At 63.0% G+C, this 54,490-nt stretch carries 53 protein-coding genes, 2 pseudogenes and 1 riboswitch; of the genes and pseudogenes, 26 read left to right on the plus strand and 29 right to left on the minus strand.

Features of this window, described 5'->3' with window-relative positions; all coding sequences use genetic code 11:
* Nucleotides 1–82 precede the first annotated feature (82 nt).
* From NKJ06_RS14605 to rpmB, 3 genes are all read right to left on the minus strand, one after another.
* A complete protein-coding gene (locus NKJ06_RS14605) occupies nt 83–760 on the minus strand; it encodes a spermidine synthase (RefSeq protein ID WP_352634017.1) in 678 nt (225 codons plus the stop codon).
* Nucleotides 761–819: 59 nt separating this feature from the next.
* Nucleotides 820–1,500 carry a queuosine precursor transporter gene (locus NKJ06_RS14610; protein WP_352634015.1) on the minus strand — a complete coding sequence of 227 codons (681 nt, stop codon included), beginning with the start codon at nt 1,498–1,500 and terminating at the stop codon, nt 820–822.
* Nucleotides 1,501–1,660: 160 nt separating this feature from the next.
* Nucleotides 1,661–1,957: a 50S ribosomal protein L28 gene (gene rpmB, locus NKJ06_RS14615; RefSeq protein ID WP_023757258.1), complete on the minus strand. Its 297-nt coding sequence runs from the start codon at nt 1,955–1,957 to the stop codon at nt 1,661–1,663.
* A 257-nt stretch (nt 1,958–2,214) separates the two neighbouring features.
* Between rpmB and NKJ06_RS14620 the strand changes: the two genes are divergently transcribed.
* Genes NKJ06_RS14620 through NKJ06_RS14630 form a run of 3 tightly spaced genes read left to right on the plus strand, consistent with a single transcriptional unit; the run spans nt 2,215 to nt 4,601 of the window.
* Nucleotides 2,215–3,003, plus strand: coding sequence for a DUF3108 domain-containing protein (locus NKJ06_RS14620; protein ID WP_352634013.1), 789 nt, complete (start codon nt 2,215–2,217; stop codon nt 3,001–3,003).
* 33 nt (nt 3,004–3,036) lie between these two features.
* Nucleotides 3,037–3,930, plus strand: a complete 894-nt coding sequence (gene yddG, locus NKJ06_RS14625; protein ID WP_352634012.1) for an aromatic amino acid exporter YddG — start codon at nt 3,037–3,039, stop codon at nt 3,928–3,930.
* Nucleotides 3,927–4,601 (plus strand): lysoplasmalogenase family protein, encoded by a 675-nt coding sequence (locus NKJ06_RS14630; RefSeq protein WP_352634010.1) that lies wholly within the window; start codon nt 3,927–3,929, stop codon nt 4,599–4,601. Before yddG ends, NKJ06_RS14630 begins: the two co-directional genes overlap by 4 nt.
* Here the strand turns inward: NKJ06_RS14630 and NKJ06_RS14635 are convergent.
* Both NKJ06_RS14635 and gloB read right to left on the minus strand, forming a co-directional pair.
* Complete coding sequence (locus NKJ06_RS14635; RefSeq protein WP_352634009.1) at nt 4,598–5,026, minus strand: cupin domain-containing protein; 429 nt, start codon at nt 5,024–5,026, stop codon at nt 4,598–4,600. The genes NKJ06_RS14630 and NKJ06_RS14635 overlap by 4 nt on opposite strands.
* A gap of 12 nt (nt 5,027–5,038) precedes the next feature.
* Nucleotides 5,039–5,806 carry a hydroxyacylglutathione hydrolase gene (gene gloB, locus NKJ06_RS14640; protein ID WP_352634007.1) on the minus strand — a complete coding sequence of 256 codons (768 nt, stop codon included), beginning with the start codon at nt 5,804–5,806 and terminating at the stop codon, nt 5,039–5,041.
* Nucleotides 5,807–5,983: 177 nt separating this feature from the next.
* On the opposite strand from gloB, the gene NKJ06_RS14645 reads away from it, so the two are divergent.
* From NKJ06_RS14645 to NKJ06_RS14655, 3 genes are all read left to right on the plus strand, one after another.
* Nucleotides 5,984–6,772: a class I SAM-dependent methyltransferase gene (locus NKJ06_RS14645; protein WP_352634005.1), complete on the plus strand. Its 789-nt coding sequence runs from the start codon at nt 5,984–5,986 to the stop codon at nt 6,770–6,772.
* 139 nt (nt 6,773–6,911) lie between these two features.
* A complete protein-coding gene (locus NKJ06_RS14650; protein WP_352634003.1) occupies nt 6,912–8,738 on the plus strand; it encodes an ABC transporter ATP-binding protein/permease in 1,827 nt (608 codons plus the stop codon).
* An 85-nt stretch (nt 8,739–8,823) separates the two neighbouring features.
* On the plus strand, nt 8,824–9,627 hold the full coding sequence (locus NKJ06_RS14655; protein ID WP_352634001.1) for a DUF1194 domain-containing protein: 804 nt from the start codon (nt 8,824–8,826) through the stop codon (nt 9,625–9,627).
* Nucleotides 9,628–9,694: 67 nt separating this feature from the next.
* Here NKJ06_RS14655 and NKJ06_RS14660 read toward each other — a convergent pair whose 3' ends face one another.
* A complete protein-coding gene (locus tag NKJ06_RS14660; RefSeq protein ID WP_352633999.1) occupies nt 9,695–10,630 on the minus strand; it encodes a glycosyltransferase family 2 protein in 936 nt (311 codons plus the stop codon).
* A gap of 370 nt (nt 10,631–11,000) precedes the next feature.
* On the opposite strand from NKJ06_RS14660, the gene NKJ06_RS14665 reads away from it, so the two are divergent.
* Nucleotides 11,001–11,321, plus strand: coding sequence for a DUF1330 domain-containing protein (locus NKJ06_RS14665; protein ID WP_352633997.1), 321 nt, complete (start codon nt 11,001–11,003; stop codon nt 11,319–11,321).
* 57 nt (nt 11,322–11,378) lie between these two features.
* Here the strand turns inward: NKJ06_RS14665 and NKJ06_RS14670 are convergent, their stop codons facing one another.
* From NKJ06_RS14670 to metX, 4 genes are all read right to left on the minus strand, one after another.
* A complete protein-coding gene (locus NKJ06_RS14670; protein WP_352633995.1) occupies nt 11,379–12,371 on the minus strand; it encodes a glycosyltransferase in 993 nt (330 codons plus the stop codon).
* Between the two features lie 117 nt (nt 12,372–12,488).
* Nucleotides 12,489–13,289: a Stf0 family sulfotransferase gene (locus NKJ06_RS14675; protein ID WP_352634023.1), complete on the minus strand. Its 801-nt coding sequence runs from the start codon at nt 13,287–13,289 to the stop codon at nt 12,489–12,491.
* 11 nt (nt 13,290–13,300) lie between these two features.
* Nucleotides 13,301–13,915, minus strand: a complete 615-nt coding sequence (metW, locus tag NKJ06_RS14680) for a methionine biosynthesis protein MetW (protein ID WP_023757246.1) — start codon at nt 13,913–13,915, stop codon at nt 13,301–13,303.
* Nucleotides 13,916–13,973: 58 nt separating this feature from the next.
* Nucleotides 13,974–15,143, minus strand: coding sequence for a homoserine O-acetyltransferase MetX (gene metX / locus NKJ06_RS14685; protein WP_352633992.1), 1,170 nt, complete (start codon nt 15,141–15,143; stop codon nt 13,974–13,976).
* Nucleotides 15,144–15,255: 112 nt separating this feature from the next.
* Nucleotides 15,256–15,333, minus strand: a riboswitch (SAM riboswitch).
* 137 nt (nt 15,334–15,470) lie between these two features.
* On the opposite strand from metX, the gene hisC reads away from it, so the two are divergent.
* Together hisC and NKJ06_RS14695 are read left to right on the plus strand one after the other, a co-directional pair.
* A complete protein-coding gene (gene hisC, locus NKJ06_RS14690) occupies nt 15,471–16,580 on the plus strand; it encodes a histidinol-phosphate transaminase (RefSeq protein WP_352633990.1) in 1,110 nt (369 codons plus the stop codon).
* A 6-nt stretch (nt 16,581–16,586) separates the two neighbouring features.
* On the plus strand, nt 16,587–17,522 hold the full coding sequence (locus NKJ06_RS14695; protein WP_352633988.1) for a prephenate/arogenate dehydrogenase family protein: 936 nt from the start codon (nt 16,587–16,589) through the stop codon (nt 17,520–17,522).
* On the opposite strand, the gene NKJ06_RS14700 is transcribed toward NKJ06_RS14695, so the two are convergent.
* Together NKJ06_RS14700 and NKJ06_RS14705 are read right to left on the minus strand one after the other, a co-directional pair.
* Nucleotides 17,519–18,457 (minus strand): sugar kinase, encoded by a 939-nt coding sequence (locus tag NKJ06_RS14700; RefSeq protein ID WP_352633986.1) that lies wholly within the window; start codon nt 18,455–18,457, stop codon nt 17,519–17,521. The genes NKJ06_RS14695 and NKJ06_RS14700 overlap by 4 nt on opposite strands.
* A 10-nt stretch (nt 18,458–18,467) precedes the next feature.
* Complete coding sequence (locus NKJ06_RS14705; protein WP_352633984.1) at nt 18,468–19,466, minus strand: DUF2125 domain-containing protein; 999 nt, start codon at nt 19,464–19,466, stop codon at nt 18,468–18,470.
* A gap of 150 nt (nt 19,467–19,616) precedes the next feature.
* Between NKJ06_RS14705 and NKJ06_RS14710 the strand changes: the two genes are divergently transcribed.
* The 3 genes from NKJ06_RS14710 (at nt 19,617) to NKJ06_RS14720 (ending at nt 21,925) form a co-directional block, all read left to right on the plus strand.
* Nucleotides 19,617–20,138, plus strand: coding sequence for a gamma-glutamylcyclotransferase (locus NKJ06_RS14710; protein WP_352633982.1), 522 nt, complete (start codon nt 19,617–19,619; stop codon nt 20,136–20,138).
* 120 nt (nt 20,139–20,258) lie between these two features.
* Nucleotides 20,259–21,206: an aldo/keto reductase gene (locus tag NKJ06_RS14715; protein ID WP_352633980.1), complete on the plus strand. Its 948-nt coding sequence runs from the start codon at nt 20,259–20,261 to the stop codon at nt 21,204–21,206.
* Nucleotides 21,207–21,298: 92 nt separating this feature from the next.
* Nucleotides 21,299–21,925, plus strand: a complete 627-nt coding sequence (locus tag NKJ06_RS14720) for a LysE family translocator (protein ID WP_352633978.1) — start codon at nt 21,299–21,301, stop codon at nt 21,923–21,925.
* Between the two features lie 21 nt (nt 21,926–21,946).
* On the opposite strand, the gene NKJ06_RS14725 is transcribed toward NKJ06_RS14720, so the two are convergent.
* Entirely contained in the window at nt 21,947–22,735 is a 789-nt protein-coding gene (locus tag NKJ06_RS14725) for a lysophospholipid acyltransferase family protein (protein ID WP_352633976.1), read from the minus strand.
* 120 nt (nt 22,736–22,855) lie between these two features.
* A complete protein-coding gene (locus NKJ06_RS14730) occupies nt 22,856–23,758 on the minus strand; it encodes a LysR family transcriptional regulator (protein ID WP_352633974.1) in 903 nt (300 codons plus the stop codon).
* 170 nt (nt 23,759–23,928) lie between these two features.
* On the opposite strand from NKJ06_RS14730, the pseudogene NKJ06_RS14735 reads away from it, so the two are divergent.
* Nucleotides 23,929–24,261: pseudogene (locus NKJ06_RS14735) on the plus strand (pyridoxamine 5'-phosphate oxidase family protein); the annotation flags it as partial.
* Nucleotides 24,262–24,265: 4 nt separating this feature from the next.
* Here the strand turns inward: NKJ06_RS14735 and NKJ06_RS14740 are convergent.
* The 3 genes from NKJ06_RS14740 to ftsE form a co-directional block, all read right to left on the minus strand.
* Complete coding sequence (locus tag NKJ06_RS14740) at nt 24,266–24,991, minus strand: YdcF family protein (protein ID WP_352633972.1); 726 nt, start codon at nt 24,989–24,991, stop codon at nt 24,266–24,268.
* A gap of 86 nt (nt 24,992–25,077) precedes the next feature.
* Nucleotides 25,078–26,073: a cell division protein FtsX gene (locus NKJ06_RS14745; protein WP_352633970.1), complete on the minus strand. Its 996-nt coding sequence runs from the start codon at nt 26,071–26,073 to the stop codon at nt 25,078–25,080.
* On the minus strand, nt 26,066–26,725 hold the full coding sequence (gene ftsE / locus NKJ06_RS14750; protein WP_010911739.1) for a cell division ATP-binding protein FtsE: 660 nt from the start codon (nt 26,723–26,725) through the stop codon (nt 26,066–26,068). Before ftsE ends, NKJ06_RS14745 begins: the two co-directional genes overlap by 8 nt.
* A 192-nt stretch (nt 26,726–26,917) precedes the next feature.
* On the opposite strand from ftsE, the pseudogene NKJ06_RS14755 reads away from it, so the two are divergent.
* The 3 genes and pseudogenes from NKJ06_RS14755 (at nt 26,918) to NKJ06_RS14765 (ending at nt 28,570) form a co-directional block, all read left to right on the plus strand.
* Nucleotides 26,918–27,561 (plus strand): annotated as a pseudogene (locus tag NKJ06_RS14755) (hypothetical protein).
* Nucleotides 27,562–27,581: 20 nt separating this feature from the next.
* Nucleotides 27,582–28,124, plus strand: a complete 543-nt coding sequence (hpt, locus tag NKJ06_RS14760) for a hypoxanthine phosphoribosyltransferase (protein ID WP_352633965.1) — start codon at nt 27,582–27,584, stop codon at nt 28,122–28,124.
* A 74-nt stretch (nt 28,125–28,198) separates the two neighbouring features.
* Nucleotides 28,199–28,570, plus strand: a complete 372-nt coding sequence (locus NKJ06_RS14765; protein ID WP_352633963.1) for a response regulator — start codon at nt 28,199–28,201, stop codon at nt 28,568–28,570.
* Here the strand turns inward: NKJ06_RS14765 and NKJ06_RS14770 are convergent, their stop codons facing one another.
* A complete protein-coding gene (locus NKJ06_RS14770) occupies nt 28,571–29,518 on the minus strand; it encodes a DMT family transporter (RefSeq protein WP_352634021.1) in 948 nt (315 codons plus the stop codon).
* Between the two features lie 210 nt (nt 29,519–29,728).
* On the opposite strand from NKJ06_RS14770, the gene NKJ06_RS14775 reads away from it, so the two are divergent.
* Nucleotides 29,729–30,622 (plus strand): LysR family transcriptional regulator, encoded by an 894-nt coding sequence (locus NKJ06_RS14775; protein WP_502905617.1) that lies wholly within the window; start codon nt 29,729–29,731, stop codon nt 30,620–30,622.
* On the opposite strand, the gene NKJ06_RS14780 is transcribed toward NKJ06_RS14775, so the two are convergent.
* From NKJ06_RS14780 to NKJ06_RS14790, 3 genes are all read right to left on the minus strand, one after another.
* Nucleotides 30,601–30,972 (minus strand): glyoxalase superfamily protein, encoded by a 372-nt coding sequence (locus NKJ06_RS14780; protein WP_352633959.1) that lies wholly within the window; start codon nt 30,970–30,972, stop codon nt 30,601–30,603. The two genes, NKJ06_RS14775 and NKJ06_RS14780, sit on opposite strands and share 22 nt — an antisense overlap.
* A gap of 109 nt (nt 30,973–31,081) precedes the next feature.
* Complete coding sequence (locus NKJ06_RS14785) at nt 31,082–33,676, minus strand: TIGR02302 family protein (RefSeq protein ID WP_352810029.1); 2,595 nt, start codon at nt 33,674–33,676, stop codon at nt 31,082–31,084.
* Nucleotides 33,677–33,903: 227 nt separating this feature from the next.
* Complete coding sequence (locus NKJ06_RS14790) at nt 33,904–34,845, minus strand: threonine/serine dehydratase (RefSeq protein ID WP_352633955.1); 942 nt, start codon at nt 34,843–34,845, stop codon at nt 33,904–33,906.
* A 50-nt stretch (nt 34,846–34,895) separates the two neighbouring features.
* On the opposite strand from NKJ06_RS14790, the gene NKJ06_RS14795 reads away from it, so the two are divergent.
* Nucleotides 34,896–35,198, plus strand: coding sequence for an ArsR/SmtB family transcription factor (locus NKJ06_RS14795; protein ID WP_352633953.1), 303 nt, complete (start codon nt 34,896–34,898; stop codon nt 35,196–35,198).
* A gap of 32 nt (nt 35,199–35,230) precedes the next feature.
* Here NKJ06_RS14795 and lysA read toward each other — a convergent pair whose 3' ends face one another.
* From lysA to argH, 3 genes are all read right to left on the minus strand, one after another.
* A complete protein-coding gene (gene lysA / locus NKJ06_RS14800) occupies nt 35,231–36,499 on the minus strand; it encodes a diaminopimelate decarboxylase (protein WP_352633951.1) in 1,269 nt (422 codons plus the stop codon).
* A 69-nt stretch (nt 36,500–36,568) separates the two neighbouring features.
* Nucleotides 36,569–36,775, minus strand: coding sequence for a hypothetical protein (locus NKJ06_RS14805; protein WP_352633949.1), 207 nt, complete (start codon nt 36,773–36,775; stop codon nt 36,569–36,571).
* A gap of 118 nt (nt 36,776–36,893) precedes the next feature.
* Nucleotides 36,894–38,294: an argininosuccinate lyase gene (argH, locus tag NKJ06_RS14810; protein WP_352633947.1), complete on the minus strand. Its 1,401-nt coding sequence runs from the start codon at nt 38,292–38,294 to the stop codon at nt 36,894–36,896.
* Between the two features lie 35 nt (nt 38,295–38,329).
* On the opposite strand from argH, the gene tlpA reads away from it, so the two are divergent.
* Nucleotides 38,330–39,019 carry a thiol:disulfide interchange protein TlpA gene (gene tlpA, locus NKJ06_RS14815; RefSeq protein WP_352633945.1) on the plus strand — a complete coding sequence of 230 codons (690 nt, stop codon included), beginning with the start codon at nt 38,330–38,332 and terminating at the stop codon, nt 39,017–39,019.
* Here tlpA and NKJ06_RS14820 read toward each other — a convergent pair.
* Nucleotides 39,016–41,451, minus strand: coding sequence for an EAL domain-containing protein (locus NKJ06_RS14820; protein WP_352810032.1), 2,436 nt, complete (start codon nt 41,449–41,451; stop codon nt 39,016–39,018). The two genes, tlpA and NKJ06_RS14820, sit on opposite strands and share 4 nt — an antisense overlap.
* A 363-nt stretch (nt 41,452–41,814) precedes the next feature.
* On the opposite strand from NKJ06_RS14820, the gene ugpB reads away from it, so the two are divergent.
* The 4 genes from ugpB to NKJ06_RS14840 all read left to right on the plus strand — a co-directional run bounded on the left by ugpB (nt 41,815) and on the right by NKJ06_RS14840 (nt 46,134).
* On the plus strand, nt 41,815–43,125 hold the full coding sequence (ugpB, locus tag NKJ06_RS14825) for a sn-glycerol-3-phosphate ABC transporter substrate-binding protein UgpB (protein ID WP_352633941.1): 1,311 nt from the start codon (nt 41,815–41,817) through the stop codon (nt 43,123–43,125).
* Nucleotides 43,126–43,281: 156 nt separating this feature from the next.
* On the plus strand, nt 43,282–44,202 hold the full coding sequence (gene ugpA, locus NKJ06_RS14830) for a sn-glycerol-3-phosphate ABC transporter permease UgpA (protein WP_352633939.1): 921 nt from the start codon (nt 43,282–43,284) through the stop codon (nt 44,200–44,202).
* An 8-nt stretch (nt 44,203–44,210) separates the two neighbouring features.
* A complete protein-coding gene (gene ugpE / locus NKJ06_RS14835) occupies nt 44,211–45,059 on the plus strand; it encodes a sn-glycerol-3-phosphate ABC transporter permease UgpE (RefSeq protein WP_352633938.1) in 849 nt (282 codons plus the stop codon).
* A gap of 7 nt (nt 45,060–45,066) precedes the next feature.
* Nucleotides 45,067–46,134: a sn-glycerol-3-phosphate import ATP-binding protein UgpC gene (locus tag NKJ06_RS14840; RefSeq protein WP_352633936.1), complete on the plus strand. Its 1,068-nt coding sequence runs from the start codon at nt 45,067–45,069 to the stop codon at nt 46,132–46,134.
* A gap of 35 nt (nt 46,135–46,169) precedes the next feature.
* Here NKJ06_RS14840 and NKJ06_RS14845 read toward each other — a convergent pair whose 3' ends face one another.
* The 3 genes from NKJ06_RS14845 to NKJ06_RS14855 form a co-directional block, all read right to left on the minus strand.
* Nucleotides 46,170–47,252 carry an ABC transporter ATP-binding protein gene (locus NKJ06_RS14845; protein WP_352810035.1) on the minus strand — a complete coding sequence of 361 codons (1,083 nt, stop codon included), beginning with the start codon at nt 47,250–47,252 and terminating at the stop codon, nt 46,170–46,172.
* Complete coding sequence (locus tag NKJ06_RS14850; RefSeq protein ID WP_352634019.1) at nt 47,249–48,829, minus strand: ABC transporter permease; 1,581 nt, start codon at nt 48,827–48,829, stop codon at nt 47,249–47,251. Before NKJ06_RS14850 ends, NKJ06_RS14845 begins: the two co-directional genes overlap by 4 nt.
* Nucleotides 48,830–49,003: 174 nt before the next feature.
* Complete coding sequence (locus NKJ06_RS14855) at nt 49,004–50,011, minus strand: iron ABC transporter substrate-binding protein (RefSeq protein WP_352633932.1); 1,008 nt, start codon at nt 50,009–50,011, stop codon at nt 49,004–49,006.
* 206 nt (nt 50,012–50,217) lie between these two features.
* Here NKJ06_RS14855 and NKJ06_RS14860 point away from each other — a divergent pair, with 206 nt between their 5' ends.
* The 3 genes from NKJ06_RS14860 to NKJ06_RS14870 all read left to right on the plus strand — a co-directional run bounded on the left by NKJ06_RS14860 (nt 50,218) and on the right by NKJ06_RS14870 (nt 53,552).
* Nucleotides 50,218–50,769 (plus strand): sigma-70 family RNA polymerase sigma factor, encoded by a 552-nt coding sequence (locus NKJ06_RS14860; protein WP_352633930.1) that lies wholly within the window; start codon nt 50,218–50,220, stop codon nt 50,767–50,769.
* 1 nt (nt 50,770) lies between these two features.
* Entirely contained in the window at nt 50,771–51,409 is a 639-nt protein-coding gene (locus NKJ06_RS14865) for an NrsF family protein (protein ID WP_352633928.1), read from the plus strand.
* Nucleotides 51,410–51,620: 211 nt separating this feature from the next.
* Nucleotides 51,621–53,552, plus strand: coding sequence for a PAS domain S-box protein (locus NKJ06_RS14870; protein ID WP_352633926.1), 1,932 nt, complete (start codon nt 51,621–51,623; stop codon nt 53,550–53,552).
* Nucleotides 53,553–53,593: 41 nt separating this feature from the next.
* On the opposite strand, the gene NKJ06_RS14875 is transcribed toward NKJ06_RS14870, so the two are convergent.
* Nucleotides 53,594–54,472 carry a 3-hydroxybutyryl-CoA dehydrogenase gene (locus NKJ06_RS14875; protein WP_352633924.1) on the minus strand — a complete coding sequence of 293 codons (879 nt, stop codon included), beginning with the start codon at nt 54,470–54,472 and terminating at the stop codon, nt 53,594–53,596.
* Nucleotides 54,473–54,490 lie beyond the last annotated feature (18 nt).

Here is a 54,490-nt window from a genome sequence, read left to right on the forward strand (position 1 = left end):
GTGGGGGGGGGGCGGCGCAGCCCCGCCGCCCCACCCGCGCCCTCCCCCCCCGCCCCCCCCCCTCGGGCGGGGGGGCGACTGTTCACCGTGAGCCGTTGGTCGCTACCCAGATGACATGGCGCGCGCCTCGCTTGCCGTTGGCACGTATATTGACCTCCTCGACCGCGAAGCCGGCTTGCTTCAGCCGCCGCGTGAAGCCGCTGTCGGGGCCTTGCGACCACACCGTCAGCACGCCGCCCGGCTTGAGGGCGCTGCGCGCGGCACTGAGGCCCTGCAGGCTGTAAAGCGCATCGTTGGATTTGTGGACGATGCCTTCCGGGCCGTTGTCGACATCCAGGAGGATGGCGTCCCAGGCTGCGGGCTCAGACCGTATCAGCTGCCCGACATCCGTCTCCCGGATGCTGACGCGCGGATCGTCGAGACAGCCGCCAAAGATCTCCGCCATCGGGCCGTGTGCCCAGGCGACGACCGCCGGCACCAACTCCGCGACGACGATGCTGGCATCATTGCCGAGTTCAGCGAGTGCGGCGCGCAGCGTAAAGCCCATGCCGAGCCCGCCGATCAGGATCCTTGGCCGCCGATGGCCGGCGACGCGCGCGCAGGACAGCTTTGCCAGTGCTTGCTCGGAGCCGCTGAGGCGGCTGTTCATCAGCTCGTTGCTGCCGAGCATGATCGAGAATTCTGACCCGCGCCGCTTGAGGCGAAGCTCTTGTGCGCCGTCGGGTGTCCTAGCAGAGTCTAGCTGGACCCACGGGATCATGATCTTTGTCCGACCATGATCTTTTCCGAAAACCGGGTCCCACTTTTCGGGATCATGGTTTAAGCCGCGACTGCCGGTTGACTCCAGCGGGTGGCGAGCAGCCGGTAGGGGATGAGCGCGACGACGGCGATGATCAGCTTCACCGAGAGATCGCCAAGCGCCCAGGAAATCCAGCGCATGCCATCGACATGGAAGACGCCCATCAAAGGTGCGGTTTCAAGCGCAAAGCTGTCGTTCGGACCGGCGAAGGCAAACGCGGCCGAGAACGCGACAGTGAAGAATACGGCGGTATCGAACACCGATCCGACCAGCGTGCCGACGATCGGCGCCCGCCACCAGCTCTGCTGGCGCAGCCGGTTGAAGACGGTCACATCGAGCAATTGCGCGCTGAGGAACGCCGCGCCGGACGCCGCCGCGATCCGCACCAGCCGGCCGGCGGCGGTCTCGAATTCGATCAGGCCATGGCGGAACAGGAAGGGCGGGACAAGGATCGAGCAGATCACCGCCGTCATGAAGCCGACAAAGACGATCCTGCGCGCCACGGTGGGCCCGTAGCGGCGGTTGGCGAGATCCGTGACCAGGAAGGAGAAGGGATAGGTGAAGGCGCCCCAGGTCAAAAGGTCGGCCAGCGACAGGCCGCTGATCTGGCCCTGCATCGGGAATTGCACGAGAATGTTCGACGCCACGACGACAAGCGCCATGGCGGCCACGAATGGCAGGTATCGCGAGAAGGAAGGCATTTTTTTATCCTGGGTAATGGAACCAGCGGAGCATCATGTCCATCCGGGCGATGCTCGCTTCGTATTTGAACATCGGATTGCCGAAACCTTGCGGGTTCGATCCGATGCTTAAGGCCAACAAGAGGTGGCCAGGGCGGTCGTCCCCCGCCTTAAAACGATGTCAGGCGGCGACCTGCTCGGCGATCTTCTTGGCGATCTGCTTCTTCAACAGACGGGCGCGCTGCGACAATTCCTTGACGTCGGCCTTGGCCAGGAAGGCGTCGAGACCGCCGCGATGTTCGACCGAACGCAGCGCGTTGGCCGAAATGCGCAGGCGCACATTCTGGTTCAGTGCTTCCGAAATCAGCGTCACGTTGACGAGATTCGGCAGAAAGCGACGCTTGGTCTTGTTGTTGGCGTGGCTCACATTGTTGCCGGACATGACTGCCTTGGCAGTGAGTTCGCAGGTGCGGGACATTGTTCTAACCTTCAGTTCTCGGGGTCTGCCAAACCTTTGTGCCCACGCCGGGTGGCGCGCGGTTCTGGTCAGGCGGCCTTATGGAAAAAGTTGGCGTTCCATAGTTGCATTTCGCCGGGGCGTCAAGCTCCGGCTTCCCCACGGACGCGCCCGGCATTTCATATTAAGGCCGGAATTCATCCTATAAGCGGTCTGATAGGGACATGCCAGACCGGAGTTGCCCGCCTCCGGCCGAAAATCAAGGACCCGATCCCGCCATGTTTCGTTCGTCTCATGCCCTTGCTGCCTTGCTTGCCATTGCCTTGCCGTCCGCCGCTTCTGCTGCCTCGCCACAGTCGTTCAAGGGTGAGTACACGGTGTCGTTCCTTGGCCTTTCGATAGCGAAATCAACGTTTTCCAGCCGCTATGAGAACGGCGCCTACGCGATCGATGGCAGCGTCAGCGCGGCAGGGCTGGCCAAATTGTTCGACGACACGCGTGGCACGATCTCGTCCAAAGGCACGATTGCGGGCAAGAAGATGGTGCCGCAGGCGTTCCGTGCCGACTACACCTCCGGCAAGAAGGCATCGGTGGTCGATATCCGCTTTGCCAATGGCGCGGTCACCTCGACTCAGGTCACCCCGGCGCCAGGCAAGCGCGACCCCAAGAGCTGGGTGCCGATCAGTGCCGGCGATCTGGCGTCGGTGCTCGATCCGATGGCCGCCACCGTCATCCATGCCGACAGTCTCGATCAGGTCTGCGGCCGCACGGTGAAGTTCTATGATGGCGAGATGCGCGCCGATCTCACACTGACCTACGCTTCGAAGGGCACGATCTCGGTGCCGGGCTACAAGGGCGACACCATTACCTGTCGAATGGGCTTCGAGCCGGTGGCGGGTTACCGCAAGGGCCGCAAGGCGCTCAATTATCTCAAGAACCGCAGCCGCATGATGGTGACGTTTGCACCGCTCGGCCAAACCGGCATATATGCGCCGATCCACGCCACGGTGGGCACGCAGATCGGCACCTTGACCATCAGCGCCGGGCGTTTCGAAGCGGTACAATAGGCCAGGCGCCATACGCGCGCCACTGGAGACGGAATGGGGCGCGCAACACTGATCGGCTTTTCGGCGGTCGCCATGTGGGCGCTGCTGGCGCTACTCACCGATGCGTCCGGCCAAGTGCCGCCGTTCCTTTTGTCGGCAATCACCTTCTCGATCGGCACCGGCGTCGGGCTCGTCGCGCGACTGTTCATGCCAGCACCCGACAAGGGCCAGAAAATCCCTCGCCAAGTCTGGCTGATCGGCATTGCCGGCCTGTTCGGCTACCACTTCTTCTACTTCACCGCGCTGCGCAATGCGCCGGCGGTGGAGGCGAGCCTGATCGCCTATCTGTGGCCTTTGTTGATCGTGCTTGGCTCGGCGCTGATGCCGGGCGAGCGCCTGGCCTGGAACCATGTCGTCGGCGCGCTGCTCGGCCTTGCAGGTACCGTGCTGATCGTCACCAAGGGTGGTGGGCTGGCCTTCGATGCCCGTTACACCTTCGGCTATGCCATGGCCGCCGTCTGCGCCGTGCTGTGGTCGTCCTATTCGCTGTTGTCGCGGCGCTTTCCGTCGGTGCCGACCAGCATCGTCACCTGGTTCTGCGCGGCGACCGCGGTGTTGTCGCTCGCCTGCCACTTGGCGCTGGAACAAACCGTGCTGCCTGACGGCGCCGGGCAGTGGCTGGCCGTGCTCGGCCTTGGCCTGATGCCGGTCGGGGCGGCCTTCTACGCCTGGGACGTCGGCGTCAAGCGCGGCAACATCCAGGTGCTGGGCGCCGCAAGCTACGCCGCACCGCTGTTGTCGACGCTTGTGCTGATCGCGGCCGGTGTCGCCGAGCCGTCGCTGCGCATCCTCGCTGCCTGTGTACTCATCACCGGCGGCGCGGCTCTGGCGGCAAAGTCACTGTTCCTGCGCAAGCCGGCAGCAGCCGAAAGCGGAGCCGGGGCATGACGATGCCGTTTGCCGGCGGCATCGACGCCAATGCCAATGCGACGCTGATCTTTTCGCTGGCGGCGGCGGTGATCTACGCGTTCACGCTTGGCATGCCGCCGACGCTCGCCCGTTCGGCGGCAAAGACGCTTGCCGTGGCGATGCTTGCCGTGTTGGCGGTGCTGCAAGGTGGTCCGCTGCTGCTGATCGCCGCGCTCGCGCTCAGCGCCGTTGGCAATGCCTTTCTATCGCGCGACGGTGAAAAGGCGTTTCTCGGCGGGCTCGCCAGTTTTCTCCTCGCGCACGTCGTCTATATCGTGCTGTTCCTGCGCACTGGCGGCGGCTTGGAATTGCTGGGCGCCGAATCATGGCGAGGGGCAATCGCGCTGGCCATGGCGGTGTTTGCGGTCGTAATGCTGGCGGCGCTCTGGCGCCGCGTCGGTCCCGGCCTGCGTGTCCCGATCGCCGTCTATGTCGCTGCGATCCTGGCGATGGGCGTTTCGGCGCTGACGACAAGCAGCGCCTGGATTATCGGCGGCGCCGTGCTGTTCATGGCATCGGACGGGTTGCTAGCCACGGAGAAATTCCTGGTGGCCGCCATTTCGCCGCACCGCGCCTGGATGCGCTTTGCCGTATGGGTGCTGTACTATGCCGCTCAACTCGCGATCACGCTCGGATTCTTGCTAAGTTAGGATTGTCCAGGCTGCCAGCCCGGCTCGGCCAGCTCAAAGGCGGCGAACTCAAAGCCCGGCGCGACGGTACAGCCGACCAGCGTCCATTCACCCAGGCTGCGCGCCGATTGCCACCAGCCTGCCGGGACGACGATCTGCGGCCGCTCACCGGCTGCGAGATCGATGCCGAGCACCTGCTCTATAACGGCGCTGCCTTCTTCCCACACCGAGAGCGCCAACGGGGCGCCGGCATGGAAATGCCAGACCTCGGCGGCGTCCTTGACCCGGTGCCAGGCCGAAACCTGATGCTGTTCCAGCAGGAAATAGATCGCGGTCGAATGGCCGCGCGCACCGCTGGCGTCATCGCGAAAGGTCTCCGCGTACCAGCCGCCTTCCGGATGCGGCTTCAGGCCGAGCGTCGCGATGATTTCGGCGGAGCTGGTCATGGCCCGAATGCTCTAGAAATTGTCCTTGCGCTTGCGGATTTCGGCAAAGACCTCGGCGTCCGAGGCTTTCTCCAGCCCAAGATGCTTGCGGATCGCCGGATCGTGCCAGCGCAGGAAGGGATTGGTCGACAGTTCCTCGCCGATCGTCGTCGGCAGCGTCGGCTTGCCGGCGGTACGCAGTGCCTCGATTTTGGCGGCGCGTTCCTTCAGCGCCGAATTGGTTGGATCGACGGTCAGCGCGAAACGGGCGTTGGAGAGCGTGTATTCGTGGCCGCAATAGACGACCGTTTCAGCCGGAAGCGCCGCCAGCTTCTTCAGCGAATCATACATCACCGGCGGCTTGCATTCGAACAGGCGCCCACACCCCAGCGCAAACAGCGTGTCGGCAGTGAACGCCACTTTCGATCCAGGAAAATAGTAGGAGACGTGGCCGGCTGTGTGGCCGGGCGTTGCGATCACCTCGATCTTTTCATCGCCAAGATGGAGAACCGAGCCGTCTTCGACGGTTTCGTCGATGCCAGGAATCTTGGCTTTTTCCGCTTCCGGGCCGACGATGCGCAGCTTGAAGCGCTGCTTCAGCGCCAGATTGGCCTCGACATGGTCGGCATGATGATGCGTGGTCAGGATCATCGTCGGCGTCCAGCCGGTGCGCTTGAGCGCGGCCAGGATCGGCGCTTCCTCGGGCGCGTCGATGATCGCGGTCTGGCCGCTTTTGGGGTCATGCGCCAGCACGCCAAAATTGTCGGTGCGGCACATGAACTGTTCGATTTCGACCGGCATCGCATCTCTCCATTATCGCCGCAGACATAGGGCGCTGGCGTTCGGATGTCATCCCGGATGTTGAGCAACATTCGGGATGTTGGACAACATCCCGGAATGTCGAATGTCATTCCCGGAATGTCGGGCTCGTCGAGGCCTTTTGTTGAAACCCGACGATATCACGGCTACATCCCTGCCATGCACTCCGACATCGTCGATCTTCGCTCCTTTTATTCGACAACGCTCGGCCGGTTCGCCGAGCATTCGATCACCATGGCGTTGTCGTCGATATGGGCAGCCGTGCCCAACGAGCGGCTGGTCGGCCTCGGCTACACCTTGCCTTGGCTGGAGCGCTTCGGCGCCGATGCCGAGCGGGTCTTCGCCTTCATGCCGGCAACGCAGGGCGCGGTGGTGTGGCCGGCGACGGGACCCACGGCGACGGCATTGGTCTTCGACGAGGAATTGCCGCTGGTCGATTCCTGCATCGACCGCATGCTGCTCGTCCATTCGCTCGAACATGTCGAGAACCCGCGTGAGACGCTGAACGAGATCTGGCGTGTGCTGTCGCCGGCAGGCCGAGTGGTCATCGTCGTGCCCAACCGGCGCGGCGTCTGGGCGCGCTTCGAGCACACGCCGTTCGGCAATGGCCGGCCTTTTTCGCGTGGACAGCTCACTGAATTGCTACGCGAGGCGAATTTCACGCCCGCGTCCTGGTCCGATGCGCTGTTCTTCCCGCCATCGCGGCGGCGCTTCATGATGCAGTTCCACAATGTGCTTGAACGCGCCGGCCGGCGGCTGTGGCCGATCTTTTCCGGGGTCATCGTCGTCGAGGCGCAGAAGCGGCTCTATCAAGGCGTGCCTGTCGCCCAGCGGGCCTCGCGCCGTGTCTTCGTGCCGGTGCTGTCGCCGCATGGCGCCACCCGGCTTGGCCGTCGCAATGAGGCCGGGGACATCAAGCCATCGGTTGCACGGGTGACGGCTTCGTGATCACGGCAAGAGTGCCCGGCGTCGTTTCCCCGCCTATCTGTCGCAAGTGGACTGACGGCCCATTTGGCAGCCCATTTGAACGACGGATACCTTCAAGTCTCTCCAACCGGTTTCAGCACTGAACGCAAGGACCTCGGCCATGGCTGATCAACCGGACTATGCCGCCACCGTTCAGCAGGTTGCCGTGGCGGTCGAAGCCAGCAGCCTGAGCGATCAGGTGGCGACGATCAGGCGAGCGCTGGCGGGATCGCCGGTTCGCAAGTGGTTGCTCTGGACATCGGTTGGCATCATGGCCGTGATCATCGCAACGTCGATCGGCCAGGTTTTGCTCAACCGCTGGAATCAGCCTTTCTACGATGCGCTCGCGCGCCGCGACATGGCGGCCTTCCTGCACCAGCTTCTCGTCTTTGCGGCAATAGCCGGTGGACTTCTGGTGCTCAACATCGGCCAGACCTGGCTCAACCAGATGATCAGGCTCAAGCTGCGCCAAGCGCTGACGCTGGACCTGATCGACCAGTGGATGAGGCCGGCGCGTGCCTTCCGGCTGGCCAATGCCGGCGCCATCGGCGTCAATCCCGACCAGCGCATGCAGCAGGATGCCGCGCATCTTTCCGACCTTTCGACGGATCTCGGCGTCGGCCTGCTGCAGTCATGCATCCTGCTCGTGTCCTTCGTCGGCGTGCTGTGGGAGCTGTCCTCGGGCTTCGTCTTCCACATCGGCGGAACCTCGCTGGCTATACCGGGCTACATGGTCTGGGCCGCCATCCTCTATGCCGGCACCGCCTCCTGGCTGAGCTGGCTGGTCGGACGCCCGCTCATCAGCCTCAACAGCGACCGCTACACGCGCGAAGCCGAGCTGCGCTCCTCGATGGTGCGGGTCAACGAGAATGTCGATGCCATTGCATTGTACCATGGCGAGCCCGACGCCAGGCGACGGCTCGAACTCGACCTCGGTACGGTGCTGGGCGCCATGCGGCGCATCTACAGCGCCCAGATCAACCTGGCCTGGGTGACCGACACCTATGGCTGGATCACCGTCGTGGCACCCATCCTGGTCGCCTCGCCGGTCTATTTCTCAGGCGATATCAGCTTTGGCGGCCTGATGATGGCTGTCGGCGCCTTCAACCAGGTCCATTCGTCGCTGCGCTGGTTCATCAACAACATCGGCAGCATCGCCGATTGGCGCGCAACGCTCATGCGCGTCGCCGACTTCCGCATCGCGCTTAATGAAACCGATGTGCTGCACGACACGGAAAAGCGCATCGCCTTCGACGAAAATCCCAATGGCAGCCTGACTTTCGAGAAGCTCGAAGTGGCTTCGCCGGAGGGCTGCACTAGGCTCGCCGACCAGCATGTCGAAATCCGCCCCGGCGAGCGCGTCATAATCACCGGCGACCGGGGTGCCGGCAAGACGCTGTTCTTCCGCGCCATTGCCGGCCTGTGGCCATGGGGAAGCGGACGGATCAGCCTGCCGGCGGGGGAACCCCCACTATTCGTGCCGCGCGTCCCTTATTTCCCGGTCGGTACGTTGCGCGAGGTGCTTGATCATTCTAATGGAGCTGCGCCGGCGAGCGATGCCGAGATTTCGGCGGTGCTCGCCGAGGTCGGTCTCGAGCGGCTGTCGTCGTCGCTCGACCGCGCCGGGCGCTGGGACCACGAGTTGGGCGATGACGAACAGCGCTCGCTGGCCTTCGCCAGGCTCGCCTTGCGGCAGCCTAAATGGGTGATCATCGATGAAGCGCTGGATGCGTTCGACGGCCCGTCGCTAAGACGCGTGCTGTCGATGCTCGAGAAGCGTTTGCCGGGGACCGCGATCCTCAACATCGGGCGCGGCCTGCACAACGATCACTTCTTTTCGCGCGCGTTGACGATCGTCAAGGATTCCGGTGCGCCGGCTCTGAAGCCCGCCCGCATCAGGGCCGGCGCGATCGAACCGCCGCCAGTCGCCGCTCGCCGCAAGGCATAGGCCGATGTCGGCTTACCGGTGCCAAGCTTTATTTTGCCGTGATCGCGAGTGAAGCTCCCGGGGAGAAACAACCCTGGCGACGGCCATGCTTGATGCTCTGCGCCTGCTTGTCTGTCTTGCCTGCGCCCAGGCCGCTCCCGCTGCCTCGCCGCCGGATGCGCTGGCCGTCGACGTCGAGCTTGTGCTGGCGGTCGACATCTCGCTGTCGATGGACGAGAAGGAGTTCGCCCTGCAGCGCGCCGGTTATGTCGAGGCGCTGCGGCATCCCGACTTCATCGAGGCTGTCCGCGCCGGCGCCAAGGGCCGCATCGCGCTCGCCTATTTCGAATGGGCCGGCACGGTGCGCGACGACGCAGTCATAGGCTGGCAGATCATCGACAGCGCCGAGAGCGCCAACAGCTTTGCCGACAAGGTTGCGGCCCGCCCGTTCCGCAGCTTCCGCGGCACGTCGATTTCCGGTGCGCTGGCCTTCGGCACCGAGCTTTTCGACCGCATTTCTTTCGAGGGCGAACGCAGCGTCATCGATATTTCCGGTGACGGTCCGAACAATATCGGGCCGCCTGTCACCGCGACGCGTGATGCGGCGACCGCAAAAGGCATCGTCGTCAATGGCCTGCCGATCCTGATCAGCCCATCGCCCACCTTCAATCATCTCGACCAGTATTATGCGCAGTGCGTGACCGGAGGGCCCGGTTCCTTCGTGCTTCCGATTTATGCGGCCGCCGAATTTTCGACGGCCATCCGGCGCAAGCTGATCCTCGAAGTAAGCGGCGTTCAGGACAAGGCGAGAATCATCACCGTCGACGCGGCGACGCCGATAGACTGTCTGCAAGGCGAGCGGGACAGGCGGTTCCTGTCCGATCCGTATTTTCCGGAACTCGACCGGTGAGCCGTGCCGGGACTTGTCGTGAACGTCGTTGTCCCAAAACCGCTGGACACGTTTGGGCGACATGCAACTAGGCCGGTCGGGCGCCAAACTTGTCGCGGAACTCATTGTAGAGATCGCGGCGCCAGCGCCGGCCGTGGACATAGCCGTGCATCAGCTCCGACAGCGAGTAGCCGAGCGCTTTCGACGAGCGGTTGGCCATGTAGCCCTCAAATGCTTGAGGTATCCGGCCTCTGAGGATATCGGCGATAATCTGCCGCGAAATCATGTAGGGCGGAATGTGCGGGTAGGCGTCGGCAATATGCGGATGTTTGCCCATCAGGTTCGCATAGGCTTCGACATAGCCGTTACGGCAGCCCGAAATCGAGTTTTCCGAATTGTATTTTGTCCAGTCGATGTCCTCGGATAAACGCGCGCCATGGCGGCGCGCTAGCCGCAGCAGCAATTCCCGGTCCTGCATCCGGGTGATGTCGCTGTCATAGCCGCCAATGCCCAGCAAGGCCTCGCGGCGGGCGGTTATCGCGGAGCCGGCGATGAAGATCGTTTGCGCTACCAGCGTCCGTTCCAGCATCGTCGGGCTCACGAATGCATCGCGGTTGACGCAATTGGTGGCGCGGTTGCCCTTCAGGGAGACAAAAGAGCTGATCAGCACCTGAAGTGTGGGATTGTCATCGAAGCAGGCCAGGGTCCGTTCAAGCCGGTGCGGCAGGTAGACGTCGTCCGAATCAAGGAACGTCACCACGGGCGCCCGCGCTCGCTCGATGCCGGCATTCCTGGCGGCGTTGGCGCCTCGCCATTTCGCGCCGACATAGATCAGCCGCGGATCTTGAATGCGGGCGAGCGCCGCCTCGGTTCCATCGGTCGAGCCATCGTCAACGACAATATGCTCAAGCCTTGGCATGCTCTGGGAAAGCACGCTTCCCACGGCGCGCAACACTGATTCGCGCCGGTCGTGGGTCGGCGTTATGACCGTGATGAGAGGTGTCGGTTCGATGATCCCGGCCATGTCGTGTCAGCTGTTTCCTGCGCAGGGTTGCGCGTCTATCCAGGACTTTTCGATTTTCAGAACGGTCGAATGGATCGGACTTTCCTTTTCGCTACACCTCATAGTCGATGTGACGTTACAAAAACCAGCTGCCCGTGTCACTCACCGTGCGGGTCCTTGGCCCGCGCGAGATAACGAATTCCCGTTGTTAGCGCTCCAATTGCAACAGCACTGCCGGACAGAGCATTTGCGAATCACCCCGGAAGCGACCCGCCGCGACCGATAGCATGTATTCCATTACCTCGGACGTAATCGCTTCGCGCTCAACGTTTGAGCAGATTGCTATTGCGAGGTCGGCTGGTCGGCTTCGCTACAAAGGGAATGCAAAATCATGACCGCCTATGCCGTTGCCCATATGCGCCAGGCCACGCTGGGCCCGCAGATCGTCGAATATCTGCACAAGATCGATGCCACGCTGGAGGTTTTCAGCGGCCGTTTTCTGATTCATGGCGGCGATGTGGAGGTGATCGAGAACGACTGGCCTGGTCATCTGATCATCATCGAATTTCCCGACAGGCAGCATGCGCGTAACTGGTATAGCTCGCCGGCCTACCAGGCGATACTGGCGCTGCGTACAGACAATTCGGAGTCCGACGCGGTGTTCGCCGATGGCGTCGAATACCCGCACAAGGCCACGGATGTTCTGAGTTGACTGGTGCCAGACCAATGCAACGTTGCGGGCGTGGCGCAAGGGATCGCGATAAATCGCCTAGCTGTGCCCGACATAGTCAGGCACGGTCTCGATTTCGTCGCGAACCATGCCGGTAGCGAAACTGAACTGGCCCCAAAACGCCAAGCCATAAAATGCCTGACCGACAATCAGGGAAAATGGAATTTGCCAAAGCGGCATCCCTGCTTCTCGGGCATGGCCAACGATACGTCGTGTTGTGCGCCACGACATGGTGAACCATCGGCTGAAAGACTTCGCCACCCGTTGCGTGCGGCTAGGCGCACTAAGCTCCACATATTTGCGGTCGGCATCGCGACCGGTTACCAGTGCACGCCAGTAAAAGAATTTCCAGCCACGTGGCGAGTAATGGTAAGCGCGTGCATTGACATTATAGATCTTGTGACCTTCAAGTTTTAGTTTGCGCATCAGCAATGTGCAGGAGACTTTGAACCCATTATGTTTTGGGAAAGGATTTTTCGTAATCCAGTCGCGCCGAAAAGCTATATTATTGGCGTTAATTGCCCTCTTTGAAGCAAATCTCCCGTCTCCATGTGCCATGGGAAAAAACCAAATCAAAGCAAATGTTCTAGAAAAGAAGTCATCATGCAAGAGGTAGGTGTATCCGTTCACGCAAACAATTTCAGATTGTGCGAACGGCTCAAGTAAAGTTGATAGCCATCCGGGTTCAGCTACGGTATCTGAATCGGATAAGACAATTACGTCCCCATCGGCTTTCAAGATTCCTTTATTCTTCAGGTCGTAATATCGCCCTCCTGGGCAAGCGGCAAAGATGACGTCGGCAACTCGTTCCAGTTGCGGTGCTTCCGCTGTGATGTCGCTACGAAGCGATTTTGCATCCGCCTCTGTTCCGCCGTGGGAGATGACAACCTTCGGTCTGGCCAAGCCGGCTGAGGAAACCGAAGTGATTTCACGCGCCAGCGCCTTCAGTCCAACGCCGACTTCGCCCCAATCTATGGATTTGGCGTTCTCCATTTCCAAGACGAGCGAGTATGTTGCGCGTTCCTCAGCCATCTCTGCACCGACCATTCATCAGCGTCTAGATGGCTATCGTCGCCGCAACCCAACGTAAAGACAACCCTATCGATCAAGCGGCAGTAGATTCGCAAAGCGCTCCTTGTCACTTTTCGATCAGATCGGACGCCGGCCCAGGTTTCTAAGAGTGCCGAAAGCGCGATGATTGCTGAGGTTGAATTTTGAGGGGTCCGAGTATTGCGACAAGAAGCGCTCCCTCCACTCCCTATTGACGTTGTCTCGTTGGATTTCGAGACCTGAACTTGGGGCTGGTGCAGATTCAGCAGATTCAAATGTGAGTTGCGCGCCTACCAGACTCGCGACTTTCTCAAGGCTGGCCTGTGGATTTGCCAAGAGTTCCTCGTATGTCAAGGACAGGAAAGACAATCCGTTTTTTGCAAGCCAGATGTCCCACGACAGATTCTCCAGCACGATTTTTTCAAGGGCCTCCGCTATCGATGCGCCGTCATAGCGTGGTGAGTTCTGAACAGCCTCAGTAGAGCGAAACCGACCGGTCTGACGAGCGCGTGACCAAGAGATTGCCTGACCAAGGAGATCGCGGCGAGTCAAGCGCACGTAGTGCAGCCCTGGAAGGCTGGCTGGGAGATCCACAGTCTTGGCCACCTGCAAAAACTGGCTTGCAAACAGTTTGGCAGCGTAAATTCCAGAGGGAGACCGCCCATCTTTCAATGCACGCAAAACCTGGGCACGGGGATCGCGAGGATAGTTCGGCATTGCGAGAACACGGCGGCCACCGAACCACTCGAGGGGGTTGCCAAGCTCGGCGGCTGCCATCAATCCAGCCAGATGATTGCTGCCGCTGCGCGGTGAGGTGCAGATGAGAATCCCGGCTTTCAACCCAGCCAGCATTTCCGGCGGGATTTCAACTGGCAGAGGGCGCCTACGAAAAAGATGCATGGCGATCAAGACTACCGCTTCAGCAAGAACACAGCCTGCTGGCCGAAGAAATTCCAGAACCACCACGGCATCGACAGGCCGATCTTCTGGCCATTGGCGTCGAGTGCGGTTGCTTTTTCCACGGTCGCGCCGAGTTCGTCGCACAGATTGACGAAGTCGCGGATGGTGCAGAAATGGATGTTGGGCGTGTCGTACCAGGAATAGGGCAGGTCCTTGGTCACCGGCATGCGGCCCTGGATGAACAGCGACAGGCGCACCCGCCAGTGGCCGAAATTGGGGAAGGACACGATCGCACGGTTGCCGATCCTGAGCAGTTCGTCGAGAACCAGCTTCGGGTTGCGGGTGGCCTGCAGGGTCTGCGACAGGACGACGAAGTCAAAGCCCTTGTCAGGATAGAATTCGAGGTCCTTGTCGGCATCGCCCTGGATGACCGAGAGACCGCGCGCCACGCATTCGTTGACACCACGTTGCGACAGTTCCAGGCCACGGCCGTCGACCTGCTTGGTGTCCTGCAGCAGTTCGAGCAGCGAGCCATCGCCCGAACCGACGTCGAGCACGCGCGACTGTGGCGGGATGAGGTTGGCGACGACCTCGAGGTCGACGCGCTGGTCGCGGTTGACACTCATGGCTTTGCCTCCTGCCTGGAGCATGATCCTGGACAGCCAAGTCTGCAACTTTTCGGGGTCATGCGTTGAGCCCTCTGGCCCGGGCCGCCGAGCCGATGAAGCCGTTGATGGCGGCAAACAGTTCCGGCTCGTCGAGCAGGAAGGCATCGTGACCGCGGTCGGTCTCGATCTCGACGAAGGACACCGATGCGCCGGCCGCGTTGAGCGCATGCACGATCGAGCGGCTCTCCTCGGTCGGAAACAGCCAATCCGACGTGAAGGACACCAGGCAGAAGCGGGTTTTGGTGCCGGCAAAAGCGTCGGCCAACCGGCCGCCATGGTCGGCGGCGAGATCGAAATAGTCCATCGACCGAGTCATGTAGAGATAGGAATTGGCGTCGAAGCGATCGACGAAGGTCATGCCCTGGTGGCGCAGATAGCTCTCGATCTGGAAGTCGGCGTCGAAGCCGAAGGTCAGCGCTTCGCGATCCTGCAGATTGCGGCCGAATTTCCGGTGCAGGGCAGCCTCGGACAGATAGGTGATGTGGGCGGCCATGCGCGCCACCGCCAAGCCCTTTTCCGGGCGTTTGCCGTGCTCGAAATATTTGCCGCCATGCCAGTCCGGATCGGCCATGACAGCTTGCCGGCCGACCTCGTGGAAGGCGATATTTTGCGAGGAATGCCGCGCGCCGGTGGCGATCGGCAGCGCCGAGAAGACGCGCTCCGGATAGCTCGACGCCCATTCCAGCACCTGCATGCCGCCCATCGAGCCGCCGAGCACGCAGAACAGTTTTTCGATGCCGAAATGGTCGATCAGCATCTGCTGCGCGCGCACCATGTCGCGGATGGTGATGATCGGCAGGTCGAGCCCATAGGGCTTGCCGGTGGCGGGATTGGTCGAGGCCGGGCCGGTGGACCCCAGGCAACCGCCGATGACATTGGAGCAGATGACGAAGAAGCGGCTAGTGTCGATGATCTTGCCGGGGCCGATCAACACCTCCCACCAGCCCGGCTTGCCGGTAACCGGATTGGTGCTGGCGACGTGCTGGTCGCCGGTCAGCGCGTGGCAGACGAGGATGGCATTGGAACGGGCGTCGTTCAGCGTGCCATAGGTCTGGTAGGCGATCTGGAACGGCGACAGCAGCGTGCCGGCGTCGAGCTTGAGCGGCTTGTCAGGTCCAAAACGCAAAACCGGGCTCGACGGTTGGTCGGCCTCGTTGTTGGTTTTGCGAGCACGCAGAGCGGCCATTGCATCCATCTCACACCTTGATCCCTGCACCGTGCTTTTCGAAAATCGATGCCGATGCGGTGTCCGGCCGGCGCGGGCAATAAAAAACCGGCATTGCAGTCGCAAAGCCGGTTACAGGATGCAAACGGCCCTTTAGCAAGTTGTTTAACGTGGCTGCAAGCCGACCGGCCAAATCACCACGGGAGTTAGTACCCCTTCTAGGGCTGCGGCAGGCCGGCGTCAACGGCCAGCCTTGGTCCGGGGGCTGTCACCTCTCGACATTGCGACCCACGGCTTGTATTTCCGCTGCGACTTCCCTGAGGAAGCGTTTTCGACGGATTTTGTGACATGAACCAGACACCGGACAAGGCACGTCCAACCCCGCGCGCGGGCATCATGGACATCGACGCCTATGTGCCGGGCAAGAGCACGGCGCCTGCCGGCGTTGCCAAGGTCTACAAGCTGTCATCGAACGAGAACCCGCTCGGTCCCTCGCCAAAGGCGATTGAAGCCGCGCGTGAGATTGCCGGCAAGCTCGATATCTATCCCGACGGGACCGCCAGGCGGCTGCGCGAAGCGATCGCCGAGGTGCATGGCCTCAACCCACAAAACATCATCTGCTCCAACGGTTCCGACGAGATCCTCGGCCTGCTGGCGCAGACTTATCTGGCGCCCGGCGACGAGGCTGTCATCACCGAACACGCCTTCATGGTCTACAAGATCTACATCCAGTCGGCGGGTGCCGTTCCGGTGACGATCAAGGAAACAGACGAGCGCGCCGACATCGACGCCATCCTGGCCGCCGTCACGCCGCGCACGAAAATCGTTTTCCTCGCCAATCCCAACAACCCGACCGGCACCTATGTGCCGTTCCAGGAAGTGCGCCGGCTGCATGCAGGTCTGCCCAGGCACGTGCTTCTGGTGCTCGACGCGGCCTATGCTGAATATGTCCGCCGCAACGACTATGAAGCCGGCATCGAACTGGTCGGCAGCGCCGAGAACGTGGTGATGACCCGCACCTTCTCCAAGATCGGCCTTGGCGGTGCGCGGATCGGCTGGATGTACGCGCCGATGCACATCGTCGACGCGATCAACCGCGTGCGTGGCCCCTTCAACGTCAATGCAACGGCGATCGAGGCCGGCATTGCGGCGATCCGCGACCGCGCCCATGTCGAGCGCAGCGTCGCGCACAACGAGACCTGGCTGACCTGGCTGAGCGAGGAGTTCACAAAGCTTGGGCTGCGGGTGACACCGAGCGTCGGCAATTTCATCCTCATTCATTTTCCTGACGATCAGAAACATTCTGCGGCAGCGGCGGACGACTATCTTACGGCGCGCGGCTTTATATTGCGGCGCGTTTCCGGCTACGGCTTTCCCAACGCGCTGCGCATGACCGTCGGCACCGAAGAGGCCAATCGCGGCGTTGTCGCCGCTCTCACGACATTCCTGAAAAGCTAGAACACCATGACATCACCGATGTTTGAAAAGATCGCGCTGGTCGGCATCGGCCTGATCGGCTCGTCGCTGGCCCGGGTCATCCGCCGCGAGGACCTCGCCCGCCATGTCGCCATCTCGACCCGCAGTGCCGCGACATTGGCGCGGGCGGAAGAACTTGGACTCGGCGATAGCTACACCACCGATGCGAAAGAGGCGGTCCGCGATGCCGATCTGATCATCGTCTCGGTGCCGGTCGGCTCATCCGGCGCGGTGGCCGAGGAAATCGCACCGGCGCTGAAGCCGGGCGCGATCCTCACCGATGTCGGCTCGACCAAGGCATCGGTCATCGCACAGATGCAGCCTTTTGTGCCGGCCGGCGTTCATTTCATTCCCGGCCATCCGCTGGCCGGCACGGAAAAATCCGGCCCCGATGCCGGTTTCGCCGATCTGTTCGACAATCGCTGGTGCATCTTCACGCCGGTGCCCGATACCGACCCGGATGCGCTGGAGCGGCTGTCGGAATTCTGGCGGCGCTGCGGCGCCAACATCGACACGATGGACCCCCAGCATCACGACATGACGCTGGCCATTGTCTCGCATTTGCCGCACATCATTGCCTATAACATCGTCGGCACCGCCGATGACCTGCAGTCGGTGACCAAGTCCGAGGTGATCAAATATTCGGCTTCCGGCTTCCGCGACTTCACCCGCCTTGCCGCGTCCGACCCGACCATGTGGCGGGATGTGTGCCTGCACAACAAGGATGCCATCCTCGAAATGCTGGCGCGGTTCTCGGAAGATCTGGCGTCATTGCAACGCGCGATCCGCTGGGGTGACGGTGAAAAACTCTTCGATCTGTTCACCCGCACCCGTGCCGTGCGCCGTTCGATCATCGAGGCCGGCCAGGACATCGACGTGCCGGATTTTGGCCGCCAGGCGGTCGAGCACCCCGCAAAGAGCTAAACTGTTTCAGGCAGGCCAGGCCAGGTCGCGGCAACCATGGCCAGCGTCTCGGCCCTGTCCGGCGCGCCCAGCCTGCCGCCGAAGCGCAGGCATTTGAGCGCGGCGGCCGCACTGGCAAAGCGCAGCGCCTGCTCTACCGGCATGGCTTCGGCCAGCCCGACGGCGAAGGCGCCGTGAAAGACATCGCCGGCGGCGAGCGTATCGACCGCCTTGATCCTCGGCGCCGCGACGTGGCGCACACGGCCTGCGGAACGGTCGTGCCACCAACTCCCTGCCGCGCCGCCAGTCACCGCGACAAAGGCGTCGGTGCGGCTGGCGAGATCGGCGCAAGCCTTTTCCGGGTCTAGCGCCTGGCCGCAGACAATGCGCGCCGCCGGCTCCGAAGCGACGATATGCGTGGCGAGCGGCAACAGCTGTTCCAGGACCTCCAGCGGCGCGGTGTCGGCATCGAGGATCGCCGGCCGGCCGATGGCGCGCGCTGCGTTGAGGGCAAGTGCTGCCGCGCCCGGCCAGCGGACATCGACCAGTACGGCGTCGAATGCGGAGAGGTCGGCGACCGGCAGGGCTTCGGGGTCGGCCTGCGCAAGTCTGTCATAGAACGGCACGATGATGCGCTCGCCATGCGCGTCGACCAGGATCGAGGCCAGTGCCGAGCGGGCGCCTCTGACACGGCGCACAAGGGTGCAATCGACGCCTTCGGCCTCGATGCCAGCGATGAGCTGGTCGGCGACGGCATCGTCGCCCGCGCTCGCCCACAGCGACACCTCAGCGCCCAGGCGGTGCGCGGCGCAGGCAGCACTGGTGGCCATGCCCGAGGCGATCTGGACGCCGTCGGAGGCGATGAACTTGCCCTGATGCACGGGCAGTGTCTCGACACGCAGGATGGTGTCGAGCGTCAGCGCGCCGACGCTCAGAAGTTTTGCCGGTCTGTTCATATAGGGATGCTTAATCGAGCGGCTTGATCTTGCCCAGCGGGATGAAGCCGAGCGAGGCCTTGCCCTTGACCACCTTGAGCGGCATCGACGGTTCGTTGCCGAGCACCGCCAGGGCAGAAAAACCTTGCTCGATCTGGCTTTTCTGCTCGGGTATGGCGGTGCCGAGGATGGCAGCCACCGCCTTCGGATCCTTCAGCCTGATCATCAGATCGGCGTTGACCAGGCCCTCGGCATCGACCGACAGCGGTCCCGAAACGGTGATGCGCGCCGTGCCCGATGACAGGTCGAGGTTGCGGATTTCGATCGCCTGGCCGCGCAGGCTCTTCACTTGCGTGCCGATGAGCGCGACGCCGTTCTTCAGCGTGACGTCGCCGCTGGCGTCGAGCGCCGGCAGCACGCGCCCGCCGATCGCATCGGGATCGATCTCGAGATCGCCAAAACTGCCGACATAATCGATATCCCCACCGTTCGGCTGCAACTGACCGGCGGCCTTGCCGGCGCTGAACAATTGCACCGGATCGGCATCGTCGGCCGGATCGGTCTGGCCGGACAGACCCTCCGCCTCCAGAACAATCCGCTGCGGTAACGGCCACCACAATTTGACGTTGGCTTGCAGATTGTCCCAGTCGATCCAGAGCGGCACCATGTCCGGAATGGAGGTCCTGAGCGGGCCGCGCAGATTGGCAACCGGCGACAGAGGCTGGATGATCTGAGCAGCTGCGTTGAATCTGCCGACCGAAGCGGCGATGTTCCTGGCATCGTCCTCGTAAGCCAGGTTGTCGCAGGAGACGGTAAAGCTCAGGGGATAGCCGCTGACCTGGAGGTTGGCGCAGCCGGCCTCGACGCCAGTCTTGTTCAGCGTGGCAACCGCCTTGTCGGCCTCGCTCCTGACCCGGTCGGCCAGGTAGAACCAGCCGCCGCTGTAGATGGCAAACAGCACCACGACGAACGCGGCAAGCCAGAACAGGCGGCGACGGTAACTCGGCTGGCGTTCGTCACTTGACGTCATGCTTTGGCTCTCGTTAACGCATGGGTGTTGCGGACGGACAGTCGATTCCGCCAACAATAGGTAGACAGAGACGAATAGGTAGACGGGACAGGCGGAAAAAACACCGGTCCCGGTGCGGTGTTGGCATTTTTTGCAATCAGGCGCGGCGATATGGGCGATTTTTGGGTGTTTGGCTATGGGTCGCTGATCTGGCGGCCGGGTTTCGCGCATGTCGAGACGCAGCGCGCCCGCCTGCATGGGTACCGCAGGTCGCTCTGTGTGTATTCCTTTGTGCATCGCGGCACGCGGGAGCGGCCGGGGCTGGTGCTCGGCCTCGACCGCGGCGGCTCGTGCATCGGCCTGGCGTTCCGGGTTCCCGGCGACTTGCGCGACGAGGTCATCACCTATCTGCGCGAGCGCGAACTGGTCACCAACGTCTATCTCGAGCGCTTGCTCAAGATTCGCCTCGACGGGGGCCGGACGGTCGAGGCGGTTGCCTACATCGTCGACCGCCAGCACGAGCAATATGCCGGCGCGCTCGACGCGGCGGAGGCGGCGGCCGTGGTGCACGGCGCGGTCGGCCAGTCCGGCATCAACGAGGATTATGTGCTCAGCACGCTGGAGCATCTCGAGGCGCTGGGCATTCGTGACCATTGGCTGGAGGATGTCGCCAGGCGGGTCGCGCCTTTGTGAAGCTGGCTCTGCGGAAAAAGGCGGCCAGGCCTTTGACCTCGATCAGTCGAGACCTAGGTTAGGTTCCGAACCTCAGCCCGCGGGCGCCATTCGTCCGCCCAATCATCCCGGAGATCCGCCTTGCAGAAACGCCGTCTCGGTCGCACCGACCTTTCCATCGCGCCGCTGGTTCTGGGCGGCAATGTCTTCGGCTGGACCGCCGACGAGAAAACCTCGTTCGACCTGCTCGACCGCTTCGTCGGCGCCGGCCTCAACGCCGTCGATACGGCGGATGCCTATTCGCGCTGGGTGCCCGGCCACAAAGGCGGGGAGTCGGAAACCATCATCGGCAAGTGGATGAAGGACCGGGGCAATCGTGACAAGGTCATCGTGGTCACCAAGGTCGGTTCGGATATGGGGCAGGGCCATAAGGACCTGTCCGCCGCATACATCGAAAAGGCCGTCGACGCATCGCTGAAGCGCCTGCAGACCGACACCATCGACCTCTATCTGTCGCACTGGCCGGACCCGACGACGCCCTACGAGGAAACCCTTGGCGCCTACGAGAAGCTGCTCGCCAAGGGCAAGATCCGCTATGCCGGCTGCTCGAACCTCGACGCCGCCCAGTTGCGCGCCGCACTTGATGTGGCGAGCCTGCGCAGCCTGCCGCGCTACGAGGTGCTGCAGCCGGAATACAATCTTTACGATCGCTCGTCCTTTGACGGGCCGCTGCGTGATCTCTGCGTGGCCGAGGACATCGGCGTCATCACCTATTTTAGCCTGGCCAAGGGCTTTCTCAGCGGCAAATACCGCAGCGAGGCCGATCTTGGCCAAAGCCCGCGTGGCGGCGGGGTGAAGGACTATCTCAATGCGCGCGGCATGCGCATCCTTGCGGCACTGGACGGCGTTTCGGCCAGGCATTCAGCCAAGCAAGCGGAAGTCGCGCTTGCCTGGATTATCGCGCGGCCAGGCGTCACCGCGCCGATCGCCAGCGCCACCAAGCCCGAGCAGATGGACAGCCTGATCAAGGCGGCGTCGCTGAAACTGAGCGCCGACGACATGGCCGAACTCGACAGGGCGAGCGGCTGAAGCTTTCGGCGACCGCTCCTCGCACGAACGTCCAAGACGATCCTCTTGTCTTGCCATAGCCTCGTTCGCACAGGGCGAGACAGAGGGTGCATATGACTGAGCCGCTTCTTTCGCAGCCGGATCTGTGGCGTCAGTTGCCCGCGCTGGTGCTTGCCGCCACGGTCGTCATGGGCAGCCCAGGGCCGGCAACGATAAGCGTCACCGCCGTCGGGGCCGCCTTCGGCCTGCGCCACTCGCTGCGCTATGCAGGGGGGATCATCCTGGGCACGATCGCCGTGCTGCTGGTCGTGGCGACCGGGGTCATGGCGGTGCTCACGTCGATGCCGCGGCTCGCGCCGCTGCTGGCTGTCGCGTCCGCCGCCTACATCCTCTATCTCGCCTTCAAGATCGCCACGGCCCCGCCCTTGGCGGCACGCGTCGCCGAGGCTTCGCGTCCAACATGGCTGGCTGGGTTCCTTCTCGCGGTCGCCAATCCAAAGGCCTATGTGGCGATCGCCGCCGTGTTCGCAGGTGCTTCGTCGAAACAAGGCGTCGCTGAGCTCGGTCCATGGCTGAGGCTGACGGTTCTCGCCCTGATGATCGTCGCCATCCATGCCGTGTGGCTCGTCGCGGGAGCAGCGTTCGCGCGCTTCCTGCGCCAGCCGGCAACCTCGCGGATCGTCAATTTGGTCTTTGCCGTGACGCTGGTGTTGACCACAGCGCTGGCAGTGTTTGGTTGAAAACTGGCCGGGAGTTTTCGCTCAGGCTTTCGCGCCGAGTTCCTGCAACCGCTTCACCGCCGTCGGCGGCAAGGCCGGCGGATTGGGTTCGTGGGATGCCTCAATGAGAAGCTGATCGCAGGCGGTCTCCGTCTCGCCGATCAGGCGTGCCATGAATTCGTCCTTGCTCAAGCCGGGCGGGATCGGCGGCAGGAAGCGTGCCTTGATGGTGCCGGGGTAGCGCAGGAATTTCCGGCGCGGCCAATAAAGGCCGGCGACATGGGCAACCGGCACCACCGGAACACCAAGCTGCGCATAGATTTCGACGATGCCGTATTTGTAGGCCGGCTCGTCGCCCGGTGCCCGGCGCGTGCCCTCGGGATAGATGATCAGCTGGCGAGGGTTGCGCGCCATCTCCGCCTTGGTCGCGGCGACCACCGCCTTCAACGCCTTCGAGCGGCTGCCGCGATGAACCGGGATCATCCGCATCTTCATGATGTACCAGCCGAAGAACGGGATCCAGGTCAGCTCTCGTTTCAAGATATAGAGCGGGTCCTGGAGGAAGGGGAAGAAGGCGATCGCGTCCCAGAACGACTGGTGCTTGGGCGCCAGGATGAACGAGCCTGCTGGCAGGTTTTCCTGGCCAGTGATGTCGCTCTTCGTTCCAGCGATCTTGTCGAAGAGCCACATCGAGGTGCGCGACCAGAATTTCGGCACGAACCAGGCGCGGTGACGGGGCGACAGGAAATAATAGGGGGTCCAGAGGATCATCTGGACGATCAGGTTGACGTAGAAGACGAAATTGAACGTCAGCGATCTGGCATAGAGCATGGGGGAGGCCCGGTGAGGAGGTGAGCGTTGGTTACACCAAGCGCGGGGAAAAAGGAAATGGCCGCGGGGCGCCTTGACCGACGAAGAAAAACGGTCGCCGATTGGGCAGACCCGGTTCCGCTACTTCAGCCGCGCCAGCCGCTCTTTCAGGCGCGGGCCGGCAAAATCAAGGAAGGCACGCAGCTTCACCGGCAGCAGGCCATGGCCCGCATGCACCAGGCTTACCGGCCATGGATTTGGCTCGAACTCCTCCAGCAGGACGCGCAGCATGCCGGACCGCAGCGCGGCCTCGATCTGGTAGGAGAGCACTTTGGTGAGCCCGACGCCGGCAATCGCCGCATCGATGGCCGCTTCGGCGGTGTTGACCTGAAGCCGTGAATGGACCTGAACCGGGATTTCTGCCTTGCCCTTGATGAAGCTCCAGGTGGCGGCGGAAGCAAGTCCCTCGAAGGTGATGCAATCGTGTGTTTCCAGATCTTCAGGGGTGGTCGGCGTGCCGTGTTCAGCCAGATAGGCGGGGCTGGCGCAAACGACGCGGCGGATCGCGCCGACGCCCATGGCGACCAGGCTCGAATCGGGCAACTGGCCGATGCGGATGGCGAGGTCGAAATGGTCCTCGACCAGCTGGGTTATATGGTCGGCCAATGTCAGGCGGATGTCCACGTCGGGATAGGCGGCGAGAAAACCGGTGACGACCGGCAGCACGTGCAGGCGTCCGAAGACGACCGGCGCGGTGATGGCCAGTTCGCCGGTTGGAGCGCTGTACTCTCCGGCAGCCGTGCGTTCGGCCTCACCGATGTCGTCGAGGATGCGGCGGCAGGCGGCAAGATAGGCCTGGCCGGCATCGGTCGGCGTCAGCCTGCGCGTGGAGCGGTTCAAAAGGCGTGTGTTCAGATGGCGTTCCAGATCGGAGACCTTGCGGCTGATCGTCGCCAGCGGAATGCCGAAACGGCGGCTGGCCGCGGAAAGGCTGCCGGCCTCCACCGCAGCGACAAAGAGCGACATGGCTTCGAGACGATCCATAGCTTCTTCCGGAAAATGGAAGGACGAGTTGCAAATATGACATCTGCATTGGAAGGATGGAAGGCTTTATATTGGGTGGTGTCGGCCTGCCTGCAGCATGGCCTCGCAAAGGAGTTGCCATGTCCGAAGCCCGGCCGCCACTGCCGCCCTTCACCGCAGAGACATCAGCGCAGGGCAATCTGGCCGACAATCCGCAGGCCTTCCTGTTCTTGATCGACTATATGCACCGCCAGCGCATCAAGCTCTGGGGTACGGCGCGTGTTGTCGAGAACGATGCCGAACTGCTGGCGAAACTGATGCCGCAAGATTACAAGGCACGCCCCGAGCAGGTTATCCTGTTCACGGTCTCGGCCTGGGATGCCAATTGCCCGCAGCATATCCCGCAGCGTTTCGAGGCGGCCGACGTGGCGGCTGCACTCGGCGAGAGAGACAGCCGCATCGAGCGCCTCGAACAGGAGATCGCACGCCTCAAGGGGATGTCGGGCGCAGCCGGCGGGCAATAATGGTTCAGCCGCCGGCCGCGGTTTCGGCCAGCGCAATGCCGTTGGGCGTCGGCTTGACCGGCACGATGCCACGCGCCAGCGCCAGCAAATATTTGTTGTACTCGGTGAACAGCACGCGCAATGCCCGCGGCTTGGTCATCCAGCCGCCATTGTCGAGGTTGGAATTGACCACCGGATAGGGCTCAAGCTTGGCGCCATGCAGCAGCCGGCCCATTTCCAGCAGGCTGCGCGGCATATGATAATTGTTGGTGACGAGGATCACCGTGCCATAGGCATGGCTTTCCACCCATTTGGCGCTTTCCTCGGCATTGCCGATGGTGTCGAGCGCGGCTCGGTCGATGTCGACGCAGCAGGAGAACAGTCTGATGTCGCCACCGGTCGCCGCCTGCAACTGGCGACGGCTGGCGGAAGGGTGCACGCCGCTGATCAGAAGCCGCTCGCCCTTGCCGGACGCAAGCAGATCCATGGCCGCATCGAGGCGCGACTGGCCGCCGGTCAGCACGATGATCGCATCTGCCCTGGCCGGATTGGCGGGCGTCGTCAGATGGCTGACCTTGTTGGCGAACCAGCCGAAACCGCCGGCAAACAATGTTGCGAGGACAAGCACGGAAAGAGCGGATATACGCAACGCGGCCCTTAGACGGCTCAACGTGCTACGGTCACGCGAAAGGGCAACCACCACTGGTAACTGTCCAGCCGTACCGGTCGAATCCCGCGCGTCCATTGCCATATGGTTAACCCTGAAATGCGGCCTTGGGTAGGTAAAAGACGCACTTTGCGTTACGCGAATTCTCCATCCGTGATCACCCTGCCTTGTTAGCCTGCATCCGGTTGGCGAACATCGATGTCGCTGAGATAGGCGACGACGGTGACGTGGGACGTCGCAGCCGTGAGCCCGCCGATCACCAGCACCATCAAGACGACACCGAGATAGCCTGCCGAACCGATGGCGAAATTGCCGAACAGGGCGGTCGCCTGGTCGGCCTGCGGCGTCGCCATATTGCGCGACGACCACCAGGAAAAGACGATGAAGACGAGCACTGCCGCGGCGCCACCTGCCGCGGCTCCCTTCATGCCGGTGACCAGGAAATGCCGGCGGAACTCGCGTGCGATGAAGCGCGCCTCGGCGCCGACGAAATGCAGCACCTCGATGATGTGGCCGTTACCGGCCATGGCACCGCGTGTGGCGAACACCACGGTCAGCACGGTTGCCGACAGCATCAGCGCCAGCACGGCAATGCCGATGGTCACCGTGGTGCGGGCCATGGCCACCAGCCGGTCGACCCAGGTGCGGTGATCGTCGAGCGACGCGCTCGGCAGTTTCGGCGTGATCGCGGCGCGCATGGCGGCGAAATCGGGCGGGCTGTTCTCGTCGATGGTGACGATGATCAGGCGCGGCACCGGCAGCTCGTCGATGTTGAGGCCTGAACCCAGCCATGGCTCCAACAGCCTTGCGGTCGCCTCGCGATCGATGATCCTTGTCGCCTTGACGCCAGGGAATTCGCCGGCGATCTGCGATGCCTGGGCAAGGGCGGCCTCCATGTCGATGCCGTCGACGGGTTTGATCTGGATCGTCGCCTCGCGCGAAATCTGGTTCTCCCAGACGGAAGCCGTGTCGCGCACCAGCGTCACCGCACCGAAGGTCAGGCAGGACAGGAATGTCATGATGGCGATGACCAGCACCAGCGCCCGGCCGGCGATGTTCTGCGCCGGCACGATCGGCGCCATCCTGCGTTGGACGCGCGGTCTTGCTGTGGCCGCCTCGGCGTCCTGCTCGTGTGCTTCGAGATGTTCGGCGGACAGTTCAGTCATAGATGTCCAGCCTTCCGCCGGCCAGGATCATGCGGCGCGCGTCGACCTGTTCCATCAGGCCGAGATCGTGGGTGGCGATCACCACGGCGGTGCCGAGACGATTGAGCTCGATGAACAGCCGCAGCAGGCGTCGCGCCAGTGGCGGATCGACATTGCCGGTCGGCTCATCAGCCAGCAGGATTTCCGGCTGCTCGATCAGTGCTCGCGCGATCGCGGCGCGCTGTTTCTCACCGCCGGACAGAACCGGCGGCAGCACATGCATGCGCTCGCCCAGTCCAACCCACTTCAACAGCTCGGTGACATCGGTGCGGTAGCTTGCTTCCTCGCGCCCGCGCACGCGCAGCGGCAGCGCGACATTCTCGTAGGTGGTCATGTGGTCGAGCAGGCGAAAGTCCTGGAACACCACGCCGATGCGGCGCCGCAGATGCGGCAGCTCGGTGCGCGAGATGCGTGAGCGATCCTTGCCGAAGATGGTGATCAGCCCGCGCGTCGGCTTCAACGACATGAACAGCAGGCGCAGCAACGTCGTCTTGCCGGCGCCCGAAGGCCCGCTCAGGAACTGGAAGGAGCGCTCCGGGATGTGCAGGGAGATGTCGCGGAGGATCTCCGGACCCATGCCATAGCGGAGGCCGACATTTTCGAAGCGAATCAATTTCGACGACCTGAAATTCGGCACGGCGGCGAGCCAGCCTGTTCTTGGTAAAGACCATCGGCCGGCATGGTTAACCGGCGGTTAATTCCTGGGCTTTTTCGGCTCGTCACGAGGGCTCCGGTGGGGAAGCGTTAACCATTTGTGTTTACGCAAAAGAAACGAAAAGCGAACACGTGCTGCAATGCTGGGGCCATGATGGCTGACGATCGAACCGCGCGCCCGGTTTCCGGCGAAATCATGACCGATCCGGCGGCAATTGCCGCTGCGGACCGGTTCATGCGTGGTTCGGCTGCCGACATCGTCGATGCCGACTACGTGGTGATGCCGCGTCTTGTCCCTGACGTGGAAAGCGTTTCGCCGTTGCCGCGCGCGATCGTCATGCCGCCTATCGAAGGCATGGACATGCTGCGCAAGCCCGAGGCCCCCGCGGAGCGGCCAACGGCCTCGCGTGGCGGGCCGATCTTCTGGATCGCCGGCCTCGGCGCCGCATTGGCCGCCTTCTGGGTCTCCGGCGGTCATGCGCTGGTGCGCCAGGCGCCGTTCCTGTCCGGCGCGCCGGCGCCGGCGCTCCTATTTCGGGTGTCACGTCACGCGTCGACGCCTCTGGGCCGAACCCCGCGCTGTTCGTCGATGGCGAGGCCACCAATGACGGGGCAAAACCGGCGCAACTGCCGCCGCTCGAAATCCGGGTGACCGGCAATGACGGGCATACAACGCGCTATACGTTGGGGACATCCGGCCGTTCACTGGCGTCCGGCGAAAGATTCGGCTTTGCCAGCAGGCTCGACGTGCCTAAGAACGGCGTAAGAACCGTTTTGGTCACTTTCGCCCAATAGGCGATTACCGAGGAACACCAATGCCAATCGTACGCGGCAAGGACATCGAAGTCCTGTTTTCAGCATCGGCAATCGCCCGGCGCAACCTCGAACTCGCCAAGGAGATCGCCGCCCACGACTATCACGATCTGCTGGTGATCTCGGTGCTGAAGGGCTCGTTCATCTTCGCCGCTGACCTTATCCGCGCCATGCACGATGTCGGCCTGTCGCCGGAGGTCGAGTTCATCTTCATCTCCAGTTACGGCGCCGGCACCACCAGTGGCGAGGTGAGGGTGCTGCGCGACATCGACAATGAGGTCGCCGGCCGCGACGTGCTGTTGATCGACGATATTCTCGAATCGGGCAAGACGCTGAGCTTTACCCGCGATCTGATGCTGTCGCGGGGCGCCAAAAGCTGTTCCATCGCCGTGCTGCTCGACAAGCGCATGCGCCGCCAGACTGCGCTCAATGCCGACTATGTCGGCTTCGACTGCCCGGACTATTTCGTCGTCGGCTACGGCATGGATGTCGCGCACGCTTTTCGCGAGTTGCCGTTTGTCGGTGTCGTCAAGGGCGACGTCTAAGCGACTTCAAAAAGGCTCGTTGACCCTCCGCGCTTTCAGGAAAAGTCAACCTTTCGCGGCCAAATATGCCGGCCATGGCAAAGCTTTTGATCGTCGAGGACGATGAGTCCGTCCGCACCCTGGCCGCCCGCGCGCTTGAACGCGCCGGGCACACGATCGATATCGCGGCGGACGGCGCGCAAGGGCTTTCGCTGATCCAGGCCACGCGTGGCGGCTACGATCTCGTCGTATCCGACATCCGCATGCCGGAGATGGACGGCATCGAGATGGCCATCGCGGCGGCAGCGCTCTTCCCGTCGATGAAGATCGTGCTGATGACCGGCTATGCCGACCAGCGCGAGCGCGCCGAGGAGTTGAACGGCATCATCCTCGATGTCGTGCAGAAGCCCTTTACGCTGGCTGAAATCCGCTCGCGCGTCGAACGGGCGCTGATCTGCTTCGCCTGATCAGGCTGGATCGGTGGCAGCGAGCACGGGTGGAGCGCTCTTGCGCCGTTCGGTGTTGAGCGCCAGCAGGCCGGCACCGATGATCAAGGCAGCACCGATCACGGTCGTCGACCGCGGCACCTCGGCGAAGAACAGGAAACCCCACAGCGGCGACCACAGGATGCCGGTGTATTCGAAGGTGGCAACGCGATTGGCCGGCGCCAGCCTGTAGGCCTGCGATAACAGGATCATGCCGGCGGAGGCGACGAAACCGCAGGCCGCCATCTTGAGAAAATCGGGCAGCGTCGGCCACAGCCACGGCCGCACCAGGAATTCCAGGCTCGGGTGGGCGGCGTGGGTAATGCCGGCCAGGTGAAATGCGCCGGCAACCAAGGCCGCGCCGACCAGATAGGCGCCGTTCTGATAGAAGGCCATGACGGTGGACGATTCGGTGTCGCCGATCTTGCGGGCCATCAGCTGCGAAAAGCCATAGAGCGCCGCCGAGCCCAGCGACAACAGCGCCGCCCAGTCGAATAGCCCGGTGCCGGGACGCAACATCACGAGGACGCCGAACAGCCCGATCAGCACGGTCGCCAGCGTCCGCCAGGAGACGCGCTCGCCAAGATACGGCCCGGCCAGCGCCATGATGAACAGCGGTGCCATGAAGTAGAGCGCCACCGCATCGGCCAGCGGCAGAGCGGCGATCGCCAGATAGTACATCGTATAGGAGGTGAACTGGATGAAGGCGCGCACCGTCAGCATGCCGAATCGCTTCGACAGTATCGCCCGCAAGCCAACATCGGCATGGACCAGAAATATCAGGATCGGCAGAGCGACGATCGAGCGGATCGCCATCACCTCGGTCACGGGATAACCGCTCGACACCGCTTTGACGAGCGGATCCTGCAGCGAAAAGACCAGCACGCCGAGGCACAGGCTCAGGATGCCGCCCATCATCCGATTCTGCATCTGCATCCAAGCTCCTGCGCGTACGATCCGAAGCTGCCGCCTGCCGGGTAAAAAGAACCCGCCACCGTTTCGGGCAGCGGGCACGAGTGAGGACTCTTGATTGGTCCGCGGCCGATTTCGCAGCCGCATATCCAATGGGTGAGGCCACTATCATCCTGCATTTGACATGTTGCAAACGAATTGGAATGATACCAGCGATCAAATTTCCTTATGGCGGATTTCGTGCGGCCAACCCTCGACAGCGACCTCCTGCGCACCTTCGTGGCGATTGCCGAGACCGGCAATTTTACCAAAGCGGCCGAGCAGGCCGGCCGCACCCAGTCGGCGGTCTCGATGCAGATGAAGAAGCTCGAAGAGTTGATCGGCGACAGCCTGTTCGAACGCGGTTCGCGCGGCGTCGCGCTGACGCGACGCGGCGGTGAACTCATCGTCAATGCCCGCCGCATCGTTTCGCTGCTCGATGAGACGGCGGCGTCGATGGCGGCAGCGCCGCTAGGCGGACCGGTGCGCATCGGCATTCCCGAGGAGTATGGCCACGCCATCCTGTCGCGCGCGCTCGGCGCTTTTTCGAAGCGCCACACGCAGGTCGAGGTCACCGTGCGCTATGCGCATTCGGGGGCGCAAATAGCGGCGCTCGCTACAGGCGAACTCGATCTGTGCGTGGTGTTCGAATGGCAGGATCCTGCCGGCGGCGAGGTGCTGATGCATGACCCGACCGTGTGGGTGACATCGACCCTGCACCACATGCATGAGGAACAGCCGGTGCCGATCGCGCTCTACAACCGCGCCGGCTGGTGCAAGGATTTCGCCATCAAATCACTGGAGCAGCGCAATCTTGCCTATCGTGTCGCCTATACCAGCGACACCACTGGCGGCCTCAAGCTCGCCGTCACCTCCGGACTGGCGATCGCGCCGATTTCGCGCAGCAACATTCCGGACGGCTGTCGCGAACTGACGGCCGCGGACGGGTTCGGCGATATCGATTCCTCGAATGTGGTGATGCACCGCAACCCGAATGCCTCCGGCGAGGCGATCGATGGCATGCAGGAGGCAATCCGCGAAGCGTTCGTCAACAGGCTGAATCAGCCGGCGGCATCCTCGTAGAAATGCAGGCGGTTGCCGAATGGATCGGCGACCGATACCTCGCGGGTCTTCCACGGCGTCTCTTCCAGGCCCGGCCTGGCGAAGCGGTAGTTTTTGCCGATCAACTCGCGATGCAGCGCGGCGATGTCCTCGACCTTGATGCGCACGGCAATGCCGGGTGCACCGTCGCCGTGATGTTCGCTGAGATGCAGGACGCAGCCGTCGCGGCCGACCGCCATGTAAAGTGGTGCGTTGTCGTCGAAGCGATGTTCCCACTGCACTTCGAAGCCGAGGAAGTCGATGTAGAATTCACCCGCCTTGGCAATGTCGAAGATGCGCAGGATGGGGGTTACGGCGCCAAGTCTGGGCATGGGGGTGCAACCGTTGGAAGGGGGTTCGAGTGGGGTGGAGGCGCGGCAATCCCTTTGTTTTATCGCAATTCCGGACGGAAAACCGCTTCACACTTTTCCTGGAATTGCTCTATTTCAGCTCTAGCAGCCGTTCCAGGTAGCTGCGTTCGATGTCGGGGCTCAGCGCATTGCCGAGCCGCTTGCGGATCGCTTCCAGAATCTGGCGCGCTCGCTGTACGTCGATCTCGTCGGGCACTTTCACCGAATCGCCAAAGTCGGGACCCTGGCTGGCGCGCGGCCGGCCGAGCGGGTCACGATCGGCGTTCTGCTGGCGGCCGCCTTGCTCGCTGCCGCCCTGGTCGCCCTGCATGGCCTGCATCTGCTTCATCATGTCCTTGGCGCCCTTGCGCAGCGCTTCCAGCGCCCGGCCCTGATGGCCGACGGCCTCGTCGCCTTCGCCTTCGCCGAGCGCCTGTTCGGCATTGCCCATGGATTTGCCGGCCTCGCCAAATCCTTCATTGGGCTCCATGCCCATGCCTTCGAGCCCCTTCTTCAACTGCTCGAGGTCGCTTTTCAGCTGGCCCTGGCCCTGCTGCAGCTGCTTCAGCGCGTCGGCGAATTCCTGGGGTGTCATCGGCTTTTGCCGGGCGAGGGGATCGCGGTCCTCGCCGACGCCCGGCTTCTCCTCGTCCTGACCGCTGCCTTCGCCGAGCTGTTCGTCGCGGTTCTGTCCGCGCTGGCGTTCGCCGCGCTGCATCTGGTCCATGCGGAAGGTATCGTTCATCATCTCCTGCTGGCGGCGCAGGATATCGCCGAGCTTGTCCATCTGCTGGCGCATCTCGCTGTCCTGCTGGCCGCCTTGCTGCTGACGGCCGGCCTGCAGGTTGTTCATCATATCCTGCAGTTGCGACAGCAATTGCTGCGCCTTGTCGCGGTCGCCCGACTTCGCCAGGTTCTCGATCTGGTCCATCATGCGGTCGATGTCGCTCTGGCGCAGTTCCTGGCCATTCTGCTGCATCTGCGGGGCGTTGGGATTCTGCTTGGCGCGCTCCGCGAATTCCTGCAGGAATTGGTTCATCGCCTCGCGCAGTTCCTTCATCGCCTTTTCGATTTCAGCGTCGCTGGCGCCATTCTTGATGGCGTCCTGAAGTGCCTGCTGCGCCTGGCGCAGCCGCTTTTCCGCGGCCGAGAGATTGCCTTCCTCGATGCCGAGCGCGATCTCCCAGAGATAGGAGACCTCGTTGCGCAATTGATCGTCGCTGTCGGCCATCTTCAGCCGGCTGCGGGCGCTCATGATGGCGAGGTAGTGGGACATATTGTCGAACGTGTCTTCGGGACGCAGCGTGATGGCGTCCATCAGGTCGAGCACGCGGGGCTTGGCATTGGCGTCGAGCGCCAGCAGGCGGCGCTGCTCGATCACGGCCCGCGCCAGCGGATTGGCGAATGGCCGCTCCGGCATCAGCAGCGTCTTGGTTTCGCTCGATGCGGTGTGGCCGGCATCGTCGGTGGCGACCAGTGTCAGCTTGATGCTGTTGCCGGCCCAGACATGTTCAGTCAGGTCCTTAGAGGTCCTGGCGGCATTCTTGCCGCCGCGGCGCGGCAGCGACAGTGGCATTTCAGGCGGACCATAGAGCGGATGGGCATTCGGTGCCTGCGGATCGGCAAGTGTGAAAACCGCCTTGGCATTGGCGGCGCCATAGTCGTCGTCGATCTGGTAATTGAGTTCGAAGGCGCCGTTGGCGGCCCGCTTCGGCTCGCCGACGAAGCGGATCTGCGGCGGCTTGTCGGCTATGACCGCGAAGGCCCAGCGGCCGAGCTGATCCTCGCCCGATGTCAGCGTCAGCGTGCCGTCATTGGTCAGCTTGCCGGTGAACTGGCGCACTTTGGACGGCGTCGACGGGCTTGCCGCAGGCTTGGCCGTAGCGGCGGCCTGCGGCCCGGCCGGGTCGATGGCGCGGGAATTGCCATTCTTGTCGGCATAGTCGAGCGTTTCCTCGCCCGAGCCGCCGGTCACGCGCAACGACACATCGCTGCCTTCGGGAACGGTGAAGGTCGGCGTCGCCTGGTTGGCGTCGGCGGTCAGGAAGATCGGCGGCTTGCCGGTATACGCCGGTGGCGTCACCCAGGCGTCGATGCGCGGCGGCACGGCATCTTGCGCGCCATGGGCATTGAACCCGTCGCTGACCCTGCCGCCCGTCGGCCCGAAGGAGAAGGCGAAGGCGGTAACGAACAAAAGTGCCGCCACCGCGCGCAGCCCCCAGGGGTCGCGCTCCGGCACGCGCGTGCGCGGCAGGTCGGCACCAAGGCTGTCGAGCTTTCCGGCCATGCGCTTCTGGTGTTCGCGCCAGAGCGCTTGCGAGAAGCTGCTTTCCCTGCCGCTAGGCCGGTCGGTCTGCACCAGCACCGGGCTGTGCAGCAATTGATTGGCCGCCTCGATGCGGCGGTCGATTTCGGCGGCACCAGGGATGCGGAAGAAGCGCAGCGGATAGAGCGCGGCCAGCGCCGCGATGGCGAAGGCGGCGACAAGGCCGATGCGCGCCATATCCGGCAGCCGTGAGAAGATGCCGAGCCATGAAACGCTGAGGAACAGGCTGGCGACGATGACGAGCGGGAGCAGCAACGGCCAGCCACGCTCGACCATCATCGAGACCCGCGTCGCCAGCCGGCTCAAGGCTAGGCGCCCGGCCAGGCCGCGATCGCTGCTGAAGGTGGGTCGTTGCGTCATCGGCCCTTCCTAAAGCCTATTCCATCCCGAAAGAACCGGGACAGGGCTCTATCTTCTTGAGCATGATCAGTTTCCGAAAACCGGATTCCACTCTTCGGGATCATGCTGTGGTGCGGGCACGATAGCCCAAGCCTCACGACTCAAAGAATACCAGCAAACACGGCAAAGGCGAGGCAGTTTGGAAAAACGTGAAGGCCGCCGTTATAGTTCCATAGTCATGGTTGCGGTCAAAAGGTTGTGAGGTTGGCGTTCGCCCCGCAGACCAGCACAGCGACGCGTTCGCCCGGTGTCGGCGCATAGCGGCCGGACAGGATCGCGGCAAAGGCCGCGGCGCCACCCGGCTCGGAGATGATGCGGACCCGGTTCCACAGCGCCTTTTGCGCGGCGATGATGTCGTCGTCGCTGACCAGGATCGAGCGTTCGACAAAGGCCTCGGCGATCGGGAACATCATTTCGCCGACACGCTTTGGCGCCAGCGAATCGGCGGCGATGCCCTCGGCTGGTGCATCGACGGGGTGTCCGGCCTCGAAGGCGCGGTAAAGCGTTGGTGCCCCTTCCGGCTCGACGGCGATGATGCGGATGCGGCCGGCAAACCAGGCAGCGATGCCGCCGATCAGGCCGCCGCCGCCGACAGCGACCAGCAGCGTGTCGATCTCCGGCAGGTCGCGCTCGATTTCCAGCCCAAGCGTGCCCTGGCCGATCAGCGTCTCCTGCTGGTTGAAGGCATGGATCTGCAAGGCGCCGGTTTCCTCGGCGAACCGTTCGCTGGCGGCCAGCGCCTCGGCATAGCGGGCGCCGCCGACGATCAGCTCGGCGCCGTAGCTGCGGATTCGCTCCAGCTTGGCCACCGGGCTCACCTCCGGAACGAAGATGGTCGCCTTGTGGCCAAGCCGCATGGCGGCATAGGCGACGGCCGCACCATGGTTGCCGCCCGACGCGGCGACGACACCCGCCTTGGGGACCGGCCGTTCCAGGAGATTGGTGAAGGCGCCGCGTGCCTTGAACGAGCCGGAATGCTGCAGGCATTCGAGCTTCAGGTCGACCGTCAGCGGCGGCCGGTCGAAGTCAGCCATGTCGACGCGCAGCACCGGTGTGTGCCTGATATAGGGGCGGATGCGCGGTTCCATCGCGGCAATGCGCTCGCGTGTCACGGTATTGCCCTGCAACATGGTGATCTCCTCGGGATTGACAGTAATTAGTAACTTGGCAAAATGCCTAAATGCAAGAGGTTGATGTTTTCAAGGCGATTGCCAACGAACGCAGGCTGCAGATTCTCGACTGGCTGAAGGATCCGCGCGCGCATTTCCCGCCCCAGGCGGACGGCGATCTGGTCGAGGACGGCGTTTGCGCGCTGCTGATCGCCGAGAAGCTCGGCATCACACAAGCGACGTTGAGCGAGCATATGCGCGTGCTCACCCAGGCCGGCCTGTTGCGCGCCAGACGCATCAAGCAATGGACGTTCTACCGCCGTGACGAGAATGGGATCGCCGATGTCAGGGCGCTCATCCACAACCGGCTGTAGCACAACGGCCCGGCATCCGGGCCGAGCCGCTTCTATGCGAGCCAGTCGGGCACGGAATCCAGCCCGATCAGGTCGTCATAGGTCAGACGCGGCCGCACGACATGGAAACGGTCGCCGTCAACCAGCACCTCCGGCACCAGCAGGCGGGTATTGTAGGTGCCGGCTTGGACCGCGCCGTAGGCGCCGGCGGTGGAGACGGCAATCAGGTCGCCGGCCCTCAGCCTGGGCAGATCGCGGTCGAGGCCGATATAATCGCCGGTCTCGCAGACGGGGCCGACCACGTCGACCATCATGCGTGGCGTATCGGCCGGCGGCTGCACGACCGGGCGGATGTCGTGAAAAGCGTCGTAGAGCGTCGGCCGGATCAGATCGTTCATGGCGGCGTCGACGACGAGGAAGTTCTTGGCGTCGCCTTCCTTCACGAAGATCACTTCCGAGACGAGGATGCCGGCATTGCCTGATATCAGCCGGCCCGGCTCGAACATCACCTTCAATCCGAGCTTGGTGACATGCTTCCTGACGATCTGGGCATAGGCGTCGGGCAAGGGCGGCGGATTGTTGTCGACGCGGTAGGGAATGCCGAGGCCGCCGCCGAGATCGATATGCTCGATGGCATGGCCGTCAGTGCGTAGCGCGCCGATCAGATCGACAAGCAGGGCGAAGGCGTCGTCGAAAGGCTGCAACTCGGTGATCTGGCTGCCGATATGGGTGTCGATGCCGGTGATCTTGATGCCGGGAAGCGTTGCCGCGCGGGCATAGACCTGACGCGCCTTCTGCCACGGAATGCCGAACTTGTTCTCGGCCTTGCCGGTGGAGATTTTCTTGTGGGTCTTGGCGTCGACATCGGGATTGATGCGCAGCGAGATCGACGCCACCTTGCCAAGCGCCACGGCTCGGGCCGACAAGAGCTCGAGTTCAGGCTCGGATTCGACGTTGAAGCACAAGATGCCGGCGGCAAGGGCAAAGTCCATTTCGCGTGCGGTCTTGCCGACGCCCGAAAACAGGATCTTGCCGGCCGGGATGCCGGCGGCCAGCGCCCGGCGCAATTCACCTTCCGAAACCACGTCGGCGCCGGCGCCGAGCTTCGCCAGCGTCCGCAGAACGGCCTGGTTGGAATTGGCCTTCATGGCATAGCAGACCAGCGCGTCGAGCCCGGCAAAGGCCTGCGCGAACACCCGGTAGTGCCTGGTCAAGGTGGCCGTCGAATAGCAGTAGAACGGCGTGCCGACCTGTGCGGCGATATCGGGGATCGCCACGTCCTCGGCATGCAGCACGCCGTCGCGGTAGTCGAAATGGTTCACGAGAATGGTTCCGGGAAGTTGGAGCGCTATGAGATCGGGTTTAGAAAGACCAACCCAGCCTCATCGGTTCTAGATCAGCGGGTCGAGGATGAACTTCTTGTCCACGACCGGTTTTTCCGGCTCCGGCGGCACAGGCTGGTGGGCCTTGGAGGCATCCTTGCGCGCTTGCACGGCTGCCTCATAGGGCGTGTCGAGACCGGCCCTCCTGCCGCAGGCCGAAACGGCCGCCATCGCAACCAGCAGCGTCAGCGTCACCAAAATCCTGCTTCCGGTCATCGATCCATCCGTCTGAAACTTTTGTCAGCCGCCGCTTCTAGCCGAGTTCTCGGCGTATTGCACCCCGAGATATTGCTGGGCGCAATATCAGCGATATTGCTGGTCGCAATATCCGGCATCATGCTTTCGCCAGTCGCTTTTTCCAGGCGCGGATCTGCTTCCTCACTTCCGACGGCGCCGTGCCGCCGAAACTGGTGCGGCTCTTGACCGAGTTCTGCACCGCCAGCACCGAAAATATGTCCGCCGTGATGCCGGGATTGATCGACTGCAGATCCTCTAGCGAAAGCCTCTCCAGCCCCACCTTCTGGTCTTCGGCCAGCGCCACCGCCCGGCCGGTGACATGATGCGCCTCGCGGAACGGCAGGCCGAGCGTGCGCACCAGCCAGTCGGCAAGGTCGGTCGCGGTCGCGTGGCCGGCGCCAGCGGCCTTCTTCATCGCGGCTGCGTTGACCGTCATGTCCGAAACCATGCCGGTCATCGCGGCTAGCATCAGGTCCAGCGTCTCGGCGGCATCGAACACCGATTCCTTGTCTTCCTGCATGTCCTTGCCATAGGTCAAAGGCATGCCCTTCATCACCGTTAGCAGGCCGACGAGATGGCCGGTGACGCGGCCGGTCTTGCCGCGCACCAGCTCAGCGGCATCGGGGTTCTTCTTTTGCGGCATGATCGAGGAGCCGGTCGAAAACGAGTCCGACAGCCTGACGAAGCCGAACTGCGGCGTCGACCAGATGATAATCTCCTCGGCCAGCCGCGACAGATGCGTGGCGCAGATCGCCGCCATGCCGAGGAACTCCAGCGCGAAATCACGGTCCGAGACGCTGTCCAGCGAATTGCGCATCGGCTCGCGGAAGCCGAGTGCCTTGGCGGTCTGGTGACGGTCGATCGGGAAGCTGGTGCCGGCGAGCGCCGCGGCACCGAGCGGGCTCTCGTCCATCCGCTCGATCGCATCGCGCACACGCGACAGGTCACGCGAAAACATTTCGACATAGGCCATGCAGTGATGGCCGAAGGTCACGGGTTGTGCCGCCTGCATATGGGTAAAGCCCGGCATCACCGTTGCCGCATGCTCCTCGGCCCGCTCCAGCAGCGCCTTGATCAGCCCTTTCAGCGCCTCGGCGACGCGAAAGCACTCGTCCTTGACCCACAGCCTCAAATCGACCGCGACCTGGTCGTTGCGCGAGCGGGCGGTGTGCAGCCGGCCAGCCGCTGGGCCTATCAGATCGGCAAGGCGCGCCTCTATGTTCATGTGGATGTCTTCGAGCCGGGTCGAGAACTCGAAGCTGCCGGCCTCGATCTCTTTCAGGATCGTGTTCAGCCCGTGAGTGATTTTTTCTTGATCGGCCGCCGAAATAATGCCCGTTTGCGCCAGCATCTCGCTATGGGCGATCGAGCCCTTGATGTCCTGCGCATAGAGTTTGCGGTCGAAGGAGATCGACGCGTTGATCGCTTCCATGATCGCGGCCGGACCCGAGGCAAAACGTCCGCCCCACATCTGGTTGCTGGTCTTCTTGTCGCTCATGGCTATAACCCGTGCTTCGGAGCAGTTTTGAGAAAATGGCAGACGGTAATAGATTCTTCCCGGCCCCGCGCCTGATCCTCGCCGCCTTGGTGGCCGGCGCGCTGGCCGGCGCGGTCGCGGTATATGTCAGCGAGAGCCGGTCTGGCAACAATGCACCAGCACAAGCTGCCGTCGGCGAGAGCAAGGACGATGTCGCCTGTGCCGCCAAGAGCGACCGCGCCAAGAAGGTCGCGGCTTCGGCAACCGGCGAGGTCGCAGCCCTTCTGCCGGCCGATCCGCCGCAATCCCTGAAGAGCCTTGCCTTCAATGGTCCGGACGGCAAGCCGATGACGCTTGCCGATCATGCCGGCAAGACGGTGCTGCTCAATCTGTGGGCGACATGGTGCGCGCCGTGCCGCGCCGAAATGCCGGCGCTCGATGTGCTGCAGAAGGAAATGGGCAGTGACGTCTTTGAGGTGGTCGCCGTCAATGTCGATGCCGGTGACGATGTGAAGCCGAAGAAGTTCCTCAGCGATACCGGCGTCGCGACGCTGGGCTACTACCGGGATTCGACGATGGCGCTGTTCAACGACCTCAAGACGCGCGGCCTGGCGCTCGGCCTTCCCGTCACCATGCTGATCGATGGCGAGGGCTGCCTGATCGCCCATATGAACGGCCCTGCGGAATGGTCGGGGCCGGACGCCAGGCGGCTGGTCGAGACGGCGCTCAAGCCGGAAAGCCTCTAAAAGCGCGTCGCGAGCGCAGGCGTGGGCGCGAAGGCCAGAACGCTTCTGTCGCGCATGCTGGCGGCTTTGCTGCCGACAGCGGGTGCGTCGACACCGGTCAGGTCGCCGAATTCCTCGATGAGGCCAGGCCTGCCGATATAGTAGCCCTGGCCGATCTCGCAGGCTTCAGCGTCCAGGAATTTCAGCTCGCCGAGCGTCTCGACACCCTCCGCCAGAACCGGCAGGCCGAGGCCGCGCCCAAGTCCCAGAACGGCGCGCACGATCGCCGCGACCTGGCCGTTCTTGTCGACGGACTTGATGAAGGAGCCATCGATCTTGATCTTGTCGAAGGGGAAGGCGCGAAGGTTGGAAAGCGAGGAATAGCCGGTTCCGAAATCGTCCATCGCCACGCGCACGCCCAGCGCCTTGACCTGCCGCAAGGTCGCCAGCGCGCGCGGCATGTCCTTCACAAGCGCCGTTTCGGTGATCTCAAGTTCGAGCCTGCCGGGCGCCAGCCCGGAATTCAGCAGCGTTTCATGGACCTTGCGGCTGAAATTGGTATTGTGAAGCTGCACCGCCGAGACATTGACGGCCACGGTCAGCGGATTTTCCCAGCGGGCGGCTTCCTCGCAGGCCGCCGTCAGCACCCAATCGCCAATCTGGCCAATGGCTCCGCTCTCTTCGGCCACGGGGATGAAGATGTTCGGGGGCACGTCGCCGCGTGTCGGATGTCGCCAACGGATCAGAGCTTCGAAGCCGACCATCTTGCCGCTGCTGATCTCCTTCTGCGGCTGGTAGACGAGGTAGAACTCCTGGCGCGCGACCGCCTGGCGCAGTTCGTGCTCCATCACGCGCTTGTCTCGTGCCTCGGCTCCCATCGAGGCCTCGAAATAGCGGTAGGTGTCCTTGCCTTCGGTCTTGGCCCGGTAGAGTGCCGTATCGGCGTGGCTTATCAGGCTGGCCTGGTTTTCGGCATCCGACGGATAAAGCGCGATGCCGATGCTGGCCGACACCAGGCCGCCGCCGACCGAGAGCCGGTTTTCCTCACGCATGGCGGTCAGCACGGCGTTGGCGATACGGCCGGCCTCCAACGGGTCGGTCAGGTTCGGGGCGATGATGGCGAATTCGTCGCCGCCCAGCCGCGCCACCAGCTGTCCTTGACCAAGGACGCCGGTCGCGCAATGCGCGACCTTCTGCAACATGGCGTCGCCGGCGCCGTGCCCGTACAGGTCGTTGACCTCCTTGAAGCGGTCGAGATCGAGCAGCAGAAGCGCAAGGTGGCCGCCTTTCCTTCCCCGGCTCATCGCAGCAATTTCCGTCTCCAGCCGGTTGGAAAAGCTGCGGCGATTGGCCAGTCCGGTCAATGGATCGAAATGGGCAAGGCGCAGGATTTCCAGTTCAGCCTTCTTGCGCTCGCGAATGTCGCGGACCGCGACCACATTGTGAGGCTTGCCACAGTAGTCGATGCTCCGGGCAATCAGTTCGACAGGAATGCCTGTGCCATCGCGGCCGCTCAATTCGGCCTCGTGCGGCTGTTCGCCGAAGCCGGACATATCGGCCCCGAAGAGATCGCCAAGCTGCATTCCGTTCAGCGTCGCGGGTGCCATGCCTGTCAGCCTCGCAATGCTGTCATTGGCGCTGATGATGCGGTTGCCGTCGCAGACGATCAGGCCCTCCACTGCGGCGTTGGCCAGGCCGTGCATGCGGTCGACTTCGAGCTTCTGGCGGCGGAAGCGCAAATCGATCCACAGCGCCGATGCCGACAGCACCAGGATCACCAGCGTGGCGGCCGCGGCCGCGAAAGCCTGCGAGGTCGGCTCGATCGTGTACTGGGATATGGCGATCGAGGAATCGGGAAAGATCGAGACGGCACCCATGCCGATGAAATGCAAGGTGCAGATCGCCAGCGTCAGCAGCACCGCGCCGACGGAGGTCGCTCGCAAGGAGGGGCGGCGCAGCACGACCCGCAGCGCCAGCGCCGCAAGCGTCACGCCGGCCAGCAAGGAAACGGCGACGAGCAACAGGTTCCATTCGATCCGGCCCTGGACTTCGAATGCCGCCATGCCGATGTAGTGCATGGCCCCGATGCCGCCGCCCAGGACGGCGCCGCCGACGAGATGATAATCGAACTCGTCCCGCAAGGTGGCGATCCACATGCCGGTCGCCGTCAGCGCGACCGAAGCAGCGAGCGAAAGCACGGAGAGCGCCGGATCGTAGGCACTGGGTATGCCTGGTGTGAACGCGAGCATGGCGATGAAATGCGTAGCCCAGATGCCGAAGCCGGTCGACGTCGCCGCGATCATCAACCAGGCAAGCCGGTTCCGATCTGTGGAGCGGCTGATGTGGTGAAGCAGGTTGACAGCAGAGAAACAGGAAATCCCGCAGATCAGCGCGGCGAGTGCGACCAGTCTCAGGTCGTGTTCGTTGACGATGCAATTGTAGACCGTCAGCATCTTATTTCACCTGATCTATCGGAAATAAACAAGGCAGCAGAATTGAGTAGCGCTTTGCCGTTGAAGGATCGATAAAGTCGCCCACAACCCTGGCGTGTCTCTTCGGGTTGCAGCGGCTGCAATCAGGGCTGATATGTCGAAAGCCAGCTTGGCAGTCCTGACGGCAGTTCCTGGCGCGCTTGTCGTCGCGCTAAGCCGGCTAACCGTATCGCTTTCCATGCCGCCAAGCGGCAGCGAGCGTTGCGTGAGGCAAAGGGGTGAAGTTCGTCGATCTGCAACAAAACCGTTGTCTGATTGTCATGAGCGACACATATTGCCTTTGCGGGAGTGCCCCTTTCGCCAATGACAAACGGGAGATGAAACATGAAGTCCTTCGGCTTCGCGGCCGGTGTTGCCGCCACCTTTACGCTGCTTTCCTCAACCTCCGCTTTTGCTGTCACGCAGATCAGTTGGTGGCACGCCATGACTGGCGCCAATGCCGAAGTTGTCGACAAGATCTCCAAAGATTTCAATGCCAGCCAGAGCGACTACGAGCTCGTTCCGGTGTTCAAGGGCACGTATCCCGAGACGTTGAATGCCGGCATCGCCGCGTACCGCGCCGGCCAGGCGCCCGACATTATTCAGGTGTTCGATGTCGGCACTGGCGTGATGATGGCAGCCGAAGGCGCAATCAAGCCGGCAGCCGATGTGTTGACCAGCGCCGGAATGACCTTCGACAAGAGCCAATACCTGCCAGGCATAGTCGGCTATTATTCGAAGCCGGACGGCACCATGCTCTCCTTCCCCTACAACTCCTCTTCGCCGATCCTTTATTACAACAAGGATATCTTCCAGAAGGCTGGTCTCGACGTCGACAGCCCGCCCAAGACCTGGAATGAGGTGTGGGAAGATGCCAAGAAGATCAAGGCGAGCGGCGCGGCCGCCTGCGGCTATACCTCGACCTGGCTGACCTGGATCCATCTGGAGAATTTCGCGGCCTGGAATGACGTGTCATGGGCCACCCAGCAGAACGGTCTGGCCGGCGGCGATGTCGAGCTCAAGATCAATGCGCCGATTTTCGTCAACCATTTCCAGGCGCTCGCAGACCTCGCCAAGGACGGCACCTTCAAATATGGCGGCCGCACTTCCGAAGCCAAGCAGATCTTCCTTGCCGGCGAATGCGGGATCATGACTGAATCCTCCGGCGGGCTCGGCGATATCGTCAAGTCCGGCATGAATTACGGCATCGGCCAATTGCCCTATGACAGCGACGCCAAGGGCGCGCCGCAGAACACGACGCCGGGTGGCGCCAGCCTGTGGGTTTTCGCGGACAAATCCGACGAGGAATACAAGGGAGTGGCTGCTTTCTTCGCCTATTTGTCGAAGACCGACGTGCAGGAGTACCTGCACCAGAAGTCGGGCTATTTGCCGGTAACGTTGGCGGCCTATGAAGCGACCAAGAAATCCGGTTTCTATGACAAGAATATCGGTCGCGAGACCCCGATCCTGCAGATGACGGGTAAGGCGCCGACCGACAATTCGAAGGGCGTGCGTTTGCCGAATCTGCCGCAGGTGCGCGATATCCAGAACGAGGAGTTCGAGAAGATGCTCGCCGGCCAGCAAACCGCGCAGCAGGCGCTCGACAATGCGGTTACGCGTGGCAACGCCGCGATCAAGGAAGCGCTGGGGAATTAGAGCGAGCGCAGAGGCCTTGCTCTACGGCGCACCCACCTGTCCCGTCAGGCATCTCCCCTCGGCGAGGGGAGTGCCGTCCTTTGCGATTTCGCCAATGGTCGATGATGCCGAATCCGAAACGCTCATCAAAGCCATCTTGGCGAAGAGGGGTGCCGCATGGTGCCGCCCGCCTCATCAACTCGGAGTGGCTCCGTGACCCCCCGCGTCGTGTTTCCCAACAAGGTCCTCCCCTACCTGCTGGTGGCGCCGCAACTAGCCATCACGCTCGTTTTTTTCTACTGGCCGGCCGGTCAGGCGTTCTACCAATCCATGCTCAGGCAGGATCCGTTCGGACTAAGGACTAGGTTCGTCTGGTTCGCCAATTTCAGGAAAGTGCTTGCCGATCCGGCCTACCTAAACTCGATAAAGGTCACGGTGGTGTTTTCCCTTGCGACCGCTATCGTCGCCATGTGCGTGGCGCTCCTGCTTGCGGTCATGGCAGAGAAGGTGGTGCGCGGCAAAGGTCTTTACCGCACGCTCTTGATCTGGCCCTACGCGGTGGCGCCGGCGATTGCCGGTATGCTGTGGCTGTTCCTCTTCAACCCGTCGATCGGGTCGCTGGCCTACATGCTGAGGAGTTTTGGCATCGCCTGGGATCCACTGCTCAACGGCACCCACGCCATGATCCTGCTGGTGTCCGCCGCTGCCTGGAAGCAGATCAGTTACAATTTCCTGTTCTTCGTCGCCGGCCTGCAGGCGGTGCCGAAAACCTTGATCGAAGCGGCGGCCATGGACGGCGCCGGCGAGACCAAGCGATTCTGGACCATAGTCTTCCCGCTGCTCGCGCCGACGACCTTCTTCCTGCTGGTCGTCAACACCGTCTATGCCCTGTTCGACACGTTCGGCATCGTCCATGCCGTTACCGGCGGCGGTCCGGGCAAGACCACTGAGACGCTGGTCTACAAGGTCTACAATGACGGCTTCGTCAATCTGATCCTCGGTGACTCGGCGGCGCAGTCGGTCATCCTGATGATCATCGTCATCTCGCTCACCGCCATCCAGTTCCGCTACGTGGAACGCAAAGTCCATTACGGCTGAGGCAAGCGATGATCGGTCAGTCCTCGTCTCGCATTTTCCTCGCCCATGCCGTGCTCATCCTCGGCATATTGATCGTCGCCTTCCCGATCTACTACACATTCGTTGCCTCGACGCAGACGCTGCAAACGATCCTTAAGCCGCCATTGCCGCTCCTGCCCGGCGATCAGTTCTGGAACAATTACACCGAAGCGCTGTTCGGCGGCGTCGGCCGCATCGGCGGCGTCAGTGTCAGTCGATTGCTGCTCAACACCACGATCATGGCGCTCGGCATCGCGGTGGGGAAGATTTTCATCTCTATCCTGTCGGCCTATGCGATCGTGTTCTTCCGTTTTCCGCTGCGGATGGTCTTCTTCTGGCTGATCTTCATCACCCTGATGCTTCCCGTTGAGGTGCGCATCCTGCCCACCTACAAGGTGATGGTCGATCTCGGCATGATCGACACCTATGCCGGCCTGATCATCCCGCTGATCGCCTCGGCTACCGCCACATTGCTATTTCGTCAGTTTTTCATGACCATCCCGGGTGAGCTGGTGGAGGCGGCGCGTGTCGACGGTGCGGGGCCATGGCGCTTCTTCTTCGATATCCTGTTGCCCTTGTCGCGGACAAACATCGCGGCGCTGTTCGTCATCCTCTTCATTTATGGCTGGACGCAATATCTGTGGCCGCTGCTCGTCACCAACAGCAGCAACATGAATACGATCGTCATCGCGCTGAGGAAGATGGTCTCCTTCGCCGATGCCGATACGCAGTGGCACCTGGTCATGGTTACAGCGATGCTGGCCATCGTGCCGCCGATCCTGGTCGTGGTGCTGATGCAACGCTGGTTCGTTCGCGGGCTGGTCGATTCCGAAAAGTGAGAAGCTGATGGCGACCGTCGATCTGAAGGATGTGAAGAAGGTCTACCCCAGCGGCTTCGAGGCCGTGAAAGGCGTTTCCATCGCCGTTCCCGACAAGGAGCTTTGCGTGCTGGTCGGCCCATCCGGCTGCGGCAAGTCCACGCTGCTGAGGATGATCGCCGGGCTCGAAACCATCTCCTCGGGAACGGTTGCGATCGACGGCAAGATCGTCAACTCAATCGGCCCGACCGAGCGTGACATCGCCATGGTGTTCCAGAACTATGCGCTCTATCCGCATATGAAGGTCTACGACAATATGGCCTATGGGCTGCGTAACCGCGGCACGCCGAAAGACGAGATCGACAGCCGGGTCCGCGCGACGGCGAAAATACTGGAACTTTCAGCGCTGCTCGATCGCCGCCCGCGCGAGCTTTCCGGCGGCCAGCGCCAGCGTGTCGCCATGGGCCGCGCCATCGTGCGCAACCCAAGGGTTTTCCTGTTCGACGAGCCGCTCTCCAATCTCGATGCCAAATTGCGCGGCCAGATGCGCGTCGAGATCAAGAACCTGCAGCGCTCGCTTGGCGTCACGTCGGTCTATGTCACACATGACCAGCTCGAGGCGATGACGCTGGCCGACATCCTCGTCGTCATGAATGCCGGACTGGTCGAGCAGGTGGGGGCGCCGCTCGACGTCTACGAAAGGCCGGCCTCGACCTTCGTCGCTTCCTTCATTGGCGCGCCGCCGATGAATCTTCTGGCGCTGACCGGAGGCTCCTCGGGCCCGGTGCTCGCTGACGGCACGGCGATCGTTTTCGCACCTCAGGAGGCAAGAGCTGCGACGGTCGGTTTTCGGCCCGAGGATGCCGACGTTACCTTCAATGCGGAGGCGCCGTCCGGTGCGCTCGTCCTGCCGGCGCTGGTCGAGGCAGTCGAACCGGTAGGCGCCGAAAGTTTTCTTCACTGTGCCGCAGGTGGCAGCAGGATCGTCGTGCGGGTCGCTGGTCGTGCCACCGCCACGGTTGGCAACCAATTGCGCGTGGTTGCCAAGGCAGAAAAGCTGCACTGGTTCGATCAGGCGGGGAAGCGCCTCGGCTAATCGGAAAGATAGTCCTACATTCCACGCGCCGGCGTTCAGGCGAAGACATGTGCCTTTCCCGATACGGTCAGGCGGACGATCTCGCCGACCGCCGGCGCGTCCATGCCCGGTTTGCGCAGGACCAGCGGCGTGTTGCCGATCGCGGCGGCATCAGGCGGATCGGCACTGTTCAAAAGCCGCACCGCGATCGTGCACATCGAGCCGGCGAATTCCGATTCCGTCACTTCGCCGAACAGCATGTCCGAGGTGCCCGACATGCCCTCGCGCGACGTTCTTTTCAGCGCGATCTGCTCCGGCCGAAGCATGATGCGGGCAACGTCGCGGCTGTCATTGGTGTCGATGGCGATGCGGCCGAGCGGCGAGCTGGCGAAGCCGCCTGATATCTTTGCCGGCAGGATGATGGCGTCGCCGAGGAACTCGGCGATCATCCTGTCCTTCGGCTTGAAATAGAGGTCGCGCGGCGTACCGATCTGCGAGAACTTGCCGTCGCGCATCACCGCGACCTGACTGGCAAAGGACAGCGCTTCAGCCTGGTCGTGCGTCACCAGGATGGTGGTGATGCCGGCGGTTTCCAGAAGCTCGGCCACCGCCTTGCGCATCGAGGCGCGCAGGCCGGTATCGAGCGCCGAGAACGGCTCGTCGAGCAGCATCAGCCGGGGCTTCATCGCCATGGCGCGGGCAAGCGCCACGCGCTGCTGCTGGCCGCCGGAGAGTTCGTGCGGGCGGCGTTTGAGGATCGCCTTGTCGAGCCCGACGATATAGGCGAGTTCGACGATGCGCTCAGCGCGCTTGTCCTCGCCGCGGGCCATGCCGAAGCCGATATTGTCGGCAATGGTCAGATGCGGGAACAGGGCGCCGTCCTGCGCCACAACGCCGATGCCGCGGCGATGCGCTGGTACCGCCGCGCCGCCATTGGCCAGCACCTCGCCATCGAGCGTGATGCGGCCCTGGTCCGGGGCCTCGAAGCCGGCGATCAGCCGCAGCAAGGTCGTCTTGCCGCAGCCGGACGGACCGACAATCGCCGTGCGGCTACCGCTGGCGACGCTCAGGTCGACGCCGGCAAGAGCGGCCACCGGACCGTAATGCTTGTGCAGGCCGCTGATTTCGAGAAAGCTCATCGTCCGGCCATCCGTTTCGACTGGACATAGAGCAGCCAGGTCAAGGGAAGCGACATAGCCACCATGATGAAGGCGTAAGGTGCTGCCGAGGCATAATCAATCTCGCCACTGTAGGACCAGAACGCCATTGCCAGCGTGCGGGTGCCGTTCGGCGCCAGCATCTGGGTGGCGGTCAGTTCGTTCATGATGCCAAGCGCCACCAGCGCCATGCCGGCCGCGGCACCTGGTGCAGACAGGCGGATCGTCGTCGACCACAGCGCCTGCAGCGGCGGCCGGCCGAGGCTGGAAGCGGCGCGTTCGAGTTCGACCGGTGCCTGCGCAATCGACGCCCGCAGGCTGACCAGCGCGCGCGGCAGGAACATCAGCGCATAGGCCACCAGGATGGTGAACAGGGTCTGGTAGAGCGGAAGCGCGATGCGCACGGTGATGGTGACCAGCGCCAGCGCAATGACGACACCCGGCAACGAGCCGACAATGTAGTTGCAGCCCTCCAGCAGACGCTGCAATGGCCCCGGCGCGCGGATCGAGATCCAGGCCATCGGCATGGCGGCGACAGTGGCGAGCAAGGCGCCGGCCAGCGCCAGGAACAGCGTCTGGCCAAGCGCCAGGCCGATCTCGTTGAGGCGCCAGACAGAGGCGCCGCCGGCGACAAGCCAGCCGCCGATGGTGACGAAGGGCACGCCGAGCGCCAGCAGCGTAGTAACGACAAGCAAGGCGAGGCAAGGAATGGTGGCGCGTCCAAGGCTTGCGTGCTGCTGATAGCGCGCCGCACCTGAGCCGACACGGGCATAGCGTTCCTCGCCGCGTACCAGCACTTCGAGCCCGAGCAGCACGAAGCAGCAGCTCACCAGCACGCCAGCCAGCATGTTGGCGGCCGGTCCGTTGAAGGTCGACTGGAACTGGTCGACGATAGCCGTGGTGAAGGTGTCGAAGCGGATGAAGACATAGAGGCCGTATTCGGCCAGCAGGTGCAGGCCGACCAGCAGCGAGCCGCCGCAGATGGCAAGCCGCAATTGCGGCAGCACAACACGCCAGAACACGCGCCGGGGCCCAAGGCCGAGTGCGGCGGCGGCATCCTCAAGGGCGGGATCGAGACGGCGCAACGCCGCCGACACCGGCAGATACAGGAGCGGGAAATAGGCGATCACGGAAACCAGCACGCCGGCCCACAGGCCGTGCAGTCCGGGTACCATGGTGATCCAGGCATAGCTGTGCACGAAAGCCGGTATGGCGAGCGGCGCCACGCACAGCCAGGCCCAGAGCCGGGCGCCCGGCAGGTCGCTGCGCTCGGTCAGCCAGGCCAGCGCAACCGACAGTGCGATGGTGATCGGCACGGAGAGTGCGACCAGCAGGACAGTGTTGACCAGAAGCTCGCCGACACGCGGGCGGAAAACCAGCGCCGAGACGGTTTCCCAGCCGGTCTGCACCGCGATCCAGATGATGAAGGCAAGTGGCAGCAACGCCAGCAGCGCAACGAAGATGGCGGCGATGACCAGCCAAAGCGGTGCGCGTCGCCGAGCCCTTCGGCCTGTGCCCGAAGGCAGGCCCGAGCGCGCCAGATCGACCGCAGACTGCATCAGGTCAGACGCCGTGCCGTTGCCGTACAGCGGCAGCAATTGAAGGACCGCGATAGCGGTTGGGAACACAGCGTGTCGTCATCGACGAATGCCATCTCGAAAAACAAAATCACTCCCGCGGAAGGCGAATTCCCGCGGGAGCGTGGTCGGCTGTCCTTTTAGGAGGAATGACAACTAAAGCAAGCCGGCTGCCGTCATCAGGTCGGTGACCTTCTTGGAATTCAGCGTCGTAGCGTCGACCTTCGGCGCCTGCAGATCGGCGAGCGGCACCAGCTTCGGGTTGGACTCCGCACCCTTGCCGACCGCGTATTCGAAGGAATCGCCGGTCTTCAGCACGTCCTGGCCGCCCTTGCCGGTCACCCATTTCAGGAAGGCCTGGGCTTCCTTCGGATGCTTGCTCGAAGCCAGCACACCGCCACCGGAGATCGAAACGAACGCGCCCGGATCCTGGTTCTTGAAATAGTGCAGCTCGATATTTGCGCTGTTTTCACCGGTCTTGGCCTGATCGCCGAAGTAGTAATAGTGGTAGATCACGCCGCCTTCGATTTCGCCGGCATTGACCGCCTTCATCACCGTGCTGTTGCCCTTGTAGGCGGTGAAATTGGTTTTCATCGCCTTCAGCCAGTCCGCCGTGGCGGCCTCGCCCTTGAGCTGCAGCAGCGCGCTGACGATGGCCTGGAAATCGGCGCCCGATGGGGAAGCGGCCCAACGGCCCTTCCAGCTTGGATCGGCGAGGTCAAGCATCGACTTGGGCAACTGGTCGGCGGTGAGCTTGGTCTTGTTATAGGCAAAGACCGTGCTGCGCGCCGCGACGCCGACCCATTTGCCGCTGGCCGGCTGATAGTCCTGGGGAACTTGGGCCAGTGTGTCGGCTTCGACCGGCGCGAACAGGCCGGCCGTCTCGACCAGCACCATGGCAGGTGAGTTTTCCGTCAGGAACACGTCGGCCGGCGAAGCAGCACCCTCGGCGACGATCTGGTTGGAGAAATCGCTGTCGCCACCGTTGCGGACGGTGACCTTGATGCCGGTTTCCTTGGTGAAGCCTTCGGCCCACGCCTTGGTAAGATTCTCGTGCTGGGCATTGTAGACAATGATGCCATCATCTTCCGCCATCGCCGGGCCGCCGATCAGGCTGATTGCCAGCGCGGTAGCGCCGACGAGGGTGGAAAGAGCGTATTTCATGGCATTGTCCTCGATCTCTGGGGTCTTCGGTCTGTCAGGGCTGCACCTATCGATACCTGACCAGGATAGTCAACATTGCTTTGCCGATTTTAATCAGGCGCCGGGGCGCAAACTTTCGTGATTTGCAGCTAGTTTGGCTTGGACATTATTTCGCCGGCCACGTAACAAATCAGCGCCGAGACGCGAAAATCGGGGGAGTAACTCTTGTGAGCGGCAAGGATGAGGCCGAGCTTTCCCGGCTGATGCGGGCCGCGATCGCGGGAGACGAAAAGGCCTATGCCGACTTTCTGCATCGGATTGCCGCGCTGGTGCGCGGTTTTGTCCGGCGCAAGATCGTGCAGGGCGGGGTCGATCCCGAGGATGTCGTGCAGGAAACCTTGTTGGCCATTCATGTGAAACGGCATACCTGGCGACAGGATGCGCCGGTGTTGCCATGGATCTATGCAATTGCCCGCTTCAAGCTGATCGACGCGTTCCGGCGGCGCGGACGGCGCATCGAAATCGACGTCGACGATATCGCCGAGACCTTCGCCGAGCCGGAAACGGAAACCGTCAGCGAGCGCGACATCAACCGGGCATTGGACGGCCTGTCGCCGGCACAGCGCTCGGTGGTCTCGGCCGTGTCGGTGGAAGGCCGCACCATCGGCGAGACGGCGGCAAAGTTCGGCATCAGCGAGACGGCGGTACGTGTGTCGCTGCATCGGGGACTTGCGGCGATAGCCAAGCGGTTCGGGCAGGGGCGGTTTGGGCGGGAATGATATGAGGACGGACGATCTCATCAAGGCGCTGGACGCCGATGCAAGCAGCAAGGCGATGCCATTACACTCGGCCTGGTGGATGGCCGCCGCTGCGGCAGCGGTGATCGCGGCTGTCGTCTTCCTGCTGACCATCGGCCCGCGCCCGGACTTCATGGCGGCCGCGCATACGATGCGCTTTCTCTCCAAATTTGTTTTCACCATCGTGCTTGCCAGCAGCGCCTTTGCCCTGATCCGTGCCTTGTCGGCGCCGGGTGCCTCGATGGGCCGGGCAATGGCCTGGATGGCTGCGGCGCCGGTGCTGGTAGCCGTGGCGGTGGTTCTGGAGCTTTTCATGGTGCCGGAGGCGCTGTGGGGCACAAGGATGATCGGCTCCAACATGATGGTCTGCATGACATTCATCCCTTTGATCGGGATCGGTCCGCTTGCCATCTTCCTGTGGATGCTGCGCTACGGCGCGCCGACACGGCCGGTACTTGCCGGCGCGGTGGCGGGCCTGCTCGCCGGCGGGCTGGCGGCGACGTTCTATGCCGCGCACTGCTTCGACGACTCGCCGCTTTTCGTCGCGACCTGGTACTCGCTGGCGATCACGGTGCTCGCGCTGCTTGGCGCACTTGGCGGGCGGTTTTTCGTGCGCTGGTAGCGTTCCGCCACGACCGCTACCCCTGCACACCGATCCTTAATCATGCCGGCAATTGTTTGTCGGTTCGCAATAGTGCCGGTATGCCGGACGCAACCTTTCCTTAAAATCGATCCGTCAAGGTTGATGCGACAACATGCGTTTGCGCACGGGGGTGGCACGTATCGTGATGTGGCAAGGTTTGACCGGCCGAAAATCTTTTAGACACACAGGGTTGGCGTTGCTCCTAGCCGGCCTGAGCGTCGTGGCGGCCTCGATCCTGCTGTCGCGCCTTGACGTCGACATCGAGGCGCTGAAATTCTGCCTGCAGATCTCGGTGGGGGTAGCGGTGGGCGCCCTTGTCCTTGCCGCCCTGTTCATCCGCCGGATCAGCGAGGATCGCCGGCAGATCTCGGAGAGCGAACAGCGCTTTCGACGCGCCATGGAGGATTCGGCAATCGGCATCGTCGTTGTCGGTCTCGACGGGCGTATTCTTCAGACCAATCCGGCCTTCGCCGCCATGCTTGGCTACACAAACGAGGAGATCGAGGCGCTCACCTTCTTCCAGATCACGCATCCCGAAGATCTGCATATCGGGCGCGAAACGATGGACGGCATGAGAGCCGGCACGGTCAACTCCTTCCACTTCGAGAAGCGGTATCTCCGCAAGGACGGCACACCCGTCTGGGCGCATCTTGCCGGTTCGGTCATTCGCGACGAGAGCAGCGCCCGCCCGCTCTATCTCGTCTCGCAGATCGAGAACATCGACGCGCGCAAGCAGGCCGAGGTGCGCATTGCCGAAGCGGAAACCCGTTGGAATTTCGCCCTGGCCGGCGCCGGCCAAGGTGTCTGGGACCTCGACATGCGCAAGGGCGGCACGACCTATTCCTCGACCTGGGTCAAGATGCTGGGCTATGCGGATGGCGAGCTCGACGGCGACACCGACCGCTGGCTGACGATGATCCATCCCGATGATCGCGAGACTGTCGCCGAAGCGGATCGCGCCCATCTCGAGGGCAAGACGCCGTTCTTCGAAGCCGAGTTCAGGATGCGCCACAAGGATGGCCACTGGATGTGGTTCCTCGACCGCGGCAAGGCCATCGAGCGTGACAAGGACGGGCGGCTGGTCAGGGCCATCGGCAGCCTGATCGATATCACCCGGCGCAAGGAGGCCGAAGCACGCCTCATCGTATCGGCGGCAATGCTGGCCGATGAAAAGGAGCGGCTCAGGGTGACGCTGCAGTCGATCGGCGATGCCGTCATCTGCACCGATGCCGCAAACCGCGTCACCTTCATGAATCCGGTCGCCGAAAAGCTGACCGGTGTTGCCGGTGACGAAGCTCTCGGCAAGATGCTGGGCCATGTCTACTGGGCGGTCGACGAAGAGACGGGACACAGGATAGGCATGACCCGACCGGCGATCGGCCAGGCGCCTGCAGACCAGAACAGCCGCGCCGTTCTCATCCGGCGCGACGACACCCGCTGCAGCATCCGTCAGGTCGTGTCGCCGATCATCAACGAGCGCAACGAATTTTGCGGACTGGTCATCGTCTTCCAGGACTTCACCGATGCGCGCGCGCTGCAGCGCCAGCTCGCCCACGCCGCCGCGCATGACGCGCTGACCGGCCTTGCCAACCGCTCGAGCTTCATCCGCGCCATGGAGGACCTCGTCGGTCAGGCGCGCAAGGACGGCACTTCGGGCAAAGGTAGCGGACATCAGTTCATGTTCATCGATCTCGACCACTTCAAACTGGTCAACGATACGGGCGGCCACGCCGCGGGAGACGCGCTGCTGAAGCGGGTTGCCGGGGCGGTTCGCGGCGTGCTTGGTCCAGATGACATCGTCGCTCGTCTGGGCGGCGACGAATTCGCGGTCATTCTGAAATCGGGTTCGGCGGCCGGCGCCAAGATCGCGGCGCGCTCCATCATCGATGCGATCGGCGGCCTGGACTTCACCTGGGACGACCGTCCTCACGTGATCGGCGCCAGCATCGGGCTGGCTGCGATCGGCGCCAATTGCGGCGAAGTCGACGAGATCATCGCCAGGGCCGATGCCGCTTGCTACGCGGCCAAGGCGGCAGGCCGTGGCTGCGTTTGCGTGGCGCCGGACAGCGAGAGCATGGCCGACAGGACACAGCGGCCCGAGCCGCTGGCCGCGGCGTCCTGATCAGAGCCGGTCCCGAAAGCCTGCTGCTGACGCGGATCCGATCAGCGCGTAGGGACGGGATGCTCGCCGCGATAGTCGTAGAAGCCGCGCCCGGTCTTGCGGCCGAGCCAGCCGGCCTCGACATATTTCACCAGCAGCGGGCAAGGGCGGTATTTCGAGTCCGACAGGCCGTCATGCAGCACCTGCATGATCGACAGGCAGGTATCGAGCCCGATGAAATCGGCAAGCTGCAGCGGCCCCATCGGATGGTTGGCGCCGAGCCGCATGGCGGTGTCGATGGCATCGACCGAACCGACACCCTCATAGAGCGTGTAGATCGCCTCGTTGATCATCGGCAGCAGGATGCGGTTGACGATGAAGGCCGGAAAATCCTCCGAAACCGTGATCGTCTTGTCGAGCTGCTTCACATAGGTCTTTGCCGCCTCGAAGGTCTGGTCCTCGGTGGCAATGCCGCGCACCAATTCGACCAGCTTCATCAGCGGCACCGGGTTCATGAAATGTATACCGATGAACCGCTCCGGCCGGTCGGTCTGCGCGGCAAGCCGCGTGATCGAGATCGACGAGGTGTTGGTCGCCAGGATGGCTTCGGGATTGAGCTGCGGACAGAGCTGGGCGTAGATCTTGCGCTTGACCGTCTCGTCCTCGGTCGCGGCTTCGATCACCAGATCGGCACCGGCAAGATCGGCCATCGCCGGGGCGGAAGCGATGCGCGCCATCGCCTCGTTGCGCACGTTCTCGTCGAGCTTTCCGGACCCCACCTGGCGGGCCATGTTGCCGCTGATGGTGGCGATGCCCTTCTCGATGCGGTCGGGCGAAATATCATAGATCAGCACCTTGTAGCCCGAAAGCGCGGAGACATGGGCGATGCCGCCGCCCATCTGGCCCGCGCCGATGATGCCGATCGTTTCGATCTTGCTCATTACACCGATCCCGTCAAA

Origin of the sequence: Mesorhizobium sp. M0293 (assembly GCF_040321735.1) — a bacterium.
Classification (GTDB): domain Bacteria; phylum Pseudomonadota; class Alphaproteobacteria; order Rhizobiales; family Rhizobiaceae; genus Mesorhizobium.

Excerpts from the sequence above, each read along its gene's own strand:
- NKJ06_RS14605 (WP_352634017.1), bottom strand. The coding sequence starts at position 760 with ATGATCCCGTGGGTCCAGCTAGACTCTGCTAGGACACCCGACGGCGCA.
- NKJ06_RS14610 (WP_352634015.1), bottom strand. The coding sequence starts at position 1,500 with ATGCCTTCCTTCTCGCGATACCTGCCATTCGTGGCCGCCATGGCGCTT.
- rpmB (WP_023757258.1), bottom strand. The coding sequence starts at position 1,957 with ATGTCCCGCACCTGCGAACTCACTGCCAAGGCAGTCATGTCCGGCAAC.
- NKJ06_RS14620 (WP_352634013.1), top strand. The coding sequence starts at position 2,215 with ATGTTTCGTTCGTCTCATGCCCTTGCTGCCTTGCTTGCCATTGCCTTG.
- yddG (WP_352634012.1), top strand. The coding sequence starts at position 3,037 with ATGGGGCGCGCAACACTGATCGGCTTTTCGGCGGTCGCCATGTGGGCG.
- NKJ06_RS14630 (WP_352634010.1), top strand. The coding sequence starts at position 3,927 with ATGACGATGCCGTTTGCCGGCGGCATCGACGCCAATGCCAATGCGACG.
- NKJ06_RS14635 (WP_352634009.1), bottom strand. The coding sequence starts at position 5,026 with ATGACCAGCTCCGCCGAAATCATCGCGACGCTCGGCCTGAAGCCGCAT.
- gloB (WP_352634007.1), bottom strand. The coding sequence starts at position 5,806 with ATGCCGGTCGAAATCGAACAGTTCATGTGCCGCACCGACAATTTTGGC.
- NKJ06_RS14645 (WP_352634005.1), top strand. The coding sequence starts at position 5,984 with ATGCACTCCGACATCGTCGATCTTCGCTCCTTTTATTCGACAACGCTC.
- NKJ06_RS14650 (WP_352634003.1), top strand. The coding sequence starts at position 6,912 with ATGGCTGATCAACCGGACTATGCCGCCACCGTTCAGCAGGTTGCCGTG.
- NKJ06_RS14655 (WP_352634001.1), top strand. The coding sequence starts at position 8,824 with ATGCTTGATGCTCTGCGCCTGCTTGTCTGTCTTGCCTGCGCCCAGGCC.
- NKJ06_RS14660 (WP_352633999.1), bottom strand. The coding sequence starts at position 10,630 with ATGGCCGGGATCATCGAACCGACACCTCTCATCACGGTCATAACGCCG.
- NKJ06_RS14665 (WP_352633997.1), top strand. The coding sequence starts at position 11,001 with ATGACCGCCTATGCCGTTGCCCATATGCGCCAGGCCACGCTGGGCCCG.
- NKJ06_RS14670 (WP_352633995.1), bottom strand. The coding sequence starts at position 12,371 with ATGGCTGAGGAACGCGCAACATACTCGCTCGTCTTGGAAATGGAGAAC.
- NKJ06_RS14675 (WP_352634023.1), bottom strand. The coding sequence starts at position 13,289 with ATGCATCTTTTTCGTAGGCGCCCTCTGCCAGTTGAAATCCCGCCGGAA.
- metW (WP_023757246.1), bottom strand. The coding sequence starts at position 13,915 with ATGAGTGTCAACCGCGACCAGCGCGTCGACCTCGAGGTCGTCGCCAAC.
- metX (WP_352633992.1), bottom strand. The coding sequence starts at position 15,143 with ATGGCCGCTCTGCGTGCTCGCAAAACCAACAACGAGGCCGACCAACCG.
- hisC (WP_352633990.1), top strand. The coding sequence starts at position 15,471 with ATGAACCAGACACCGGACAAGGCACGTCCAACCCCGCGCGCGGGCATC.
- NKJ06_RS14695 (WP_352633988.1), top strand. The coding sequence starts at position 16,587 with ATGACATCACCGATGTTTGAAAAGATCGCGCTGGTCGGCATCGGCCTG.
- NKJ06_RS14700 (WP_352633986.1), bottom strand. The coding sequence starts at position 18,457 with ATGAACAGACCGGCAAAACTTCTGAGCGTCGGCGCGCTGACGCTCGAC.
- NKJ06_RS14705 (WP_352633984.1), bottom strand. The coding sequence starts at position 19,466 with ATGACGTCAAGTGACGAACGCCAGCCGAGTTACCGTCGCCGCCTGTTC.
- NKJ06_RS14710 (WP_352633982.1), top strand. The coding sequence starts at position 19,617 with ATGGGCGATTTTTGGGTGTTTGGCTATGGGTCGCTGATCTGGCGGCCG.
- NKJ06_RS14720 (WP_352633978.1), top strand. The coding sequence starts at position 21,299 with ATGACTGAGCCGCTTCTTTCGCAGCCGGATCTGTGGCGTCAGTTGCCC.
- NKJ06_RS14725 (WP_352633976.1), bottom strand. The coding sequence starts at position 22,735 with ATGCTCTATGCCAGATCGCTGACGTTCAATTTCGTCTTCTACGTCAAC.
- NKJ06_RS14730 (WP_352633974.1), bottom strand. The coding sequence starts at position 23,758 with ATGGATCGTCTCGAAGCCATGTCGCTCTTTGTCGCTGCGGTGGAGGCC.
- NKJ06_RS14740 (WP_352633972.1), bottom strand. The coding sequence starts at position 24,991 with ATGGCAATGGACGCGCGGGATTCGACCGGTACGGCTGGACAGTTACCA.
- NKJ06_RS14745 (WP_352633970.1), bottom strand. The coding sequence starts at position 26,073 with ATGACTGAACTGTCCGCCGAACATCTCGAAGCACACGAGCAGGACGCC.
- hpt (WP_352633965.1), top strand. The coding sequence starts at position 27,582 with ATGCCAATCGTACGCGGCAAGGACATCGAAGTCCTGTTTTCAGCATCG.
- NKJ06_RS14765 (WP_352633963.1), top strand. The coding sequence starts at position 28,199 with ATGGCAAAGCTTTTGATCGTCGAGGACGATGAGTCCGTCCGCACCCTG.
- NKJ06_RS14770 (WP_352634021.1), bottom strand. The coding sequence starts at position 29,518 with ATGCAGAATCGGATGATGGGCGGCATCCTGAGCCTGTGCCTCGGCGTG.
- NKJ06_RS14775 (WP_502905617.1), top strand. The coding sequence starts at position 29,729 with ATGGCGGATTTCGTGCGGCCAACCCTCGACAGCGACCTCCTGCGCACC.
- NKJ06_RS14780 (WP_352633959.1), bottom strand. The coding sequence starts at position 30,972 with ATGCCCAGACTTGGCGCCGTAACCCCCATCCTGCGCATCTTCGACATT.
- NKJ06_RS14785 (WP_352810029.1), bottom strand. The coding sequence starts at position 33,676 with ATGACGCAACGACCCACCTTCAGCAGCGATCGCGGCCTGGCCGGGCGC.
- NKJ06_RS14790 (WP_352633955.1), bottom strand. The coding sequence starts at position 34,845 with ATGTTGCAGGGCAATACCGTGACACGCGAGCGCATTGCCGCGATGGAA.
- NKJ06_RS14795 (WP_352633953.1), top strand. The coding sequence starts at position 34,896 with ATGCAAGAGGTTGATGTTTTCAAGGCGATTGCCAACGAACGCAGGCTG.
- NKJ06_RS14805 (WP_352633949.1), bottom strand. The coding sequence starts at position 36,775 with ATGACCGGAAGCAGGATTTTGGTGACGCTGACGCTGCTGGTTGCGATG.
- argH (WP_352633947.1), bottom strand. The coding sequence starts at position 38,294 with ATGAGCGACAAGAAGACCAGCAACCAGATGTGGGGCGGACGTTTTGCC.
- tlpA (WP_352633945.1), top strand. The coding sequence starts at position 38,330 with ATGGCAGACGGTAATAGATTCTTCCCGGCCCCGCGCCTGATCCTCGCC.
- NKJ06_RS14820 (WP_352810032.1), bottom strand. The coding sequence starts at position 41,451 with ATGCTGACGGTCTACAATTGCATCGTCAACGAACACGACCTGAGACTG.
- ugpB (WP_352633941.1), top strand. The coding sequence starts at position 41,815 with ATGAAGTCCTTCGGCTTCGCGGCCGGTGTTGCCGCCACCTTTACGCTG.
- ugpA (WP_352633939.1), top strand. The coding sequence starts at position 43,282 with ATGGTGCCGCCCGCCTCATCAACTCGGAGTGGCTCCGTGACCCCCCGC.
- ugpE (WP_352633938.1), top strand. The coding sequence starts at position 44,211 with ATGATCGGTCAGTCCTCGTCTCGCATTTTCCTCGCCCATGCCGTGCTC.
- NKJ06_RS14840 (WP_352633936.1), top strand. The coding sequence starts at position 45,067 with ATGGCGACCGTCGATCTGAAGGATGTGAAGAAGGTCTACCCCAGCGGC.
- NKJ06_RS14845 (WP_352810035.1), bottom strand. The coding sequence starts at position 47,252 with ATGAGCTTTCTCGAAATCAGCGGCCTGCACAAGCATTACGGTCCGGTG.
- NKJ06_RS14850 (WP_352634019.1), bottom strand. The coding sequence starts at position 48,829 with ATGCAGTCTGCGGTCGATCTGGCGCGCTCGGGCCTGCCTTCGGGCACA.
- NKJ06_RS14855 (WP_352633932.1), bottom strand. The coding sequence starts at position 50,011 with ATGAAATACGCTCTTTCCACCCTCGTCGGCGCTACCGCGCTGGCAATC.
- NKJ06_RS14865 (WP_352633928.1), top strand. The coding sequence starts at position 50,771 with ATGAGGACGGACGATCTCATCAAGGCGCTGGACGCCGATGCAAGCAGC.
- NKJ06_RS14875 (WP_352633924.1), bottom strand. The coding sequence starts at position 54,472 with ATGAGCAAGATCGAAACGATCGGCATCATCGGCGCGGGCCAGATGGGC.